A 56805-nucleotide genomic window follows, 5' to 3' on the forward strand; every position below is an offset into this window, starting at 1 on the left:
TGGCAAGGTCTCTCGTAGCGTTGGCGCGGATGGTACTTCGTAGCGCGCCCGGCCGCAGCGACATGCGCAGCGGCCGGGCCGCTTATGCTGGCCCTTTCTGGTGGGCGCTGCAAGCATGTGAGGGGTGGATGGCGAGCATGGGGTCGGCCGATCGGCCTGTGGCGCATGGAGGATGCGAATGTGACCGGTGAATCCAGCGAGGTGGCTTATGCCGGGAGGCGAACTCTCGATGCGGCTCGTGCCGGTCTACGCGAAGAGTATGGCGGCGTAATCGCGCGCGCCGTGCAGGACGTGAATGACGTCGATCCGTTTGGGCGGCTGACCGACCACACGATAAAAAATCTGATAGCTGCCGTGTGCCCTGTGCCGTACCCCGCGATCCTCGTAACGCGGCACGAGTGGGAAAGCGAGCGCCATATCGGCAAGGCCCAGGCATTTGTCTCGCAGTTCCCGCACAAAACTCACGGCACGACGCGGATTATCTGCTGCTATGTAGTCGCCGATGGCTTCGATTTCGGCTTCAGCAGTCGGCAAAATACGAACGATCATCGCTTGCCGTTTGCCAGTGCCTGATATTTTGCTTCGAGGCGGTCGAACACTTCCGTAGCAGGTTTGCCGAGGCCCGCATCCGAGTCGGCAATGCCGCGCCCGATCACGGTATCCAGCGCGAGAAGCTGTGTCTCGCGATCCTGAATCAGCCTCACGCCTTCACGCAGGACTTCACTTTTCGAACCGTAGCGGCCCGTCGCGACGAGACTGGTGATGTACGCCTCGAGTTGCTGTCCAAGGTCTGCGCTGATCATGGCTGTGCCCTCACTGTGCCCAGACCGCATATTAATCGACTTATCAACTATTATCAAACGAGTCACGCAAACCGGTTTCACAAGCGCCCCCTCTTCCAGACCACCGACAACAAATGCATTCGAGAATATCTGCAGCTCCAGCATGGAGCCCCGGTATCATCGAATGACGCGAGCGACGCGTCACCTGCACCCGTCGCCCATCCATGTCCAACCTCCAGTCCCATCATGCTCGGCATCGTCCACTTCCCGCTCTTCCTGCTTGCCGTCACGGCGCTGAATCTCACGCCCGGTCCCGACCTCGCTTATGTCGCCGGACAGAGCATCGCGCACGGACGCCGCGCCGGTCTACTGTCCGCATTGGGTATGTCGTTTGGCGGTTGCGCGCATACGGTGGCATGTGCAGTGGGATTCACCGCGCTTCTGGCGGCTTCGCCCGGCGCGTTCAATGCGATCAAGTGGATCGGCGCCACGTATCTGATGGTCCTCGGCGCGCGCACGCTTTTGTCGGCGACCAGGGCCGGCGCCAAGGATGCAGACGCCCCGCCCACCCCGCAGCTCTCGCGCGGCAGACTGCTGTTGCGCGGCTTCGTGACCAACGCGTCGAACCCGAAAGTGCTGCTGTTCTACATCGCATTCTTTCCGCAGTTCGTCGCTGCGGACAGCCCGCACAAGACGCTCGCGTTTCTCGTGCTCGGTGCGGTGTTCGTGCTGCTCGGGCTCGCGAACGACTGCATCGTCGCGTGGGTGGCGTCGACAGCCGCCCGCGCTGTGCGCGGGAAGCCGGTCGTACGGCGCTGGATCGACCGGGTAGTCGGTGCCGGCTTTATCGGCCTCGGCGTGCGCCTCGCGCTGACCGAACGCTAGACAGATCGATCACAGCCACCCCGCGCGTCTGAAGCGCCACCACAGAAACACATCGACGACGAGCATCGACGCGATACAGATCGGGTAGCCGTACTTGTAATGCAGCTCGGGGATGCTCTGGAAGTTCATCCCGTAGATCCCCGCGATCATCGTCGGCACCGCGAACAGCGCCGCAAACGATCCCAGCCGCTTGGTCACCTCGCTCTCAGCGAGCGAGATCATGCCGAGGTTCACCTGGATCGCCGTGACGATCATTTCGCGGCGCCCTTCGATCGTCTTCACGATCCGCTCCAGGTGGTCGTAGACATCGCGAAAGTACGCCTGCATGCCGACACAGATTTGCGGAATCCGTCCACCGGTGAGCTTGCCGAGCGATTCGAGCAGCGGCGCAATGTGATGCTGAAGAATGACGAGGCGGCGCTTCAACGAGTACAGGTCCTCGATGATCGCGCGCGACGACGAGAGATCATGCTTGTCGAAAATGCGGTCTTCGACGCCTTCGATTTCCGTCCCGATCGCTTCGAGAATCGGGAAATAGCGGTCCACGAGATCGTCCGCCAGCGCATACAGCACGAACGCGGAGCCTTCCTTGAGCAGTTGCGGCTCGCGCTCGCAACGTTCGCGCACCGCCTGGAAACCGAGCTGGGTCCGGTTGCGTACCGACAGCACATAGTTGCTGCCGACGAACACGTCGACCTCGCCGATCTTCAGTTCACCGTGCTCATCCATTTCGACGGTGTGCATCACCGCGAATAGCGACTCGCCGAACTCTTCGATCTTCGGTGTCTGGTGTCCGTTGAGAACGTCTTCGATGGCGAGTTCGTGGAGCCCGAATTCTTCCTTCATCGTTTCGAGCTCATCTGGGCCCGGGTCTTTCAGCGCAACCCAGACGAAGCACTCAGGCTTCGTCAGGTAGACGCTGATGTCGTCGATTTCAATATCGGCCAGCTTTTTGCCGTCCTGATAGGCGGCACAATTGATCAACATGTGGGGGTACCTTCAAAACGGATACGTAGCGACGCTCCGGTACGGACGTAGCGCAGCCGGCATGATAGCGAGCCAGTATGCCGCGAATGTGTCGAATCTTACCGTTTCGTCATATTACGAATAGCCTTCATTCGGGCCTGACATCGCCTGGTTGTGCGTCACTTCGGCATCCGCACAAGCCCGACCCGATGATCCTTGTCGAACACGATGCTCGCGTGATTCGTATAGCGCGCGTCGACCGGAAACGCGAATTCGAGCACCGGATCGAACTGCGTCGATACCGCGAGGCGATGGGCACCGGGTGTCAGGTAGAAGATCGCGTGTTCGCCGTTCATCAGATCGGTGACCTGCTCGCCGTCGACATAGACGAGCACGTCGCGAAAACGCACGATCACATCGCTGGAGCGCTCGCGGCGTATCTCGACTGCGACGAGACCGGCGGCGGGCTGGGTGGTTTCGCGCTTGAGAATGCGCTCGGGCGGCACCGGCTTGAACGGCACGGGATCGGCGGGTGATGGCGCGCAACCGGCGAGCGGTGCGACCATTGCGACTGCAACGACCACGACGGTCGCGGTCACAGTCGCACGCGATGCGCTTCGTACCGCGGTCATGGCTCTCGCGGCTGTTGCAGTAACGCCCGGGTGCACTCGCATGACGGTCTCCCTCTTGTGTGGTCGCTACGTCGCGTGCCGCGCTTAGGTGTTGTGTCTCTGCATGACGTTCCGCGCGGCGCAATCTGCGTCCATGATACCTGCGCGGTCGGCGAAGCCGGTACGCGCTTGCACGGTGTGCGCTTCTTGTTCATGATCCCCGCTACACCGATACACCGATACACCGCTACACCGCTGCCTGCGAAGGTGCCCGGCATAAAACGCCGGTCAGGACGGCAACCGGAATCGTCAACCTTGTACCAGGAACCGACCCGTGACGTATCTGTTTTTCTTCTGCGGCCATGCCGGCACCGGCAAGACAACCGTCGCGAAACATCTCGCCGCGCCGTTGATGCGCGCAACCGGCACGCCGTTCTGCCTGCTCGACAAGGACACGCTATACGGACCACCGGGCGCCGCCGCGATCGGTGCGCTGACCGGCAATCCGAACGATCGCGACAGTCCGCTTTATCTGCAGCATCTGCGCGATCCGGAATACCGCGGGCTGATCGACACCGCGCGCGACAATCTCGAACTCGGCGTGAGCGCTCTGGTGGTCGCGCCGCTGTCGCGGGAAGTGCGCGAGCGGCGGCTTATCGATCGTGCGTGGCTTGGCGTGGCGGACGATGTCGCGATTCGCATCGTATGGGTGCATACCTCCGAAGCGCTTGCGCATCAGCGCATCGCCGAACGCGGCCATCCCGACGATGCCTGGAAGCTCGCGCATTGGGACACATATCGCGAGCGGCGCTTCGAACCCGCCGACGATATTCGCGGCGATCTACTGATGTTCGACAGCAGCGCACCCACCACCGCCGACTACGATGCATTGCTCGCGCAACTGGTCGACCGGCCGCGTGCGACCGGTGCGATGTTGCCGCCGTTGCCGGTCTAGAACACGCGTTTCACCACCTCTCGCTGCATGTCACATGCGCAGCGCAGCTACCACCGATAACAACGCCGCACTAACAAAAATGCCCCACTCAATTGAGTGAGGCATTTCGTCTCTACTTCGACACGGCACGCGCGTCGTCTGCTCCGGATACCCGCGGCCGTCTATGCGACCTGTCCACGTATCCGCACGGCCCTCGAACGGCAGTGGTTCAGACGGTCGCCATCGCATCCATCGTCTGGCCTTCGTACAGCTGGCCAAAACGATTGGCGAGGAATTCACGCAGCGACACCTGCTCCTGACGCACGAAACCGCTTTGCGGCAGCTTCTTCTCGCGGAACAGATCGAGCACCGCGCACATCGCGCCGGCGGTCGTGATCTGGATCGCGCTCATCGGTACGCCGCAGACCGTCTTCGCGAAGATCTTGCGCGTGAACACTTCCTGCACGAGTTGCCCGTTACGCATGCCGCTCACCGTGATGAAGATCAGCACGACGTCCTGCTCGGTCGACGGCACCGACTTGCGCATGATCGTCTTGAGCGTGTCGCGGTCGCTGGCGAGGCGCAGGTCTTCGAGCAGGAACTTCATCAGCTCGCGGTGACCCGGATAGCGCACCGACTTGTAGTCGAGCGATTCGACGCGGCCCGAGAGCGTTTCGCACAGCGTGCCGAGACCGCCCGACGTATTGAACGCTTCGTATTCGGTGCCGTCGAGCGAGAAATGCTCGAGGCCTTCGAGCGGCTGCACCCATTGCGTACGGTTGTCGCGAATCGCTTCGCAAGGCTGGCAGTACTCGTTGATCAGGCCGTCGACGCTCCACGTCAGGTTGTACTTCAACGCGTTGGTCGGGAACTCGGGCAGCGCGCCGACGCGCATCTTCACGTCGCGGATTTCGGTGAAGCGGTTGGCCAATTCGTGTGCGGCGAGCCCGATAAAACCGGGAGCGAGGCCGCATTGCGGCATGAATGCATGGTCGGCGTCTTCAGCGATCGCACGGATCGCGTGGGTCGCGCGGACATCTTCGGTCAGATCGAAGTAGTGGACGCCGGCGCCCTTCGCAGCCGTCGCAACGTTCACTGCGAGGTAGTACGGCAGCGCGTTCACGAGCGCATCGAAGCCTTGCACGGCGGCACGCAGTGCGGCGGCATCGCCGGAATCGACGCGACGCGTCGGAATGCCCTGAGCGGCAAGTTTGTCGAGCGCCTGTTGGTCCCGATCGATTGCGACGACTTCGTAATCGCCGGTTTCGCGCAGCATGTGGGCGATGGTGTGGCCGATCAGACCTGCGCCTACGATGGCTACTTTCATGCGCTTCTCCTTGTTCTGTGTGGACGGGCTGTCTCCAGCCGGAAGGTGCGCCGCGCATCGTTACCGATGCTTCGCGCGGCGTGCGGGCCGAACCCTTGCGACACAGTGTAAGGAGAAGGAGAGACAGATCCTAGGCGCAAAATGCTGCGAAATGACCATCATTTTCGACGATATGACGAAGCGGGTCGTCGATCAGTCGAAGTGCACTGCAACACGCCGCGCCGGATGCTTCAGTTGCCCATCGTGCCGCGGTCGATCTTGCGCGCGAGAATGATCGACGTCGTCGTACGCTCGACACCTTCGAGCCCGCCGATCTGATCGAGCAGATCGTTGATCCGGTCCGGAGAATCGGCACGCAGCCAGGCGACGTAATCGAACTCGCCACTCACCGCGCACAGCAGTTGCACTTCGGGCATCTTCGCGAGGCGCTTCTGCACGTCGGCACCGTGGCGCGGCGCGATGATGATGCCGACGTAGGCAGAGATGCTCGCGTCGAGCACATCCTGACCGAGCCGCACGTTGTAGCCCGCGATCACATTGGTCCGCTCAAGACGCGCGATCCGTGCAATCACAGTCGTACGCGCCACGCCGAGTTGTCGCGCGAGATTGGCAACGCTCTCGCGCGCGTTCACCTGCAGCAAGGCGACCAGGTTACGGTCGAGATCGTCGAGTTGGTCGAGTCGCGGAGGTCTCATCGAAAGCAGGATCGAGGTCGGAAAACAAGGAAAAGGAACGGCGCGCTGCAACTTCGCCAACGCCACACGAACCGCAGCACACGCGGATTATGCCCGGGTTCGCGGCGAGCCGATGCATCATGTGCCGAGATGCTCGATCACGAAGTCGATGAACGTGGTGAGTTTCGGCGCCGCACGCCGGTCGCGCGGATAGATCAGATGCACGGGAATGCCTGCTGGCAGATAGTCTTCGAGCACCGACACGAGTTGCCCGCTCGCAATCTCCTTCGCGAGCAGCGCTTCGGGTTGCAGCACCAGGCCGAAGCCGCGCAGCGCGGCCATCTTTAATGCCTGGCCATTGTTGGCGCGAAACCGTCCGGGCCGCAACTGACTCTCGCCCTCGGCATCGCCGTCGAGCCGCCATAATCCTTCGCGTCCCCAGTGCAAAAAACCGAGACACTCGTGATGCGCGAGGTCGGCGGGAATGCGCGGTGTGCCCGCTCGCGCAAGATACTCCGGCGACGCGCACGCGCGCATCCGGTACGGCTTCAACGGCCGCGCGACGAAACTGGAATCGGGTAACTGACCGATCCGCACGGCCGCATCGAAGCCCTCGTTGACGAGATCGCTGATGCGGTTCGACAGATCGAGTTCGAGAATCACGTCGGGCCATGCGCTGAGGTAATCGGTCATCGCCGGCACGAATACTTCCACGCCGTAAGTCAGCGGTACCGTCACCTTCAGCACGCCGCGCGGCGCTGACGCCATCGCCTCCGCGAGCGACTCCGCTTCTTTCACTTCTGCAAGAATCCGCCGGCACTGTTCGTAATACTGGCGACCAATCTCCGTCAGACTCTGGCGCCGGGTCGTGCGCGTCAGGAGCCGCGTGGCCAGCCGTGTTTCGAGCGAGCGGATATGCTTGCCGGCCATCGCCGACGAAATACCGAAACGCGTGGCGGCCGCCGTCAGGCTGCCGGCCTCGACGACGGCCACAAAGACTTCCATGCTGGCGAACTTGTCCACCTGCTATTTCCTGTTCGTTTCGTTTGTAAGCAGTTGTCGCATTGCAGCCGCAATGCGCGGATATCGTGATACTAATATTGCCAAGGCGAAGCGGACAGCCGGGGTTGGCATGATCCCTTACCGCCGATACGAACGACCATCAGGAGTCTCGATGAAAAAAACCCTCGCTATTCTCGCCACCGCCCTCACGATGAGCGGCGCTTTCGCCCAGGCTTCCGCGCCGGCCGCACCCGCTCCGTCGGCAGCATCTGCGCCTGCGGGCAAGGCCACGCACGAACAGCACGTGGAAGAGCGCATCGCCTATCTGCATACGCAACTGAAGATCACACCGCAGCAGGAAACCCAGTGGAGCGCCTTTGCCGACGTAATGCGCGGCAACGGTCAGACCATGGGCCAGCTGTACCAGGAGCGTCATGCGAACACGAACGCGACCGCGCTCGACGACATGAAGCAGTATGCGCAGATCACCCAGGCTCAGGCCGACGGCACGAAGAAACTCGTCGATGCGTTCGAGCCGCTGTACAACGCTCTCTCGCCGGACCAGAAGAAGCTCGCCGATGCGACCTTCCGTCAGTCGTCGCACCCGTCTGACCGGGGTCAGCGCAAGCATTCGGGTAAGGCGCAAGCGCCTGCTGCTGCAGCCAGCGACGCCGCCGCTCAGTAAGCTCCGCGGTACGCTGCCGAGTAAGCTTATCGCAAGACGTACGGTCGAAACGGCGCACTCGCGCCGCTCAACCGGCACAGAACGCCTGCCCTCACCGGCAGGCGTTTTTTTATGAGTTCCGCATTTTCGGCATCCGGTGCATGCAAGCGCCACGCTTTCGCGCTACGCTGGCGGCCATTTCAACAGCATGTGCCCCGCCGTGTCGGGCAATCGCCTCATGATCGAACTCCGCAACATCGACCTGCGCACCGACGCCGCCGCCCGGCGTGTCGTCAAGGACGAAACCGTCACCGTCAATTTCGCTGACCGCGACGGCGAACTGATGAGCCTCGAAGGACCGAACCGCTATGTGAGCGGAGATGCACTGGTCACCGGTTCGACCGGCGACCGCTGGGTCGTATCGCGTGAACGCTTCGATGCGAAATACGTTCCGGCGCGCGACGGGCTTGCGCATGGTGTGGCGGGCCCGTATCGCAACCGCCCTGCAATCGTGCTCGCAAAACGCATGGACGAAGCGTTTTCGCTGGCCCGGTCTGCGGGCGGTGGCGATGTGCTCAACGGCACCGCCGGCGACTGGATCATGCAGTACGCACCCGGCGACTACGGCGTCGTGCAGGCCGCGCGCTTCGCCAAGGTCTATCGTCTCGCGAGAGACAAGTAACGATCGATTCGCGCAGCGCTCACGCGAACTCTTCATCGAGATCGACAGTCACTTCGCGCGGGACTGCATCGCCGTTCGCATATTGCTCTTCCAGCGATCCGATCGCCGCTTCGACATACGCACGCAGCACCGCGAAACTGCGTCCGCGCAATTGCGACGGTAACGCGCGATAGCGCGCCAGCGCCGCGGGAGCGATAGCCACAGTCAGCGCAATACGGCGCGCGGTCGATCCAAAGCGCATCGCCACCCAATGGACGACGAGCGTCGATGTACCGTCGTCGGCGGGACGCTCGGTGAACTGGGTCTGCTCGGGAAACAGATCGCTGATGACACGCGCGAGCTCCTCGATATCGGGGCTCGCGCAGTCGTATTGGTAGGCTTCCATTTTCTCGGGGCTCGGGTCTTCGTCAATTCGGCTCACGACGCGGTCCGCACCGGCCGGCGCACCTGCCGCACCAGCACCACAGCGACGACCAGCGCCAGCAGCACATAGATGCCATCGACCGCGATCAGCGATAGCATGCGCGCCTGAAACAGCGTGGCGGGCAACTCGATCAGCGCGTGTAGGGCGATCGCGAGCGGCAAGGTACCACGCCAGCCCGCCCGCACCCCGCGCCACATCAGCACCGACAGTCCGATCTGGAACGCCAGCGCGGCAAGCCGCTCGAGCACGAAGATGCCGCTCATCATCGGCGACAAGGTGGCGAGCACCAGGTGCACACGCACCATCGAATCGCTCGGCAGGTTTGTCAGATGCTCGTCGAGCTGGCCGCGATTCGCGAGCACTGCGAAGACGATCCATTGAAACTGCACCAGCACGCCGACGAGCCACGCTTCCGCGCCGCCGTGACCGATGCCGTAGGCCAGCGCGCGTCCGTCCGACGACGGATCGGCGGCCGGTGTGCCGCGCGCGGCACGCTGCCACATCATCCGCATCGCGATGAAACGCCCGACCTCTTCACAGACGCCGGCTATCAGTGCGCCGTACACGACGAACGTCAGCGGGTGCGTGAGCCACCCGGCGGTCGTCGCGTTCATGCCGAGCACGTAGTCGTTCACCGCGCGCTCGACCACCATCGCAAACAGCGCAAACACCGCAATGCCGGCGATCGTATCGCGCCGGTTGAATACGAATGTGCGCGTCCAGCGGCGATACAGGACGACCGGCAGAGCCGCGACAAACAGCGTGGCAAGCGAGAGACAGATAAGCGTGAGCGGTGCGACGACCATGAGTTTCCTTGCAGTGACGGGCGAACAGGCGGCGCGTGTTCAACGTGCGCCGCAACCCGAATGATCGCAGATCAGCGCGCGGTCGAGGCGCGCACGATCAATTCGCCGGGCAAAAGGCAGTCGCGCGCGGGCGCATTGCCGCCTTCGATCCGTTCATGCAGGAACTCGACAGCGCGATAGCCGATCGCGTAAGTCGGCTGGCGAATCGCCGTGACGCCGGCGAGTTCGGCCCACTCCGGATCGTCGACGGACAGCAGCGCGACGCGCTCGGTCCAGCGCGGACCGTGCCGCTGGTTCAGATGCAGCGCGATACGCAGCGCGACCGGCGCGTTCGCCGCAAATAGTGCGAGGCGATCCGATGCGGTGTCGATCGTGCGATCGAGCGTGGCGAGTGTATGGGCGGCGCTGGCGTCGTCCGACAGGTCGAGCACCATCGTTTCGCCGTGTACTTCACCGGCGAAGCGGCTCAGCGTTTCATGGAAAGCGGCCTCGCGCAGGCGCCGCGAACTGACCTGCTCATACGGCTGGACCACGAAGCGGATATCGGTGAAGCCGCGCTCCAGCAGATGCTGCGTTCCGCGGGTCGCCGCATCGACATTGTCGAGGCCGACCATATCGGCGGCGAGCCCTTCCACGGTCCGGTCGACGAGTACGGCGGGAATACCGCCACCCGCCGGCCGCAGCGTGTCTTCGCTCACGCCAAGCGCATTGACGATTACGCCTTCGACCCGGTACGTCGTGAGCAACTGCAGGAAGCGCCGCTCCATCTCGACTTCGTTCGCGGCGTGACAGATCAGCGGCATGTAGCCGAGCGCACTGCACGCCGCTTCGACGCCTTGCAGCACTTCGACCGAATACGGATTCGTCAGATCGGCGAGCAGCATGCCGATCAGGCGGTTACGGCCGCGCTTCAGGCCGCGTGCCATCTGGTTCGGCTGATAGTCGAGACGCTCGATCGCTGCGGCGATGCGCGTGCGCATGTCGGCGGACAGTACGCTCATCTCGCCGTTCAGATAGCGCGAGATGCTGGTCTTGCCGGTGCCGGCTTCGCGCGCGACGTCGCTGATCGTCGCGGGCCTCTGCCGGCCAGCGGACGATCCGCTCATCGACCGAGCACGTCGCGGTTGACGACGTTGTGTGTCAGCGTGCCGGCCAGCGCCGCCACCAGGTTTTCGGCGGCGCAGCGTGCCATCGCGTGACGCGTTTCGTGTGTCGCGGAGCCGATGTGCGGCAGCGCGACCACGTTGTGCAGTTTCAGTAGCGGTGAATCGGCGGCGAGCGGTTCGTGTGCGAACACGTCGAGCCCCGCGCCATGGATCGTGCCCGCCTGGAGCGCGTCAATCAGCGCGGCTTCGTCGACGGTCGCGCCGCGCGACGCATTGATCAGGATCGCGCTCTTCTTCATCGCGCGCAGTTGCGCGGCGCCAATCAGATGATGTGTCTCAGGCGTGAGCGGTACCTGCAGGCAGACGAAGTCCGATACGGCCAGCAGCTCCGACAGTTCGACGCGGCGCGCGCCATACGTTTCTTCTGCGACCGGGTTCGCGCTGCGATTCGTGTATAGCACCTGCATGTTGAAGCCAAGCGCCGCGCGCCGTGCAACTGCGCCGCCGATCCGCCCCAGCCCGACGATGCCGAGCGTCTTGCCCTGCACGTCGACGCCGAAGTGACCCGGGCCGATGCTGCGCTGCCAGTGGCCGGCCTTCACCCAGTCGGCCAGTTCGACGACCCGGCGCGCCGTTGCGAGTATCAGCGAGAACACTGTGTCGGCGGTCGATTCGGTCAGTACGTCGGGCGTGTTCGCCAGCAGGATGCCGCGCCGCGTGAGATCGGCGACATCGAAATTGTCGAAGCCGACTGAAATTGTCGATAGCGCTTTCAGTCGGGTCGCGCCTTCGAGCATCGATGCATCGATCTTTACGCTCGCACCGATCGCACCATCGGCGTCGCGCAGTGCCGCAACGAATGCATCATGCGTATCGCGTGATGAGGTATCGATCTGCACGACTTCGAGGTGGTCGCGCAGATAGGCGAGCACATCGTCGGGCAATGGTTTGTAGGCAACGATCTTTTTCATCAGCTTCCTTTCCCGTGAAGAGGCGTGGCGAGCGTACGTACCGCTGGGCTCTGCGGCTTCACTGCCAGCGTGAAGATTACCGCCGCGACGAGCGCGACGCTCATGAACGCATACGATGCCGCCGGTGTTCCGGTTGCGCCGTTCAGGTAACCGACCACATACGAACCGACGAACGAACCGAGCGCGCCCATGCTGTTGATCAGTGCCATTGCGCCGCCGGCGACGTTCTTCGGCAGCAGCTCCGGCACGATCGCAAAGAACGGCCCGTACGGCGCGTACATCGCCGCGCCCGCGATGACCAGCAGCGCATATGAGAGCCAGAAATGCGTCGTGCCCAACGCATATGAGGCGGCAAACGCGACCGCGCCCACCAGCAGGAACGGCCAGACGAAGGCTTTGCGGCGATCGAGTTTATCCGATGCCCACGACACGACGAGCATCGCGATCGTCGCGGCCAGGTACGGCAATGCCGACAGCCAGCCGGTCTCGACCATGCCGAGTGTCGAACCGTTCTTGAGGATCGACGGGAGCCACAGCACGAAACCGTAGACACCGATGCTCCAGCAAAAATATTGCGCGCACAACTTGATCACTGCCGGCGAGCGGAACGCCTCGCCGTAGTTGCGCACCGGTTTGATGGCGGCCTGTTCCGCGCGCAGTGCGGCGTCCAGCGCGTCCTTGTCCGCGCGCGTGAGCCACGATACCTGCGCGGGCTTGTCCTTCACGATGAACCACCAGCACACCGCCCACACCACGGCCGGCGCGCCTTCGGCGATAAACATGTGGCGCCAGCCGAACGAATGCACGAGGTAGCCGGACACGACCGACATCCACAGCACGGTGACCGGATTGCCGAGAATCAGGAAGGTGTTTGCGCGCGAACGCTCCTGTTTGGTGAACCAGTTGCTGATAAAAATCAGCATCGCCGGCATCACTGCCGCTTCGACGACACCGAGCAGGAAGCGAATCACCATCAGCGACGGCACATTGCTGACGACGCCCGTCAGCGACGCACAGCCGCCCCACAGGATCAGACTCCAGAACACCAGCTTCTTCACACTGCGACGTTCGGCGTAGATCGCGCCCGGAATCTGGAAGAAGAAGTAGCCGAGGAAAAACAGCGCACCGATCAGCGACGCGAGTCCCTTGCCGATACCGAGGTCCTGGTTGATGCCCGCCGCGGACGCGAAGCCGAAGTTCGCGCGGTCGAGATACGCAAGACTGTAGGTGATGAACACGATCGGCATGATCGTCCACCAGCGACGCACGGCGAGCGATGAGGTCATGGGGTTGTCTCCTGGTTCTGATGTCCGGGTACGACGGACGCGGGTATCGCGAAGCTGTCGTGAAAGCGCTGGACTAGGCGATGCAAATCACGCCGCGCCTCATCCCGCCGTTGCCGGTGCCGTCGGGTTGCCGTTGTGACGATCGTCCGCGCGTTCGAGCGCGTCGAGTTGTGCCCGCGTCGGCAAGCCCTCGGAATCGCCGATCACCTGGATCGCGAGGCCGCCGATGCGGTTGCCGCGCGCCACTGCATCGGGCAGCGCCCGGCCTTCGAGCAGCGCGCTGACCACGCCGACCGCAAAGCCATCGCCGGCGCCCACGGTATCGACGACATTCGCGACCGGCTGCGCGGCAACCGTGCCGGTGCGTTCGGCGGTGCGGTAATACGCACCCTGCGGGCCGAGCTTCACAATCACGCCACGTGCGCCGCGGTCGAGATAGAAACGGGCGATATCGTCGGGACTCGTGTAGCCGGTCAGGATCTCGCCTTCACCGATGCCCGGCAACACCCAGTCGGCCAGCAAGGCCAGCGCATTCAACCCCTCGACCATCGCGGCGCGCGACGGCCAGAGCGTCGGACGCAGGTTCGGATCGAATGAAATCGTCTTGCCTGCGGCGCGCATTTCGTGTGCCAGATGAAATGCGAGTTCGCACGATGAGGCGGAGATGGCGGGTGCGACACCGGTCAGATGCAGATGGCGGGCGCCGAGGACATAGTCGGCGGCGTAGTCGGCGAGCGACAGATGACTCGCCGCCGAGCCCTTGCGGAAGTACTCAATGCTCGGATCGCTGCCGTCGTCGTTCTTTGATTTGAGCTGGAAGCCAGTCGGATAGCGGTCGTCGGTTGTCACGCAGCGTTGATCGATGCCTTCGTGACGCAGCGTCTCGCGCACGTATTCGCCGAACGAATCGCGGCCGACGCGGCTCATCCAGCCGACCTTGAAACCGAGCCGCGCGAGACCGATCGCCACGTTCAGGTCGGCACCGGCGATCCGCTTCGTGAACTGGCCGACACCGGCGAGCGGGCCGGGCTCGGTTGCGACGAACAATGCCATCGCTTCGCCGTAGGTGACGATATCGAGTGTCGAGGTCATGGTGTCTTGTGGCGAGTGCTGGGTATCGGGTGTTTGCGTCATGGTCTGCTTTGCTTCGTTGTCTGCTTCGTTCTCTGCTGATTGTCCGCTCGGTTATGCGCCCGGCTGCGTGCTTGACTGCCTGCTTGAGCGTCCGTCTGAGCGCGTACGTTATGCCTCACCCAACCACGTAACGTAATGCGCCGCGTCGGCCGCGAGCCGGCTCGTATCGAATGGAAATTCGATGCCGCGCGGCACGGTGCGCGGCAACAGCGGCAGCACGGCGGCGAAGACGGGATCGTCAGCGGCCGGTGCGGCAGCGAAGCGGCGCGCGCCCTCGCCCTTCACCGCCTTGCAATGGACATACTCGACGTGCTGCGCCAGCTGGTGCGCGGCTTCAACCGGCTGTTCGCCCGGCCATTGCCAGTTGCCGATGTCGAACGTCATGCCGATCAACCCAGCGTGTCCGCTGCAGGCAAGCGCATCGAACAATCCATTGAATTGCGCAAGCGCGCCGCCCTCCTTCAACTGACCGTTCTCGACCACAAGACGCGTACGCGCTCCGTCGAGGCATGCGGCCAACGCGTCGCCGGCCGCATCGCCGGAAAAGCCGCCTAGCTGCAGTTTGACGAAGCGCGCACCGAGCGCATGCGCTTCGTCGCGAGCCAGCGAGAGCGCCGCTGCATCGAGCGTGCCGTGCGGCGTATAGAGCGTCGCAGGCGTCGAATAGACTGACCACATGCCGAGTTCGTCGATCGCGGCGCCCAGCGCGCGCAACGCCTGCGGCGCGGCATCCGCCTCCGAAGCAAACAGCTCACGACGCACTTCGAACCCCGCCGCGCCAGCCTCCGAGGCAGCCGCCAGCCACGCCCGATGACCGTCGCGCCGCACGGCATCCACGCCGAACGCGCTCGCGACAATAACGACTTCCGTCATGTCAAAAATCCCTTTTCGCACCGTTTTCGGCAAATGGAACCGGTTCCAAAAGCATTTTGAAAAAAAGCGCAAAGCGCTAGTTGGGACGAATGATGCGCCTCGCCAGCATGGCGAACCATCGTGGTAATCCCCTATCCGGCCGATGAACCGTGCTCCGCCATGCACAGCTCGAGAAAGCGCTGCGCGACACGCGACGGCGCGCTGGCGTGCGGCAACAGGATCGAGAACCGGCGCGTGCAGGGTTCCGGCGCCAGCGAAACGAGACACAGCGCAGCGTCCTCGTGACGCATCGACATCGCCGAGACGAAACCGATGCCCATGCCCGCGCGCACCGCCTCCTTCACGCCCTCGACCCCAGCGATTTCGAGCGCGACGCGCATCGGCGCCGCCGCCCGCGCAAAAGCCCGTTCGATGACCTGTCGCACGCCTGAGCCCGCCTCGCGCAGAACCAGCGGCCACGCACCGAGTTCGGCAAGCGTCGCGCGGCGCGGCCCCTGCGGGTCACCGCCCTGCACGAGCGGGTGCGAGCGCGGCATGATCGCGACGATCTCGTCCTCGCGCCATGGGTGAACCGCCGTATCGAGCGGCAGATCCGAGCCGACCGGCCCTTCGATCAACGCGATATCGACCGAAGCGAGCGCGGCGACGATCTCGGAGGTATTGCCGTCGGCGGTATGCAGCGTAACGTCGGGATAGCGCTGATGAAAATCGGCGATCAGATAAGGCAGCAGGTAACTGGCTGGCGTCGTGCTCGCCCCGATGCGCAGCGTGCCGCGCTCCATGCCGCGCAATGCGTCGCGATAAGCGTGAGCCTGCCGCCAGGTGTCGCGCAGATGCGCGGCATAGGTGGCCAGTTGCTCGCCGGTCGGCGTCAGACGCACGCCACGCCCTTCCCGCTGGTACAGCGGCTCGCCGAATTCTTCCTGCAGCAGACGCAGTTGCCCCGACACCGCCGGCTGCGACAGATGCAGTGTCTCTGCCGCGCGGCTGATGTTGCGGTGCTCGGCTACGGCGGCGAAAGTTATCAGCTGATCAGGGGTCATGAGATAGAAATATCAGATTTATCGATATCTTACGTCGTAAATGACGATTTCTCATACCGATATATCCAAATTAGGATTAGGCCATCGCGTCGAAATCGCTTTATTCGAAGGCCATCTGCCATGTCCACCGTTCATGTACACGCCGTCCCCAGCGCCGCCTCGTCGACGCGCGGTCACCTCAACGGCATCCTCTTCGTCGCGCTGTTCGCGGCGGCCGTCACGCGCATCGCGCAACTGCCGGCGATCGCCGGACTTGGACTGAGCCCGCTGATCGTCGGCATCGTTGCCGGAGCGATCTACGGCAACGCGTTGCGCGACGGTATGCCCGAGAGCTGGGCAGCCGGCGTCAATTTTTCGGCACGCAGGCTGTTGCGAATCGCCGTGGCGTTCTTTGGTCTGCGGGTCAGTCTGCAGGAGATTGCTCAGGTCGGACTGCCGGGTCTGACGGAGTCGGTACTGATCGTGGTCAGCACGCTCGTCGTCGGCACGTGGGCTGGCATGAAGCTGATGAAGCTCGATCGCGACACAGCGTTGCTTACCGCCGCCGGCAGCGCGATCTGCGGTGCCGCCGCGGTGCTCGCCTTCGAGTCGACGCTGCAGTCCAAACCGCATAAGAGTGCGATGGCGGTCGGTAGCGTCGTGCTGTTCGGCACGCTGTCGATGTTTCTCTACCCGGCTCTTTATCGCGCCGGCTGGCTGCACCTCGACACGCTCGGCGCGGGCCTCTTTTTCGGCGGCACGATTCATGAGGTCGCCCAGGTGGTTGGCGCTGCGGCGAACGTGAGCCCGGAGGCCACGCATATCGCAACGATCGTGAAGATGACGCGGGTCATGCTGCTGGTGCCTGTGCTGCTGGTCATCGGTCTCTGGCTGAACCGCTCGGCTCGCGGTACGAATGACACAAACGGCATGAGCAGCGCGAGCGGCGAGCACGGCGCACATGCAGCACGCAAACTAGCCGTACCCTGGTTCGCCCTCGGTTTCCTCGCGATGGTCGTCGTCAACTCGCTGCACGTTCTCCCTGCCCCAGCCACACAAACGATCAACACGCTCGACACCTTCGCACTGACGATGGCCATGACCGCCCTCGGCATCGAAACGCGCCTCTCGCAGATCCGCCAGGCAGGTCCGCGTGCGCTGACCACTGGGTTGATCCTCTACGTATGGTTGACGGTTGGCGGACTGGGTATCACATGGGCTGTCGAGCGCCTTTTCGCGTAGACCCAACCCCTGCGGCCGGCCTCGCCCGGCACGCCCGCAGCCCCGCCGATGGCGGGGCTTCTGCGCTTTTACGCGAGCCGGTGTGCGCCGATGCGTTGCGCGCGCGGCATACTTCATGCTCGCCCGATGTACACACACAGCCTCAGCAAGGACCGATCGATGACCTACCGACTCTACTACTGGGATGGCCTGCAGGGCCGCGGCGAATTCGTGCGGCTCGCACTGGAGGAAGCCGGCGCCGACTACGTCGAAGTGGCACGTGGCGACGAAGCGGCCGGCCTCGGCACTGGCGCGATGATGGCGCGGCTAGGCAGCAAGGACGAAACGCATCCGCCGTTCGCACCACCGTTTCTGCAGGACGGCGAGCTGATCGTGTCGCAGACCGCGAACATCCTCTTTTACCTCGGCCCGAAGCTTGGTCTCGCACCACGCGACGAAGGTCTGCGCTTCATCGCGAACGGCCTGCAGCTGACCATCGCCGACATGGTCACCGAAGCGCACGACACGCATCATCCGCTCGCGAGCAACCTCTACTACGAGGACCAGAAAGACGCCGCGAAAATACGGGCAAGCGATTTCATCGATCACCGCATACCGAAGTTCATGCGCTACTTCGAGCGGGTGATAAAACAGAATCCCGCCAGCGAAGACTTCCTGGTCGGCGATGCGCTGACCTATGTCGACCTGTCGATGTTTCAGCTGATCGACGGATTGATGTACGCGTTTCCGCGCGCGACAAAGCGTTTCGGCACGCAGTATCCAAAGCTTGCAGCCCTGTACGCCCGGGTTATCGCACGGCCGCGGATCGCCGCCTATCTCGCCTCCGACCGGCGGCTTCCACACAACGAGGCGTGCGTCTTCCGGCACTACCCGGAACTCGACAAGACGGCACGCTAGCGCGCTGGCGCATCGTCGCGGACGCGATTAACGACTGTAGCGACGCGCAACCCGTGTCGCTGCGGGCATACTCGACGGCGCCCTCGCACGCATTACGCGCCTTGCGCGGTGCTATCCTTCGGCTCGCGCCACCCACTCACGCTTCACGCACTCCACGCTCCCGCCGTGCTCTCATTCCTGCTGAAACTGCGTACCCGCGCGCAACGTCTGTTCGGGCTCTCGGATGCGCATACGATGCTGCTCTGGTCGGTGGTCGTCGGTGTGGCCGGGGCGTTCGCGACGATGGCCTTCCGCGAAGCCATCGCGCTCATGCAACGCGCGATCTCCGGCGAGTCGGGCGGCGGCCTCGTCGAAATGGCGCGCCGGCTACCGTGGACCGTGCGCATCTGGCTACCCGCGGCGGGCGGTCTCATCGCCGGCGTCATCCTGCTGATCGCACGGCGCGGCGCAGAGCGCCACAATCACACCGATTACATGGAAGCGGTCGCGATCGGCGACGGTGTCGTGCCGGTGCGGCTCAGCCTGTGGCGCAGCCTGTCGTCGCTGTTCACGATCGCGAGCGGCGGATCGATCGGCCGCGAAGGTCCGATGGTGCAGCTTGCCGCGCTCGCCGCCTCGCTGATCGGACGCTGGGTGCACTTCGATCCGCCGCGGCTGCGTCTGCTGGTCGCCTGCGGCGCCGCGGCCGGCATCACGGCAGCCTATAGCGCGCCGATTGCGGGCGCGTTCTTCGTCACCGAAATCGTGCTCGGCTCGATTGCCATGGAAAGCTTCGGGCCGGTCGTCGTTTCGTCGGTGGTGGCGAACATTACGATGCGCGAGTTCGGCGGCTATCGTCCGCCTTACGAAATGCCGGTTTTTCCGCCCGTGACCGGCGTCGAAGTGCTGCTGTTCGTCGCGCTCGGACTGCTGTGCGGCGCGGCGGCGCCGCAGTTCCTGCGGCTGCTCGACGTATCGAAGGCGGGCTTCCAGCGCATCGCCTTGCCACTGCCGCTGAAGCTTGCGCTCGGCGGTCTCGTCGTCGGCATTCTGTCGGTCTGGACGCCCGACGTCTGGGGCAACGGCTACAGCGTCGTCAACGCGATCCTGCATTCGCCGTGGACCTGGAGCGCACTCGTGCTGGTGCTCGTGTTCAAGCTCGTCGCCACTGCTGCGACCGCGGGCTCGGGCGCGATCGGCGGGATCTTTACGCCGACGCTCTTCGTCGGTGCCGTGCTTGGTTCGCTGTTCGGCCAGGCGATGCACGCGCTCTGGCCGCATGGCACGTCCGCGCCGTTCGCCTACGCGATGGTCGGCATGGGCGCCTTCCTCGCCGGCGCCACCCAGGCGCCGCTCATGGCGATCCTGATGATCTTCGAAATGACGCTCAGCTACCAGGTCGTGCTGCCGCTGATGCTCTCGTGCGTGGTCGCGTATTTCGTCTCGCGCGCGATCGCCAAAACGTCGATGTATGAAATCACGCTGCATCGGAACCGCGAAGAACAGGAACGCGTGCGGCTGCGCGCAACCCAGGTGCGCGAACTGATCAAACCGCCGGACACCGTCGTGCAACCGGGTGCGACGGTGCAGGAAATGACGCGCGTGTTTCTCGAGTATCCGGTCAAGTATCTGTACGTGACTGACGAGGCCGGCTGTTTTCTCGGCGTCGTGGCGCTAAAAGACATCACGTCCGATCTGCTCGAGCGGCGCGAAACATCGACCCGCACCGCCGCCGATTACCTGCAGCCGCACTTCGATGTGCTGACGCCCGACATGCCGCTCGGCGTCGCGCTCCAGCACTTCATGGCGTTCCAGGGCGAACGGCTGCCGGTGATCGAAAGCGCACAACACCCGACGCTTGCCGGTGTCGTCTACAAGACCTCGCTGCTCGATGCGTACTTCAGGATGAATCCGCACCGCTGAGCGGTCGCGCAACACTCATCGCAACGCACGCGACACATCTGCACCGGCAAAGTGCCGGCAGATTCCCTACAATGAAACGATCCCCCCGCCGCCGCGCATCCGAGTCGCGATGCGTGGCGGTGAGCGCGCGTTGCCTGTGTGTTGCGTGCGTGTCGTGTGCGTGTTGCATCTGTGTTGCCGACCGGAGCGAAGATGAGCGAACCCTCAATCGATGCCGCCCGCCGCGATCATGCCGGCTGGATTTTCGTCCACCTCGAAGGCGAGCCGTATGACCGCGGCGAACAGCACGGCCAGTTGCTCGCCACTGAAATCCGCAATGCCGTGCATACCGCGCGCTACCTCGCGAAATGGGACACCGGCGAAGACTTCGATACGTTCGTCGAGGCAGCCGTCGCGCAGTTCGCACCGAAGCTCGACCGCGAATTCACCGACGAAATCCAGGGCATCGCCGATGGCGCGAAGCTGCCGTTCGCGGAAGTGCTCGCGTGGAATGGCTATATGGATTTGCTGCAGAGCTGGTGGCCCACTCATGCGACAACGGCGCAACCGCAGCTCGGCGTGAAACCGTGGCGCGGCCGGCGCGGTCACCATTGCAGCGCGTTCATTGCGACCGGCAGCGCGACGCGTGACGGCCGCATCGTGATGGCGCATAACTCGTGGGATCGCTATGCCGCCGGCGATGCCTTCAACGTCGTGTTCGACATCGTGCCCGAGTCGGGCCACCGCATCCTGATGCAGGGGTTGCCTGGTTGCATCTCGAGCCTGACGGACTTCTGGGTCACCGCAGCCGGACTGATGGTGACTGAAACCACGATCTCGAACTTCGTCGGCTACAACCCGGCGGGCGCCCCCGAGTTCTACCGCTCGCGGCGCGCGAGCCAGTACGCGAACAGCATCGGCGAATGGTGCGAGATGTTCGCGCTCGCCAACAACGGTGGCTACGCAAACAGCTGGCTGCTCGGCGATGCGAAAACCGGCGAGATCGCCCGCTATGAACTTGGCCTGCATTACTCGGGTTTCGAAAGCACGAAGGACGGCTTCTATAGCGGCTACAACACCGCCACCGACCTCAAGATCCGCAACCAGGAGTGCATCGGCGAAGGCGACGACTACACGGACGTCCGCAAAAACGGCGCGCGGCGCCTCCGCTTCATGCAGCTCGAAGAACAGCATCACGGCAAGATCGATACCGAACTTGCGAAGCAGATGATTGCCGATCATCACGACGTCTATCTCGATCGCGCCGACAACCCGTGCTCGCGAACCGTGTGCGGGCATCTTGAGCTGGACGACGCGCGCTTTGGTGGCTCGGACCACGGGCCGTTCAATCCGTGGGGGGCCAACGACGGTAAGGTGGTCGACAGCGAGATGGCGCGCGACATGGCGTTCTACGCGCGCTGGGGCCATCCGTGCGGACGGCCGTTCGATGCGCAGGCGTTCATGAAACGCCATCCGCAGTGGAACTGGCTCAACGGCTATATGCGCGACCGGCCGTCGTGGCCGTGGACCCGCTTCGACGTGCTGCGCTGAAAGATCATTGCGTCTGACCGAACGATCGTTCGATGCTGGGTGACTGTGTCAGCGCACCGCCCTGTCAACGCTGCGGCCGCTGCCGACGCTGCCGACACTTGCAAGAATTGCCGTATAAGATGGTAGAAAGCGCGTCTCGCTGTGCAGCGACTTCGCGCCGGGCGTATGTGCCAGTGCGATTCGCGCAATGGCACGGCGCTTGCTGCAGTCAATGTGCTGCATGAGGAAAGGAGGTCGCGCGATGAAAACCTCGACGCTGATGACCATGGCCCTGCTGTCCGCTTCGTGTTTTGCTGCGCCGACGCATACCGCACGCGACAGCACCGGGGCGGCGATTGCTGACCGGGCGGGCAGTCTATCTGCCGGGCCTGCTTCCGCCGCTGGCCCGGCGGTGGATGCCACCGCACCGCAGCAATGGGAAACCATTGCATTGCCGAAATCCCGCCATCTGAGCCACGCCTTCGACGCCCCCGACGAGCATCTGCAAACCTGAACCAGCGGTTCGCCACCTCACGCTTCAATGGCCGGCACCGGCAGATCAGCGAGCGCCACGCCCGAACACGACTCTGCTAAAAAACTCGCCGAGCACCGACTGGATCAGATCATCTGAGACATTCTTCGGATCGGTCGTAATCATCGATTGCACACCATCGCACAACGCCACCAGTCCTAGCGCCAGTTGCTCCTCGGGCAACGGCAGCGGGATGCCCGTCTGCACCGAGAACTCGCGGATATAGGCCGCGAGCTGTTCGCGTTTCTCATACATGAAAGCGTTGAAGCGCACGCGAAAGCGCGCGTCGCGTGCGGCGAGCAGCTTGGCTTCGGCCCATAGCAGGAAACATTTCTGATCGAAAGGCAGGCGGCTGTAGTACTGCAGCACACGGGCCTCCATCTGCTCGCGTGTGTTCTCGCCCGCGAAGATATCCTCCAGCTCCGACTGCATCAGATCATGGTCGCGCCGCAGCAGTTCGAGAAACAGCTCCGGCTTGCTGCGGAAGTTCGAATAGAACGCACCGCGCGTATAACCCGCCGCGGCCGTAATGTCCTCGACGCTGGCTGCGGTGAATCCCTTCTTCATAAAAATGGCTTGCGCAGCATCGAGCAGGCGCAGCCGCGTCTGGTCCTTGCTCTGCTCACGTGTAAGGCGGGTTCGTTTCATGGGGCGGAGTCTAGCATCGAATGGATTTCGATTCACTTTCACACTCAGATACAGGTATGTATTAGAATGCACATCAGCATTTTATACAAGGGCTTCTGTCCCTCGTCTTAAAACATGCCCTTGCGGCGATTCACCATGGATCGCCGGCTTATTTTTCTGCAGATCGGAGTCATTGTGAATCGTCCCGGTTCTCGCGCAGCACAGGCGCTGCGCCACTCGTCCCGACAGCCTGTCCCGCAAGCCGCGCTGTTGCGCCGCGCCGCATGTGTGCTCGCCCTGTCCAGCGTCGTCCTGCTTGCCGCGTGCCAGAAGAAGGAAGCCACCGCGCCGGCGCTGCGGCCGGTCGTCGCCACCGCCGTGCAGGCGGACGGACGACCCAGCACCATGACGCTGCCGGCCGAAGTCCAGGCCCGCTATTCGACGCCGCTGTCGTTCAGGATCGCGGGCAAGATCGTCGAGCGCCGGGTGCGGCTCGGCGATACGGTGAAGAGCGGCGAGATCGTCGCCCGCCTCGACCCCGCCGATGCACAGAAAAACGCCGCCAGCGCGCAAGCCCAGCTCGACGCCGCGCAACATCGTCTGGTCTACGCGAAACAACAGCTCGATCGCGACCGCGCGCAGGCGCGCGACAACCTGATCGCTCAGGCCCAGCTCGAACAGACTGAAGATTCGTACGCGTCGGCGAGCGCCCAGCGCGACCAGGCCGCGCAGCAAGCCGCGCTGTCGAAAGACCAGCTGCAATACGCGACGCTCGCCGCCGACCACGCCGGCGTGATCACCGCCGAGCAGGCCGACACCGGGCAAAACGTATCGGCGGGACAGGCTGTCTATAACCTCGCGTGGAGCGGCGACATCGACATCGTCGTCGATGCGCCGGAAAACGCGCTCGCCGCGCTGGCCGTTGGCCAGACCGCGAAGGTCACGCTCGCCGCGCTGCCGGGCCGCAGCTTTGTCGCGCGCGTGCGCGAACTGTCGCCGGCCGCCGATCCGCAAAGCCGTACGTGGCGCGCGCGGCTGACGCTCGAGAACCCCGGCAGCGACGTGCGCCTCGGCATGACCGCCGATGTCGCACTCAGCGGTAGCGCGACGCAGCCTGCTGTCGCATCGTTCACAGTGCCCGCCACCGCCCTCTTCCACGACGGCAACACACCGGCCGTGTGGGTCGTGCGCAGCGACGACGTCCTCGAACTGCGCCGCGTGCAGGTCGCACGCTACCAGGAACGCACGGTCGCCATCTCCGATGGGTTGAAAAACGGCGAACGCGTCGTGCTGCAAGGTGTGCATACGGTCACCGCAGGCGAAAAGGTCCGCGTGATGGCGCCGCTGCATCCCGAGGACTTCGCGTCATGAGCGCAGCACACGAAGAGGGACGCTTCAATCTGTCCGCGTGGGCGCTGCGACATCAGGCGCTGGTCGTCTTCCTGATCTCACTCGCCACGCTGTTCGGCATCATGGCGTACACGCGGCTTGCGCAATCGGAAGATCCGCCGTTCACGTTCCGCGTGATGGTGATCCAGACCTTCTGGCCCGGCGCCACCGCGCGCCAGGTGCAGGAACAGGTCACCGACCGGATCGGCCGCAAGCTGCAGGAAACACCGTCAATCGATTTTCTGCGCAGCTACTCGCGACCCGGCGAATCGATGATCTTCTTCACGATGAAGGACTCCGCGCCGGTCGCCGATGTGCCGCAAACCTGGTACCAGGTGCGCAAGAAAGTAGGCGACATTGCGACGTCACTGCCACCCGGCGTGCAGGGCCCGTTCTTCAATGACGAGTTCGGCGACGTCTACACCAATATCTACACGCTGCAGGGCGACGGTTTCTCCGCGGCGCAACTGCACGATTACGCGGACCAGTTGCGCACCGTCCTGCTGCGCGTGCCGGGTGTCGGCAAGGTCGATTATTTCGGCGATCCGAACCAGCACGTCTACATCGAGATCGCCAACACGCAGCTCACGCGTCTCGGCATTTCGCCGCAGCAGCTCGCCCAGGCGATCAACGCGCAGAACAGCGTGTCGCCCGCGGGCACGCTGACCACCGCCGACGACCGCGTCTTCGTACGCCCGACCGGCCAGTACGGCGACGTGAAAGCGCTCGCCGATACGTTGATCCGCATCAACAACCGCTCGTTCCGCCTCGGCGACATCGCGACAATCAAGCGCGGTTACGACGATCCACCGTCGACGCAGATGCGCGCTAACGGCCACGATGTGCTCGGCATCGGCGTAACGATGCAGCCTGGCGGCGACGTCATCCGCCTCGGCAAGGCGCTCGACACGAGCATGGCGCAGCTACGCGCATCGCTGCCAGCGGGGCTGAAACTCGTCGAAGTGTCGAGCATGCCGCACGCCGTGTCGCATTCAGTCGACGACTTCCTCGAAGCGGTCGCCGAAGCCATCGCGATCGTACTCGTGGTGAGCCTGGTGTCGCTCGGTGTGCGCACCGGCATGGTCGTCGTGATCTCGATTCCAATCGTGCTCGCCGTGACCGCGCTGTGCATGTACCTGTTCAATATCGGGCTGCACAAGGTCTCGCTCGGTACGCTCGTGCTGGCACTCGGGCTGCTTGTCGACGATGCGATCATCGCAGTCGAAATGATGGCCGTGAAACTCGAACAGGGCTGGACCCGTACCCGCGCGGCCGCGTTCGCCTATACGAGCACCGCGTTTCCGATGTTGACCGGCACGCTCGTCACGGTAGCCGGCTTTCTGCCGATCGCCCTCGCCAAATCGAGTACCGGCGAATACACGCGCTCGATCTTCGAAGTCTCCGCCATCGCGTTGATCGCGTCGTGGCTTGCCGCGGTCGTGCTGATTCCGTTGCTCGGGTATCACCTGTTGCCCGAGCGCAAGCGCGCAACGCCTGAGCCCGCCCACGTTGAAGGCGTGACCGAAGAGCATGAACACGAGCACGACATCTACGACACGCGTTTCTACGGCCGCCTGCGCGGCTGGATCAGCTGGTGTATCGAGCGGCGCTTCGTCGTGCTCGGTATCACCGTCGCGCTGTTCGTCGTGGCGCTCGCGGGCTTCACGCTCGTGCCGCAGCAGTTCTTCCCGAGTTCGGATCGTCCCGAGTTGCTGATCGACGTGCGCTTGCCCGAAGGCGCATCGTTCGAGGCGACGTTGCGGCAGGCGCAACGGCTCGAGAAAACGCTCGATGGCCGGCCGGAAATCGATCATATGGTCGACTTCGTCGGCACCGGTGCGCCGCGTTTCTATCTGCCGCTCGACCAGCAATTGCCGCAAGCGAATTTCGCGCAGTTCGTCGTTACGGCGAAGAGCGTCGAAGATCGCGAGAAACTCGCGCAGTGGCTCGAACCGATCTTGCGCAACCAGTATCCCGCGGTCCGCACGCGGCTCTCCCGGCTCGAGAACGGCCCGCCGGTCGGTTACCCGGTGCAGTTCCGCGTAAGCGGCGATGACATCGCGACCGTGCGCGCAATCGCCGAACGCGTCGCTGCAACGATGCGTGCCGACGCGCACACAACCAACGTGCAGTTCGACTGGGATGAGCCCGCCGAGCGTTCGGTACGCTTCGAGATCGATCAGAAGAAGGCCCGCGACCTGGGTGTCACCTCCGACGACGTCTCGAGTTTCCTCGCGATGACGCTGTCCGGTTACACCGTCACGCAGTACCGCGAACGCGACAAGCTGATCAGCGTCGATCTGCGCGCACCGAAGAGCGAACGCGTCGACCCGTCGCAGTTGCTGACGCTGGCGATGCCGACGCCCAATGGCCCGGTGCCGCTCGGCACACTTGGCGCGCTGCGCAACGACCTCGAATACGGCGTGGTGTGGGAACGCGATCGCCAGCCGACCATCACCGTGCAATCGGATGTCATCGCGAATGCACAGGGCATTGACGTGACGCATGCGGTCGACGGCGCGCTCGCTTCGATTCGCAGCACGCTGCCGGTCGGCTACCGCATCGAGATCGGCGGCGCAGTCGAGGAAAGTGTGAAGGGACAAACGTCGATCAACGCGCAGATGCCGATCATGGTGATCGCCGTGCTGGTGCTGCTGATGATCCAGCTGCAAAGCTTCTCACGCGTGCTGATGGTCGTGCTGACAGCGCCGCTCGGGCTGATCGGTGTCGTCGCAACGCTGCTGATGTTCGGCCAGCCATTCGGCTTCGTCGCGATGCTCGGCGTGATTGCGATGTTCGGCATCATCATGCGCAACTCGGTGATTCTCGTCGACCAGATCGAGCAGGACATCGCAGCCGGCCATCAACGGTTCGATGCGATTGTCGGCGCCACCGTGCGCCGCTTCCGGCCGATCACGCTGACTGCGGCCGCCGCGGTGCTCGCGCTGATTCCGCTGTTGCGTTCGAACTTCTTCGGACCGATGGCGACCGCGCTGATGGGCGGGATTACGAGCGCCACCGTGCTGACGCTGTTCTATCTGCCTGCGCTCTATGCAACGTGGTTCCGCGTACGCGGCAACGAGCGCGATCCGCACGCCGACGCGTCTGCGCATTCGGGAAACTGATCATGAAGACCTCTTCCTCGCGCCGCACTGTCACCGCACTGTCCTGCGGCGCCGCCCTCGCCTTCACGCTTGCTGCGTGTTCGTTCGGTCCAAACGGCGCGCCGCCTGCGATGCCGCAACCGGCCCATTACGGCGCCGAACCTCAGCCCACTCAAACGGTACAGGCCAACGGCGTCACGCAACGGTTCGTCGCCGGCGCACAAGCGGTGCCCGAATGGTGGAAGCTCTATCGCTCGGACGACCTGAACGCACTGGTCGACGAAGGGTTGCGTAACAGCCCGACGCTCGCCGCCGCCGACAAGAACCTCGCGGCCGCGCACGAACAGTTGCGTGCGCAGATCGGCAGCTCGCTGCTACCGACAATCGACGCCAACGGCCAGGCGACGCGCGAGCGGGCACTCGGCTTCCCGGCCTTCGGCCCGAACACCGCGCTCTACAACGTGTTCGTCGGCGAGATCCAGGCGAACTACACGCTCGACCTGTTCGGCGCGGCACGCCTCGCGGACAAGGCACTGGCCGCACGCGTCGACACCCAGGCGTACCAGTTCGATGCAGCACGCCGGTCGCTCGCGGCGAACATCGTGTCGGCAGCGATCAACGCGGCAGCGCTGCACGAGCAGGTGGACACGACTGAGCGTCTCGTCGCGCTCGCTAACCAGCAGGCTGACGACACGAAGCGGCGCTACGAACTCGGCGCGGCCTCGCACAGCGATCTGCTAGGCGCGCAGCAAAACGCCGCAACGCTGTCGGCGAGCCTGCCCGGCCTGCGTCAGCAGTGGCTGACGACGCGCCACGCGCTCGCCGTGCTGCTAGGCCGCACGCCCGATGCCGCACCGGCCGATCTCGATCTCGCGAGCCTGCACGTGCCGGAAGACGTGCCAGTCTCGGTGCCGTCCGATCTGTTGCGTGCACGGCCCGACATCCGCGCCGCCGATGCGACGTTGAAAGCCGCCGCCGCCGAAGTCGGCGTCGCGACCGCACAGATGTTTCCGAGCCTGTCGTTGACGGCGTCGATGGGCAGAGGCGGTTTTAGCTGGCCGCTCGCGACATCGGGCGCAGGCGCGCTCTGGAGTATCGGTGCGTCGCTCACGCAACCGATCTTCCACGGTGGCGCGCTGTTCGCACAACGCCGCGCAGCCGTCGATACCTACGAAGCCGCGGTCGCGCAATATCGTCAGACCGTGCTGGCTGCGTTCCAGAACGTCGCCGATACGCTTGCATCGCTCGAACACGACGCGCAGGCGCTCGATGCCGCGAGTACGGCGGCCCGCTCCGCGCAGCAGATCTTCACCGAAACGTCGGCACGTTATCGCCTCGGCGCGGTGGCGGTGACGAACACGCGTTCGAGCGAACAGCAATATCGCAACGCACGGCTCGATGAGATTCGCTACACGGGCGCGCGGCTCACCGATACGGCGACGCTGTTCCAGGCAATGGGCAATCCGTTGCCTTCAACGGCCACTGCATCTGCAGCAACGGCGACAGCGACAGCGACAACTACGGCTTCGCCCGCATCGGCCAGCGCCGCACACGACTGAAGGAGCGCAGCAGTTATCCCCAGTTCATGTTGAACAGGCTGTTGAAAACATCAGGACAAGCGCGCTAACGCGTTGAGCGCGCAGTGCTTTTGTAGCGTGGTGCGAAAAGTGTCGCGTCGTCACGCGATCGATGCAAAACATGATCGCGTGACGACGGAGTTATCCCCAGTTTCTGTTGACAGAGCTGTTGATAAGTATCGCGCAGCAGCCTTAAGTATCTGATGCGAATGGTATTGCCGCAGCGGGTGCACGGTCGTGCAGGTCCGTACTGAATCAAGCGAGGAGGCGGCGACGCGTTCGCGCCTTTTGCTCAATTTTCCGCGTCACAAGCCATCGCGTAACCTACTATGGGAGAGCAATGAGGCGTTGAACCGTCCGTGGCCAACGGGTCGATCCAGCCGACCCGTTGTGCATTCGGCCCTCCCGGCTGGCGGCTACCCATCAACCATGGAGCACCCAGATGAGCACCTGCAACGAACCCCATCACGCTCACCACGACCACGAGCATGGCCCCGGCTGTGGGCATACTGCGATCAGGCACAACGATCACACCGATTATCTCCATGACGGGCATCTGCATCACCCGCACGGCAATCATGTAGACGAGCACCGGCTCGAAGTGAGCGCGAGGAATCCGGATCAATGCACACCTGGCCGCGGTGGCCACGACCCGAAACACATTCACGGACCCGGGTGCGGTCACGAAGCGGTGCCGCATGGGGATCACGTCGACTATCTCGTCGATGGCCACCTGCACCACCCGCACGGCAATCACTGCGACGACCACGGCCCAGTCGACCCCGCGTGAGCGGTTGATTGACGACATCGAACCGAGCAACGCAACCCGGCACGGATCGCAACGTTGTCCACAGATTGTGTTGAAAGACCTGTTGATAACACCCGGACAACCACGCCAGGTGCTTGAATGAAGGCAGCTTTCCGCTGCTGCTGGCCGATACGCCGCGCGCGTCACACACGCCGCGCGTGAACGCACACTGCATTCACGCGCGGCCGGATCAAGACACGATCAAGGCTTGTTCGATTCGAATAGATCGAGAATCTGCTGCTTCTCACCCGACGACACGGTCGGCACCGGCGGCGGCGTCAGCCCACCCGGATTGCCCACGGCGTCCGTTCCCCCTCCGAGCGGATTCGCTGCGTCCATTCCGATGCTCGCGACAAACCCGTTGCCCGGCGTGACGCCTGCAAAGTACAGCTCGCCGTCGACCGTGGTGACGCTATCCGGCATCGCAGGTTCGGCCTGCGGGATGCCACGCAAGGCGCGTTGCATGTACTCGACCCAGATTGGCAGCGCGAGCTGTGCGCCGAATTCGCGGCTACCGAGCGATTTCGGCTGGTCGTAGCCCATCCACGCAACAGCCACAAGCGACTGCTGATAGCCGGCGAACCAGCCGTCCTTCGCATCGTTCGTCGTCCCGGTCTTGCCCTGCAGGTCCGAGCGATGCAGCACGTTCGTCCCCGCGCCGGTACCCACCGTCGCCACCGAGTGCATCAGGCTGTTCATGATGTAGGCGTTGCGCGGTGTCAGGGTTTGCGGCGCATCGTGACCGGCCACGAGCGGCTGCGCTTTCGACAGCGGCTCGCCGCGCGCATCGTCCACTTCCGCGATCAGATACGGATTGATGCGATAACCGCCGTTCGCAAACACCGAGTACCCACCCGCTGCCTGCAGTGGTGTGACGAGACCGGCGCCGAGCGCCATCGGCAAATACGGCGGGGTCTTGTCGACATCGAAACCGAAACGCTGCGTGACGTAGTCCTGCGCGTACTTCGTGCCGATGAACGACAGAATGCGGATCGACACGAGGTTCTTCGACTTCTCCAATGCAACGCGCATCGGCATCGGACCATCGGGCTGATCGTCGTCCTTCGGTTCCCAGGCGTCGCCGCCGGGTGTCGTCGGCGGGAAATAGAGCGGCGCATCGTTGATGATCGTGGCCGGTCCCAGACCCTTTTCGAGCGCCGCCGAATAGATGAACGGCTTGAAGCTCGAACCCGGCTGACGCCAGGCCTGCGTTACGTGGTTGAACTTGTTCTTGTTGAAGTCGAAGCCACCGATCAGCGCGCGAATCGCGCCGTCCTGCGGCGTCAGCGACACGAGCGCGCCTTCCACCTGCGGCAACTGCGTGACCTGCCAGTTGCCCTTCGCGTCGGCAATCAAACGCACGATCGAACCCGGTTTGATGCGCAACGTCTGCGACGCGCGCGGCGACAGCGCTGCCGCCACGAAACGCAACCCGTCGCCGCTGATCGTCGCAACCGTGCCGTCGAGTACCTGTGCCGTCACCTGCTTCGGCGCCGCGGCCGTCACGACCGCGGCGATGATCTCGCCGTTGTCGGGGTGATCGGTGAGCGTGTCCTCGATGGCCTGATCGCGGTCGTCGCCGGGCGGCGGCAGTTCGACGTACCCTTCGGGTCCGCGATAGCCGTGGCGGCGTTCGTAATCCATCACCCCCTTGCGCACCGCATCGTAGGCTGCGGTCTGATCGGCGGAATCGATCGTCGTCGTCACGTTCAGGCCGCGCGTGTAGGTTTCGTCGCGGTATTGCGCATACATCATCTGACGCACCATTTCGGCGACGTACTCCGCATGCACGCTGTATTCGTTGCCGGCCGTCTTCGTATGAATGTCTTCCTTCACGGCCTGATCGTACTGATCCTGCGTGATGTACTTCAGATCGAGCATCCGCTTCAGGATGTATTCCTGGCGAATCTTCGCGCGCTTCGGGTTGACCACCGGGTTATACGCGGACGGCGCCTTCGGCAGCCCCGCGAGCATCGCGGCCTGGGCCAGCGTGACGTCCTTCAGGTCCTCGCCGAAATACACGCGCGCGGCCGCGGCAAAGCCGTAAGCACGCTCGCCCAGATAGATCTGGTTCATGTACAGCTCGAGAATCTGGTCCTTCGTCAGCGCGCGTTCGATCTTGTACGCAAGCATCATTTCGTAGATCTTGCGCGTATAGGTCTTTTCGCTCGACAGGAAGAAGTTGCGCGCCACCTGCATCGTGATCGTGCTCGCGCCCTGCGATGCGCCGCCGTGCATCAGGTCGGCAATCCCCGCCCGCAGAATACCGAGGAAGTCGACGCCGCCGTGTTCGTAGAAGCGGTAATCCTCGATGGCGAGGACCGCTTTCTTCTGGATATCGGGGATGTCCTGGAAGCGCACGAGGCTGCGACGCTCTTCGCCGAATTCGCCGATCAGCACGTGGTCCGCTGTGTAGACGCGCAGCGGTACCTTCGGACGATAGTCGGTCAGCGAATCGAGCGACGGTAGTTGCGGCCCCATCACGACGAGCGCATAGCCGATGATCAGCGAGCCGATCACGGCAAGCGTCGCAAAGAATCCGGCAAACCACAGCGTGAGCGTCACGCCGAACGAACGTCGGCGCGGCGTGTGGTTTTCGCGCGGTCGTCCCGTGGGAGTACCGGCATTGAAGCGGGGTTCGCGATCTCCGGACTGGCCGGGCGACTGGGAAGAATGCGGTCGTTTAATGATAGGCATGACTGGAATGGTTGGCGCGTCGAGGCGCACCTTCTGCGCCCGGACGGACGGCGCTGTGCGAGGCAGACACCGCCATGCGGCATCGAGCCCCGGGGGCCGCATGGTGCGCCGGGGAAAGATTCCGGCGCAACGTAACAGCGCATTCTAAAGAAATCAAGCGGCCTGTTTGCCAGTTTTTTTGTAAGAATTCCCTCACTCCATGCCCCACGAATGCTCGCGTAACCCCGTTTGTACCGCGCGGGCACGCCGTCCGGGCGGTCTGTGCGATGCCCGACGGTTATCAACAGAAAATGTTGAACACCCTGTGGACAAACCTGCCGAAAAGCGTACAACTTGTTGAAGTCACGGCATTTTCATGCACCGCCCGGTTTCGCATCCGGACAACTCGACTTATGATGAAGTCATCAGGCGGCGGCGCGCATGACATGGCGTGGCGCCCCGCGCCCGCACGCAACGAAATCAACAAGGCACGTGAGCCGATCATGAGCAAGCCTACCGAACGCATCGTCGTATTCGTCACGGCCGCGCAGAAACGCGCGATCGCCGCGAGCGCAGAAGGCCTCGGGATCAGCGTCAGCGAACTGATGCGCCGGGCCGTACTCAGCTTCGGCGCGACCAGCGAACAGGTGAAGGCGGCCAGCATCGTCGACCGGCTCAATGCACCGCGCGAACCGGATGCACTGAACGAAGCATTGCAACGGGTCGCGCGCACCGCGACGAAACCGCGTACTGCCCCGCGTGCCGCTGCAAAAACCACCACGACAGTCGATCCACGCGACACGCCCAATCCAGCGGACGTCGCACCGCCTGGCGAACAACCCAGTGCCCCGCTGTCGGTGCCCGACGCACTGCGAGCGCATCATGACGCGCTTGCCGCAACCGCAGCGGCTGTCGCGGCGGCGGCCGGTGCGCTCGATGCACCGCTGACCGACACCAGCGCCGAAGACCAGCAGGCGGCGGCAGAAGCCGCTGCGCGCGTGACCGCGGCAAAAGCTGCGTCGCTCGCTGCGAACGCCGCGAAAGCACCCCGCACGCGCCGCGCAACTCATTCAGAAGAAGACGACTCACACCCTGATCCAGCAACCCCCGACGGACATTTCGCCTGACCCGCGAACGTTGCAACGTGCATCGTCGACGACCTGCGAATAGTGACAAAAGCGACCATAAAAACGGCTGCCAATAGACGTTCACGATACCGTTTTGAAACACATGTAAAACGGTTTTCGAAACCGGCCTTTTAAGACCGTTTTAAGGGAGGCCGTGGTGTAATATCCGCGGGCAGTCTGGCCCTTTAGGATCTTTTACGACGTATAGCGTTGTTACCTGCTTATTCGTGGCCAGACTATTGCAATTCGCGCGAGCGCCCCGATGTCCGGGTCGGCGCCACTGCGCACAACCTGTGCAGCACGCGTTTTTCGCGCGGCGCAGGCTGGCGCTGGACGCCTGGCGCCGTTTTCAATCAATGGAGGGTTTCATGTCGCTTATTGACAGCATTTCGCGCACGCTCAAGGGTCTTCTCAACGACGCTGCCGATTCCGTGCAGGACCCGTCGCGCGACTCGCGGCAGATCGTTCGCGAACTCGACGACAGCATCGCGAAAGCGGAAAACTCGCTGATCGAGATTCAGGCGCAGGTCGCCACGCAGCAAAGCAAGCGCGACGTCGCCGCAGACAAAGCGAAGAAGTACGAAGACGGCGCGAAGCGCGCGCTGCAATCGGGCGATGAAAACCTCGCGCGCGAAGCGCTCGGTGCCCAGGCGAACGCGGAAGCCGAACGCAATGCGCTCGCGAGCGAACTGTCCACGCTGGAACCTTCCGTCGACCAGCTCAAGCAGCAGATCGACGACATGCGTCAGCGCCGTAACGATCTGAATGCACGCTCTAATATTCTGCAGGCCAAGCAGCAGATCGCCCAGGCCAAGGATGTCGCGGCCAGCGCGCTCGGTGGGATCGGCGGCAAGAATCTGTCGGAAGATTTCCAGAAGCTCGAAGACAAGGTGGCGCTGTCGAATGCGCGCTCCGACGCACGGCTTAATTCCGCCGACACGAAAAGCGGCAAGGCCCTCGACGACAAGCTCGCGGATCTGAACCGCGGCCCGTCCGTCGAAGACCGTCTCGAAGCACTGAAGAAGCAGTTGAATACGCCTGCGCAGTAGTCTGGTTGGCAGGACGGGTATCGCACTACCGCGCAACCATCTTGCATGAAATCGGCACCGGTGCCCTGCACCGGTTCCGATCGACACATGGAGACGGGCGGCTAGCCGCCCGGTCCGCATCATGAAGAAATTCCTCGCAGCAGCGTGTCTGTCGCTGATGCTCGCTTCGACCGCTGCGTTCGCGGTGCCGAGCGTCCAGCAGATCGAATCGGCGATGTCGCAGGGCAACTGGCAGCAGGCCGATAGCGGGCTGACGCAGGTGCTCGAAGCGCATCCGAACAATGCGCACGCGCACTACCTGTACGGTCAGGTGCTCGATCGCGAAGGCCGCTCCGGCGACGCGCTCGCGCAGATCCAGCAGGCGAAGGCACTCGATCCGCAAATCCGCTTCACCGATCCGACGCGTTTCGCACAGACCGAAGCGCGGATTCGCCGCAACGCGGAGCAGCGCGCAGGCGGCGCGCCCACGAACAGCACCGGCGGCAACTCGTTCGCGCAGCAAAACACGGCGTTCGCGCCGCAGGCGTCGCAAAGTCACGGCCCCTCGACCGGTTCGTGGATCGGCATCGCCCTGCTCATAGCGGCGATTGCGTTCGTGCTGCGCTGGACCCTGCGGCGTGCACGCTCGAAAGACGATTCGCGTAGCGACGACGAACGCCGCACGCAATTGAAACGCGCCACCGATCTGTTGAATGCCGTGCGTTCGCTGAAGCTCGACGTGCGCCTGTCTACCGCGCCCGGACACGATGTGCTCGAGAAAGAAGTTGAAGGCGTCGAAGGGCAATTGCGCGAGCAGGTCGAAGCGCTATCGAACGGCAAGAACCCGGTGCCGCCCTATCAGCTCGACGAACTCGACCGTCGCGTAGAAAGCCTGAAAGCGCGCGCCGATGGCCGCCCTGATCCTTACCCTGCCGGTGCGGCACCGGCACCCGGCCAGTCCCCGTACGCGCGCGAAGCGGATGAACGCTTCGGTCGTTCGCAGGAACAACCGCCCTACTATCCGCAACAGCAACCGCCGGTCATCGTTCAGCAAGGTGGCGGTTTCGGTGGTGGGATGGGCGGGCTGCTCACCGGTGTGCTGCTCGGCGAAGCGCTGAATTCGGGCCGCGACCGGGTCGTCGAACGTGACGTGATCGTCGACGACGAAGAGGCACGACGTCGTGCCGCCGGTGGCGACAATGGCGGCCTCGATTTCGGTCGGGGATCGAACGACTGGAACGACGGTGGTGGCGGAGGTGGCGGCGTCGATATGGGCAGCAACGACGATTCGGGCGGCTGGTCCGATACTTAAGCGATCACCGTTTCAAACATCGCGGTACCGCTGTTCCGACACCCTGCGTGCGCGCTGCCCGCAGGGTGTTTTTCTTTTTCATCAACGCGCTTCAATACACAGCGCGTAACGCTACCGGTTCATGACACCACCGAAGCCGCCACCGGCGCAGCCGGATCGTGCTGCACGAGCACCATCGCACCCGCAAACAGCCGGACGATGAAACGCTCCGCATAGTCGACCAGCGCCTCGCGATTCACCGCGTTCACGATGTACTCGTGCGACAGATGAAACAGCTGCAGCACGATCTGCGTGCAGATTTCGTCGATCGTTGCGCGCGACAGCGACGGCATCAGCTCCAGTTGCACGACGTCGTCGGCCATCTCGGCGGCGACCTCGTTGAGGTTCGCACGCACCGCTTCGCGCAGCGCCGGCGACGTGCCGTGATATTCGGCGAGTGCACTGAGAAACGCCTCGCGATTGTCGAGCGCGAACGCAAAAAACGCCGCGCTGGCGCGACGCGGCACGCTAAGCGGTTCATCGTGTGCGGCGAGCCAGCGCTCGCGCCGCAGCATCGGCCGTAGACGCCGGCTCACCCAGCTGACCGCCTCGCGCGCGAGCGCATCGAGCGTATCGAAATGGCGATAGAACGTGTTCGGATTGAGCCCCGCCTCGCGAGCCAGTTCGCGCAGGCCAAGCGTGGCAAAGCCGCGGCCGCCAGCGGTGAGCCGCAGCGCCGCTTCGATCAGCTTGCGCTTGCCCGGGGCAAGCTCCTGATCCAGATCAAGCTCGGGTTCGATGCCGGATTCGAGTTCCATGACGTCCTGCAAAACGGCGCGGAAGGCCGGAATGCATGCACTCTAAACGATCTTGACGGGATGTGTACAGTTGTCTACTCTCTGCCAGATGCGGTAGACACCTGTAGACATTGCGGTAAACACTGAGGCGGCAACAGCCGCCGATCAGGGAGACACATCACATGGCAAGCCTCGAATCCATCTCGCCCGCACAGCCGGCTCCGCTGCCGCGCCGCTCGCTCGCCGCGCGGCTGGGTATCACCAGTGTGCCGCGCGCCGATCTGCGCAGCCGCTACACGCAAAGCGGCTCGAAGTTCGTGCAGATCATGGGCGGCGACGTGCACTACGTCGAACAGGGCACGGGCCCGCGCACGCTCGTAATGATCCACGGGTTCGCCGCTTCGCTACATACATGGGATGGCATCGCCGGAGATCTCGCACGCGAGTACCGCGTCATTCGCCTCGACCTGCCGCCGTTCGGTGTGACGGGACCGCTACGCAATGCGTCGGGCGGCATCGAAACCATGAACCTGCCGACCTACCGGCGTTTCATCGATACGTTCATGCAGGCGATTGGCGTGAGCCGTGCGACGCTGATCGGCAATTCGCTCGGCGGCATGATTGCGTGGGATTACGCGGTGCGGCATCGCGAAGCGGTCGAGCAACTCGTGCTGATCGATTCGGCCGGCTTTCCGATGAAGCTGCCGATCTACATCGACCTGTTCAACTACGCGCTGGTCCGCGCAAGCTCGCCCTGGTGGCTGCCGGAGCCGATCGTCAAGAGCGCGGTGCGCAATGTCTACGGCGATCCACGCAAGCTGTCGGCGACAACGCTGCGCCGCTATATCGAGTTTTTCCATGCGGAAGGCGCGCGCACCGCGATCGGCAAGATGGTGCCGACGCTCGACTTCAAGGAAGTCGACACCGATACCATGAAGACGCTCAATGTGCCCACGCTGGTGCTGTGGGGCGCAAAAGACCGCTGGATTCCGCCTGCACACGCCGCGGAATTCACGAACCGCATTCCGGGCGCGCGGTCGATCATGTACCCGACGCTCGGTCACGTGCCGATGGAGGAAGCGCCCGAGCAGGTGCTGCGCGACCTGCGTGCGTTTCTCGTGGAGAAAACGGCGGTACTGCCGGCCTGAGTGTCGCAGGCGTTGCCCGGAACGCTAGCCGACCGTTAGTCCGTAGCGCGGCCGACGTAAACCCGAGTGTCGTACCTGAATTCGATCGTGCCGTGCTGTTCGGTGCGCTCGAACAGATCGCGCAGTGCAGCCAGCAACGGCGCATGATTCGCGTGCCCTTCCTTGGGCGCGTAGGACGACGACATCAGGCGCCCTTTCAATCCGTCGAAATCGAGTGGCTGCACGTTCGGGAAACATCCGTTGCCGACGAAGCGCGTACCGAACCAGCGGATCATCGTCGCGTCGTCGCCATAGGTATCGGCGACTTCCTGATAGTCGACGCCGTAGCGTTGCAGCAGCGCCTCATACTCTTCGAGAAACACCGAACCGGTTAGCAGGCGGCTGTTCCAGAACAGCGCGACACGCCCTTGTGTCGTGAGAATGCGTGCGAATTCGTTGCGCACCGTCACCGGATTAAACCAGTGGAACGCCTGGCCCGCGATCACCAGATCGAGGCTGCCTGCGTCGAGCGTCGTGGCTTCGGCGGTGCCGGCGACGCTGCGGTACGACGCTTCGCCACCGAGCCATGCATCGGCGGCTGAACGCATCGCCTGATTCGGCTCGACTGCTACGACCGGATGGCCCGCATCGAGAAACAGCTTCGTCGAAATACCGGTCCCTGCGCCGATATCGGCCACCCGCGCATCGTCCGCTACCCCGCATTCGTCGTGCAGAAAATCTACGACGTCGCGCGGATAAGTGGGCCGGTATTTCACGTAGTCCGCGACGCGGTCGGTGAAGCGCTGGGTGGAATCGAAACTCATCGGGGGATCCTGTCGTAACGGAAAGTAAGTGACTGAAATGAGTAGCTGAAGTAAGCGGCGTTGCGCGACTTGCGTCCCACGTTACCCGAGTTCACCGCGCGATGCATGACGTCGAGCGTTCATCCGCCGCCGAGAAAACGCAGCAGATCCCACACAAAGCGGCAGACGAGCACGATCAGCTCCCACAGCTGGACAAGCTGGTGCCAGAGTCCGACGCGGAAAAGTCCTTCGATCATCGATGCATGCGGTGTTGATGCGACGCGCGAGTAAAAACAAGGCAAGCGAAACCCTGCCGGTGAATCCGCATGATATCGGCCACGGGACATCCCGTATCAAGTTCTGCGCGCAAACGCCGTAAACGCGGACAGCAGGCGAGGCGTTCGTGCAGCACAGCACCGCACGGCGACGACCCCGCTACCGCCCATCCCGCGACCCTCTCGCGTGGGATCGATCAGGAGACACCGTCATGCCGCGCTTCAGTTTTTCGCGTCTGCGCAACCCCGCCCGTTCGCGCACCGTAGTCGGCGATATCGCCGCCCAGGCGGGCACGTTGGGCATCGAGATCTGCGATGTGTCCGGCCACGTCGATGAAGTCGCCGCGCGCGTCCAGAATCAGGCCCACGTGTGCCGCGCATTGCGCGACTCGGCGGCGCAAACGATGGCGGGCAATCACCGCATCGCCGAAGCCGCCCGCGAAATGCGCAGCGTCAGCGCACGGGCCGCGACGAGCGTCGAACAGTCGCAGCAGACGCTCGAAACATCGCTGGCGGACATTCACGGGCTCGTGGAAGGCGTCACCGTGATCGAAAGCCAGATCGGCGCGCTGCGCGCCGCGCTCGCGCATGTGAGCCGCGTGTCGGAAGAGATTTCGCTGATCGCGCGGCAAACCCATCTGCTCGCGCTCAATGCGGCAATCGAAGCGGCGCGAGCCGGCGATTCGGGCAAGAGCTTCGCCGTGGTCGCCGCCGAAGTGAAGAACCTGTCGGCGAAAACGGCGCAGGCGACCGGCCAGATCGAAACGACGCTCGCCCAACTCACACAACAGACCGAACAGTTGATCGCCGAGGGCTCGATCAACACCGAACGCGCCCATCGCGTGCGCGAAGGCACGCGCATGATCGGCGATGTCGTTCATGCGACTGGCCACGCGATCACGCAGCTCAACGACGAAGCGAGCCAGATCGCGACGCTGACCGGCGAGATCGAAACGCAATGCAACGGGCTCGAGGCGCAGGTGCTGGAACTGGCGGGCGGTGTCGAGGATTCGAGCGAGAATTTCGTGCAGGCGAAAAACCGGCTCGGTAATCTGCTCGGCGTATCCGAGACCTTGATCGAACTGACCGCGGCAACCGGCGTCGAGACGACCGATACGCCGTTTATCGAAGCGGCCCAGCGTGCTGCTGAGAAAATCGGCAAAACCTTCGAGGCCGCCGTGGCTCGCGGCGATATCGCACTCGATGATCTGTTCGATGCGCACTACGAGCCGATGCCCGGCACCGATCCGCCGCAGTTCATGACGCGCTTCACGATGTTCACCGACCGCGTGCTGCCTGCGATCCAGGAGCCGCTGCTTTCACTCGATCCGCGCGTCGCGTTCTGCGCCGCCGTCGATACGCATGGTTACCTGCCGACCCATAACCTGAAGTTCTCACAACCGCAGGGCGCGGACCCGGTGTGGAACGCGGCGCATTGCCGCAACCGGCGACTCTTCGACGATCGCACCGGACGCGCCGCGGGTACGCATACGAAGCGCTTTTTGCTGCAGACGTATCGGCGCGACATGGGCGGGAATGCGTTTGTGCTGATGAAGGATGTGTCCGCGCCGATTTTTGTCGGTGGGCGGCATTGGGGTGGATTGCGGATTGGGTATAGGGTTTAACAGCGGAGTTTGAGCGACCGGCTTCACGCACAAGCCTGTCGCTCCCGTCATTACATCAAAGAGACCACGCCGCCCTCTGCAGAACCACACGATAACCATCATGGTCCTCGAACGTTCGCCCCGACACGTCCCAATACGGATTGAACGACGGCACACCGATGAATCCGCTTTCGATCAGCCGATCACACGTCGATTGCCACTCCTCGCTGTCGGGCACATAAAACACCAGCAGATCCTCGTGCGTCGGAGACGGCGCAACCGGATGCGCACGGCACTGCGTGAACTCGAAGTGATAGTCCATGCCAGGCCGCCCCAACATCACGCCGTCGAATCCCTGATGGTCCTGAAATCTCGCCAGCGCAACGAGGTTGAGCGCGGCGCAATACATGCGCTCCGACCTGGAGAGATCGCTGACGGGGCGTGCCACTCTGAGATTCGTCATAACGCTACACTCCAACGGCTTCCGCCATCCGCCGCTTCTCCGCCCGCTGCATGAAATGATTCGCGATGATCACGCCAGCGGTCACGACACCGATAAACAGCGTCGCGAGCGCATTCATCTCCGGATTCAACCCAAGCCGCACACGTGAAAACACGACCAGCGGCAACGTCGTCGAACCAGGCCCAGACAGGAACGCCGACAGCACGAGATCGTCGATCGACAGCGTGAACGACAGCAGCCAGCCCGCGATCAACGCCTGCGAAATCAGCGGCAGCGTGATCGCGAAGAACACGCGTAACGGCGTCGCGCCGAGATCGAGCGCAGCCTCTTCTAGCGACGGATGCAGCTCACGCACACGCGACTGCACGATGATCGCGACGTAGGAAATACACAGCATCACGTGGCCGATCCAGATCGTGAAGATGCCGCGCCCCGCCGGCCAGCCAAACCACTTCTCCATTTCGATGAACAGCAGCAACAGCGAGATGCCCTGAATCACCTCGGGGATCACCAGCGGTGCGTTGATCATCCCCGTGTACAGCGTGAAACCGCGAAAACGGCCCATACGCGCCATCACGAAGCCGGCCCACGTGCCGATGAACACCGATGCGAAAGCAGTCAGCAGCGCGATACGCAGCGACAGCCACGCCGCCGCGATCAGCTCGTCGTCCTGCAAAAGTGCGGCATACCAGCGCGTCGAAAACCGCGTCCAGACGGTGACGAGTTGCGACTCGTTAAACGAATAGACGACGAGACTGACGATCGGCACATACAGGAACAGAAAGCCGATCCCGAGCGCGATGAACTGGAGGATGCGATTCGGTTTCATGAACGCTTATCTCCCAGTTCCTTCGCCTGCGAATACTGGAAGAGCGCCATCGGCACCAGCAGCAGCAACACCATTGCACACGTCACCGCGGACGCCATCGGCCAGTCCGCATTATCGAAGAACTCGTTCCACATGACGCGGCCGATCATCAGCGTATTCGCGCCGCCGAGCAGTTCCGGGATCACGTACTCGCCCACCGCCGGAATGAACACCAGCAGGCAACCGGCGATCACACCGTTTCTCGACAGCGGCAGCGTGATCTGCCAGAAGGCTTTCCACGGTTTTGCACCGAGATCGTAGGCGGCTTCGAGCAGCGTCATGTCCATCTTGACGAGGTGCGCGTAGAGCGGCATCACGAGAAACGGCAAGTACGAATACACCATGCCGATATAGACGGCCGCGTTCGTGTGATACAGCTCGATCGGCGTATGAATGAGACCGATCGACATCAGGAAATTGTTCAACAGGCCGTTGTTCTTCAGGATGCCGATCCACGCGTACACGCGGATCAGGAACGACGTCCAGAACGGCAGCATTACCGCCATCATCAGGATGTTGCGTGTGGCCGGGTTCGAGCGCGCGATGTAGTACGCCATCGGGTAGCCGAGCAGCAGGCACAGCAGCGTCGAAATCCCCGCGACCACCACCGAGTTCACATAGGTCGCGAAGTACAGGCTGTCGGTCAGCAGGAACGCGTAGTGCGACAGGTCGAACGCGAACTGGACCACCCCGTCCTTCAAGGTGACCAGTTCCGTGTACGGCGGAATGCCGAGCCGCAGATCGGCGAAGCTGATCTTCACGACCAGCAGGAACGGCACGAGGAAGAATAGCAACAACCAGATGAACGGGCCCGCCACGACGGCCGTGCTGCCCTTCAGGTTGAAGCGCCGCACCGGCCACGCCATGAAAGCATCGAGTGCGCGCTTCATGATGTCAGCACCACGCCAGCCGACGCGCTCCAGCGCACATAAACCTCGTCGCCCCAGGTCGGCGAGTCGATCTCCGAGAGCGCAAGGCTCGTGACGTTCGCGATCACCGTCTTGCCGCCATCGAGCTTCACGTGATACAGCGAATAGCCGCCCATGTAGGCGATGTTCGAGACGACGCCCTTACCCCAGTTAAAGGTGCCCTCAGGCGGCTTGCGCGTGAGCGCGATGCGCTCGGGACGCACCGAGATCGTCACCGGCATGCCAAGCGGCCCGGTGATGCCGTGGCTCACGTACAGACGGGTCGGCAGATCGGCAGTTTCGATGAAGACGTGGTCGGGCTCATCCTCGACGACATTGCCGTCGAACAGATTCGTCGAGCCGATGAACTCCGCCGAGAAACGACAGTTCGGAAATTCGTAGACTTCATGCGGCGTGCCGAGCTGCATGATCTCGCCCTCGCTCATCACTGCGAGGCGCGAGGCCATCGTCATCGCCTCTTCCTGATCGTGCGTAACCATCATGCAGGTCACGCCGACCTTGTCGAGAATGTTGACGAGTTCGATCTGCGTGCGCTGACGGATCTGTTTGTCGAGCGCGGACATCGGCTCGTCGAGCAGCAGCAGCTTCGGCCGCTTCACCAGCGAACGCGCGAGCGCCGCACGTTGCTGCTGGCCGCCCGACAGCTGATGCGGTTTGCGCTTCGCATAGCGCGCCATCTGCACGAGTTCGAGCGCGCTCTGCACGCGGTCTTTCAGTTCCGCTTTCGGGACACCTTCCTGCTTCAGGCCGAAGGCAACATTCGACTCGACCGTCATGTGCGGAAACAGCGCATACGACTGGAACATCATGTTGACCGGCCGCCGGTACGGCGGCAACTGCGCGAGGTCTTCGCCATCGATCAAAATCTTGCCCGACGTGACGCTCTCGAGACCAGCCATCATCCGCAGCAGGGTCGACTTGCCGCAGCCCGAGCTGCCGAGCAGCGCGAACAGCTCGCCCTTGCGGATGGACAGGTTGACCTCTTTGACGGCCACCGTCTCGCCGAATTTCTTCACGACGTCGACGATCTGCACGAAATTATCGTTGGCACCCCCGGCGGCGCTACCGACGACACTGCCGGCCGTGCCCGGCAAGCTCGACTGGTCACTCATGATCGATTGCTTCTACCTGTTTCTTACCGCGTTTGACGAACAAAGCCCCCGGTGAGTACCGAGGGCTTCAGGAGTTGCGTGGTTGCTTCCTGCGATCCGTTGTATTAGCGGCCGGACTTGAATTCGGTCCAGAGCCGTGTCTGCAGACGCTGGATTTCAGGCGGCAGCGGCTTCATCAGGAACAGCGTCTTGACGACATCTTGCGGCGGATAGACGGCCGGATCGTTCGCCACGTCCTTGTCGACGTACTTGCGCGCTTCGGCGTTCGCACTCGGGTAGTAGACGGCGTTCGTGATCGCGGCGTGCACCTGCGGCGTCTCGATGTAGTTGATCCATTCGAGCGCGGCTTCCTTGTGCTTCGCATCCTTCGGAATCGCCATCACGTCGAACCACACGGGCGCCCCGCCCTGCGGAATGTAGTACTCGACCTTATATGGTTTCTTCGCTTCCAGCGTCCGGTGCTTCGCGATCACCACGTCGCCCGAATAGCCGTACGCGAAGCAGATGTCGCCACCGACCAGATCGTTGATGTAGCCCGACGAGTTGAACTGCGTCACGTACGGACGGATCTTCTTCATCATCGCGAGCGCGGCGCGGTAGTCGTCCGGATTCGTGCTCATCGGGTCTTTGCCCATGTAGTGCAGCGCGGCGGCGAACACCTGGTCCGGTGCGTCGAGCAGCGACACGCCGCAGGTCTTCAGCTTCGCGAGATTCTCCGGCTTGAACAGGACGTCCCAGCTGTTGAGCGGCACGTTGCTGCCAAGCAGCTTCTGCGCTTTGGTGACGTTGTAGCCGAGGCCGGTCGTGCCGTACGCCCACGGCACCGAGAACTGGTTGCCCGGATCTGCGCCGGCGACGAGCGCCATCAGTGCGGGATCGAGATACTTGAGGTTCGGCAGCTTCGATTTGTCGAGCGGTGCGAAGATGCCCGCTGCGATCTGCTTGCCTGCGTAGTTGCTGGTCGGCACGACGATGTCGTAGCCGGAGTTGCCGGTGAGGAGCTTGGCCTGCAGCGTGTCGTCGCTGTCGTAGTTGTCGTACTGGACCTTGACGCCGGTCTGTTTGGTGAAGTTCGGGATGGTGTCCTTGGCGATGTAATCCGACCAGTTGTACACATTCAACTGCGTGTCCTTCGCCGCTGCCGTCACCCACGGTGCCGCGCACAATACGAGCGCGGCCAGCTGGCCCATCACCTGTCTCTTCATCCTGTTCTCCGTTGCCGACCGGCTCGAACCGGTCGCTTAGGTGACTTACGTCACTTACGCCATCGATACCGCGCGCCCGCGCACGGCATCCCTGAAAAATTCGAAAACTACCATTAATTGCAGCGCGCGCCAAAGAAAAAACCTTCCTGTCGCACAAACAGTACAGGGCGTGCGGCCTGCGGTTGTTGGGTCCGCTGCATGCCTGTGCCGGTTTTTGCCTTCGCCGCGCAAATCTCGCGCTGCAAAACGGGCGCAATTTTAACGGGTTATGCGCGCGTGTCCAGCCGGAAAAAAACCTCCCCCGCTATAACACCACGTCGGAGCGGTACGCGGCCTGCGCGCCATATCGCGCCGACGGTTTATCGCCAATGCATATTGACGCACGCGCGGCAGGGTAATCGATGTCTGCAGGCGAATTGAAGGGCACAATAGGCTTGGTCCGTCCGCCCGACACCTCGCGCGGACGGACCCGCTGCCCGCGCCAAACCGGCTTACCGGCTGTACCGCCCAAGATCCGCGATGAACACCAACCCGTTTGCGCTGCGTCCGAATCGCCGCCGCCCGACTCAGGGCGGCGAGCCGGGTCGGCCCGCGCACTGGTTTTCGTTCGTCGGGGCGGGAGCGCTGATCGCGGTCGGCTACATGGATCCGGGCAACTGGGCGACCGCGCTGGCGGGCGGTGCGAGCTACGGCTACAAGTTGCTCAGCGTCGTGCTGCTGTCGAGCCTGATGGCGATGCTGCTGCAATGGATCTCGTCACGGCTCGGCCTCGTCACCGGGCGCGATCTGGCGCAGCTCTGCCGCGAGCGCAATAGCCGCGCGGCGACGGTCTTCCTGTGGATCACCAGCGAAATCGCGATCATCGCGTGCGATGTCGCCGAAGTGGTCGGTAGCGCGGTGGCGCTGCAACTGCTGCTTGGCGTGTCGCTGACTGTCGGGGTGCTGTTATCGGCGGTCGGTACGCTCGCGATGCTCGCGCTCCAACAGTACGGCAGGCGCACGCTCGAAGCGGTCGTCGTCCTGCTGATCCTGTTCGTCGGGTTGTGCTTCGTCGTTGAGCTCGCGCTAGCGAGACCGGACTGGCACGCGGCGCTCGCCGGCAGCGTGCCGAGCGGGGAATTGTTACGCAACGCCGGGATGGTCTGGCTCGCGGCCGGGATTCTTGGCGCCACCGTGATGCCGCACAACCTTTACCTGCACTCGGCGCTCGTCAAACAACATGCGCCCGGCGGCACCCGGGCGGAAATCGCGCATGCGCTGCGCGGCGTGAACTTCGATACTTTCGGCTCGTTGTCGTTTGCGTTCGTGATCAACGCGGCGCTGCTGATACTCGCCGCCGCCGTGTTCTACGCGAACGGCCATCGCGATGTGACCGACCTCGCCGATGCGCACCGGCTGATTGCACCGATCGTCGGATCGCGCTGGGCCAGCATCCTGTTCGCGGCGGCGCTGCTCGCCTGCGGGCTGAACGCCACGGTGACGGGAACGCTGGCCGGCCAGGTCGTGATGGAGGGATTTTTGCGGCTGAAGCTGCCGCGCTGGCAACGCGCGCTGCTGACCCGGGCGCTCGCGATGGGGCCCGCGCTGCTCGCAGTCGCGGTGTTCGGCCCGCATGGCTCGAACCAGCTGCTCGTGGCGAGCCAGGTCGTGCTGAGCCTGCAATTGCCGCTGGCCGTGGTACCGCTGATCCGCTATGCGTCCGATCCGCTGCTGATGCACGACTGGCGCGTGCGCGGTGTGCCGCTGCTGCTCGCGTGGCTGGCTGCGGTTGCGATCCTCGTGCTCAACGGGGTGCTGGTGTGGCAGGTTGTGACGGGGTCATGATCTGTTCTCTCACGCAGGCGCCCGCGCCCTTTCGGTTAACATAGCGGGACGTTCCCGTTTTTCGCTTCCAGCTTCCAGCTTCAAGGTCTCCGATGGCATCCAATCTTCACGCACTTCCCGACAGCCCCTGCATCGGCGTCTGCTCGACGCTTTTCGACGAAATCTGCAAGGGCTGCGGCCGGACGGCGGGAGAAGTATCGAACTGGGTCTTCATGACCGACGAAGAAAAACGCGCGGTGTGGGAGCGCATCCAGCGCGAAGGTACGGCGATGCGGTTTCAGTACGACAAGCTGTGACGTGGCTGCGCGGGTGACATTCGCGTCGGCGTCCGGGCTGCTGCGTCCAGACTGGATTTGTGTTCGTACCCGCCGCTTCGCAGTTGGTCGTTATGCGGCAATTTTCGGGGCGGGCGTCACGTCGGGAATACCGTGCTGCCTCGCTTGCCACAGGTCATAGTTAGTCTGCTCGGCAAGCCACAAATCAGCACGGCCACCACGCTCCACACCTAACCACGCTTCCAGGCGCAGTGCCATTTCTGGCGAGATAGCCGCACGTTCATTCAGAACGCGCGACAGGGCCATGCGACTTACGCCAAGCTGGGCAGCGGCCTCCGTGACGGTCAGACCAAGCGCCGGGAGAATGTCCTCCCGGAGCGAAGCCCCAAGATGCGACGGATTGTGCATTCGGGACATAAACGACCGTTGCCTTTACTCCACACCCTGGCTCGCGAGGAAATCCTCGTAGTTCCCACCAAAGTCATTCAACGTACCATCCGTCTTCACTTCGATGATGCGATTGGCCAACCCGTTCACGAACTCACGATCGTGCGACACGAAGATCAGCGTACCTTCGTATTTTTCGAGCGCGATCTGCAGCGACTCGATCGATTCCATGTCCATGTGGTTGGTCGGCTCGTCCATCAGCAGCACGTTATGGCGACCAAGCATGAGCTTGCCCCAGATCATGCGGCCCTTCTCGCCACCCGACAGCACCTTCACCGACTTGCGGATATCGTCCGCGTTGAACAGCAGCCGGCCGAGCGTGCCGCGCACTGACTGTTCGTCGTCGCCTTCCTTGCGATAGGCGTCGATCCACTCCATCAGCGTGACGTCGTTCGGGAATTCCTCGTAGGTGTCCTGCGGCATGTAACCGAGGTTCGCGTTCTCGGCCCATTTGATCGTGCCGTGATCGACCTTGAGGTTGCCCCGCAGCGAGCGCAGCAGCGTCGTCTTGCCCGCACCGTTCTCACCGATGATCGCGATGCGCTCGCCCGGCTGCACGCTGATGCTGAAGTTGTTGAAGATCGTGCGATCGTATTTCTTGGTGATCTTCTCCGCGACGACGGCGATGTTATGCAGCTTCTTCTCGTACTCGAAGCGGATAAACGGGTTCTGCCGCGACGACGGCTTGAATTCCTCGATCTTGATCTTGTCGATCATCTTCATGCGGCTAGTGGCCTGACGGGCCTTCGACTTGTTCGCCGAGAAGCGGCGCACGAAGTCCTGCAGGTCGGCCACGCGTTCCTTCGCTTTCGCGTTGGCGTTCTGCTGACGCTCGCGCGCCTGCGTGCTCGCCAGCATGTAGTCGTCGTAGTTGCCCGGATAGACCTTCAGCGTGCCGAAGTCCATGTCGGCCATGTGCGTGCAGACCTGGTTCAGGAAGTGTCGATCGTGCGAGATGATGATCATCGTCGAGTTGTACTGGTTGAGCACGTCTTCCAGCCAGCGGATCGAGTTGATGTCGAGGTTGTTGGTCGGCTCGTCGAGCAGCAGCACATCGGGCTTCGAGAACAGCGCCTGCGCGAGCAGCACGCGCAGTTTCCAGCCGGGCGCGACGTTGCTCATCGGGCCGTTATGCAGATCGATGGCAATACCAATGCCGAGCAGCAGTTCGCCCGCGCGCGCTTCAGCCGTGTAGCCGTCGTACTCGGAGAACTTCGCTTCGAGTTCGGCGGCGTGCATGTAGTCGTCGTCGGTGGCGTCCGGGTTCGCGTAGATCGCGTCGCGCTCGGTCATCGCGGCCCACATCTCGGTGTGGCCCATCATGACGACGTCGAGTACCCGTACGTCTTCGTAGGCGAACTGGTCCTGGCGCAGCTTGCCGAGGCGGATATTGGGTTCGAGCATCACGGTGCCCGAACTCGGCTCCAGGTCGCTGCCGAGGATCTTCATGAACGTGGACTTGCCGCAGCCGTTCGCCCCGATCAGGCCATAGCGGTTCCCTTCCCCGAATTTGACCGAGATGTTCTCGAAGAGGGGCTTCGGCCCGAATTGCATGGTGATGTTGGCGGTAGACAGCACAGCGCGTCCCTTTGAAAGGTAGTACGGCGAAAAACCGGGTATTTTAGCAGGTTCTCGTGAACGGTTCAGGTTGGTCGGCAGCCCGGTTCACCGCTGCCAGCGCCTGGGCGATACCCCACATCATCTGAAATATGGAAATGACGACGGCTCAATCAAGTTCAAGTATGAAAACCCATCCCGCACACACGGCCGAACGATCGGCCAGCCCGATGACCTGGTGGTGACAGCCATGAACCACACCAGGACAACACTCAGGCCCATGCCTGCAAGAATCCGGAGAGCGCTGGGTATCGTCGTTTGCCTATGGCTGCTCGCGGGCATTGTGCTGGCTTCAGCGGGATTGCTCACGCGCGCCCAGCCATCCGATGTCGGCGTCGTGCTGGGCAACGCGGTGCAGCGCGACGGCGCCCCATCACCGAGGCTCGCGGCGAGGCTGGACACGGCGCTCCAGTGCTATCAGCAAAACCAGTGCAGGCTGCTGTTCGTGAGCGGCGGTATCGATCCATCGGGCACGAATGAGGCGCTGGCCATGCGAGCCTACCTGGTAGGACACGGCGTGCCGCCTGACAAGATCGTGGTCGACAGCACGGGCGGCGATACGTGGAGCACCGCCCGTCACGCAAGCGCCTTCATGCGCAGCCGGGGACTGTTCAGCGCGGTCGTGGTGACGCAATACTTCCACCTGCCGAGAGCGACGCTGGCTCTCAGGCGCGTCGGCATACGCGAAGTAAGCGGCACGTATCCGCGGTTCTGGGAACTCCGCGATATCTATTCCGTGGCGCGCGAAGTCCCCGCCTACTTCTGGTACAGCATCCGCCCGAGCTAGATCCACGCGCGGGCGATGCTCCCCGAAGGGTCTGCCGGGATTACTTCGGCAGTACGCCGTCGACACCCTCGACATACCAGTTAAGCCGCTGCAGTTCCGCATCGGCCAGCGTCTTGCCCGCCGGAACCTTCACCGCGCCGGTCTGATCCTTGATCGGACCGGTGAACACGTCCCACTTCGCGCTCGCCAGTTGCGCACGCTTCGCTTCGACGTCCTTCTGCGCAGCCGCGGAGAGGACCCCGGTGTTCAGGTCTTCAAGATTGACGGCCTTCTGCGGAATGCCCCACCACACCGGATCGTTCTTCCACTTGCCATCGAGCACCTGCTGGATCACCGCCGTGTAATACACGCCCCAATGCCCGACCACCGAGCCGAGATGTGCGTCAGGACCGAACTTCTTCATGTCCGAGTCCCAGCCGAACGCATGCACGTGCTTCTCCGACGCGGTGGCCAGCGTCGCGCTCGAATCGGTGTTCTGCAGCAACACGTCGGCGCCCTGCCCGATCAGCGTTTCGGCGGCCTGTTTTTCCTTGCCCGGATCGAACCAGCTGTTGATCCAGATCACCTTCGTATGCACCTTCGGATTCACGGAGCGCGCGCCAAGCGTGTACGCATTGATGTTGCGGACCACCTCGGGAATCGGCACCGACGCGACGAAACCAAGCGTGTTGGTCTTCGTCACATAGCCGGCCGCGACGCCTGCGAGATACGCGCCCTGGTACATGCGCACGTCATAGGTGCCGAAGTTCGCGGCTTTCTTGTAGCCGGTCGCGTGCAGGAACACGGTGTCGGGGAAGTCCTTCGCGACCTTCAGTTCGAAGTCCTGGTAGCCGAAGCTCGAACCGATGATGATCTTGTTGCCCTTGTTCGCGAGATCGCGGAAGACGCGTTCGGAGTCGGCGGATTCGGGCACGTTCTCGATCCGCGTGATCTTGATCTTGTTGCCGAACTGCGCTTCGGCTTCTTTCGAGCCCTGATCGTGGGCGAAGGTCCAGCCGGCGTCGCCCGGGTTGCCCAGATAGACGAAGGCGACGCCGGGTGCGTCCGCGGCCTGTGCCGGTTGTTGTGCAAGCGTTGCGCCGAGACCTATCGAGGCCGCAGCGAGTACGCAGGCAGTGAGTAGTTTTCTTCTCATTGTGTTTTCTCCAGTGATGTCGTTCATTGTCGAGTTAGTCGTTATTCAGAAGCACTCAGCCTGCGGCGAAAAACGGTTTGCCGAGCGAAGCCGGCGCATTCAGCCGGATCGTGTTCGGATTGCGCGAGATCAGCACCAGCACGACGATCGTCGCGAGGTACGGCAGCATCGCGAGAAACTGCGTCGGCACGGGCACGCCGATCGCCTGGGCGTAGAACTGCAGGCCCGTTACAGCACCGAATAGCAGCGCACCGATCAGCAGACGCCCCGGGCGCCACGTCGCAAACACGACGAGCGCGAGCGCGATCCAGCCGCGTCCTGACGTGAGCTGCTCCTGCCACAGATGCAGATTGACGATCGAGTAATAGCCGCCCGCGAGCCCCGCCATACCGCCGCCGAACAGCACCGCCCCGTAGCGCACACCGACCACCGGAAAGCCCACCGAATGCGCGACCTGCGGCGACTCCCCGACCGAGCGCAACACGAGACCCGCTCGCGTGCGGTACAGGAACCAGCCGATCACGGCGAACATCGCGAACGCGAGGTAATCGAGCGGCGTCAGGCTGAAAAACGCGGGCCCGAGCACAGGAATCTTCGAGAGCAGCGGAATCGGCCACGCATCGATCGTCACGCGCACGGCTGCAGACGTATACGGCTTGCCGACATACGCGGACAAACCGATACCGAAGATCGTCAGCGACAGGCCGGTTGCGACCTGGTTGGCCATCATCGTCAGTGTGAGAAACGCGAATAGCAGCGACATGGCGACGCCTGCCGCGATCGCGGCGATCACGCCGAGCCACGGGTTGCCCGTAATCGCCGTGACCGCGTAGCCGCTTACCGCGCCCATCAGCATCATCCCCTCAACGCCAAGGTTGAGCACCCCCGACTTCTCCACGACGAGTTCGCCCGCGCCGGCGAACATCAGCGGAATGGCCGCGGTCACGGCGCTCGAAGTCAATGCACTGGCTTGCTGGATATCCATGAGAGTCGTGTTGGAAAAATCAGTGGGCGTGAGTCGCCGTATGGCGGCGGCGTACGCGGTAATTCACAAACAGGTCGGCACCGAGCAGGCAGAACAGCAGCAACCCCTGGAACACGCCAGAGAGCGCCTGCGGCAGTTGCATCGACGTCTGCACCGCTTCGCCGCCGAGGTACAGCAGCGCCATCAACAGGCTGGCCAGCACGATACCGAACGGATGCAGCCGGCCGACGAACACGACGATGATCGCCGTGAAGCCATAGCCCGGCGACCACGTCGCCTGCAACTGCCCGATCGGCCCGGCGATCTCGCCCATGCCGGCCAACCCCGCTAGGCCACCGCTGATCAGCAACGACGTCCAGATCGTGCGGCGATCCGAGAAGCCGGCATAACGTGCGGCCAGCGGCGCAAGACCGCCGACGTTCATGCGGAAGCCCGCAAAGCTCTTGCGCATGAAGAGCCACACCAACGGAATCGCGATCAGCGTGACGAAGATCGACGCGTTGAGCCGCGTGCCGCGCAGAAATTTCCAGTGCCAGTCGCCGGCGAAGGTCGGATAGAGCGCGTCGCCGGAGAACATCTCCGACAGCGGAAAATTCATCCCTTGCGGATCGCGCCACGGACCGCTCACCAGATAGATCAGCAGTTGTGTGGCGACGTACGTGAGCATCAGGCTCGTGAGGATTTCATTGGTGTTGAAGCGGCTCTTCAGCAGCGCGGGAATCGCGGCCCATGCCATACCGCCTAGCACGCCCGCAAGCATCATCGTCGGCAGGATCCACCAGCCGCTCGCCTGATCGAAGTAGATCGCGACGCCGCTCGCGGCAATCCCGCCGAGCAGCATCTGCCCTTCCGCGCCGATGTTCCAGACGTTCGCGCGATAACCGATCGCAAGACCGAGACCGATCAGACACAACGGCGACGCCTTTAGCAGCAGTTCGGTCCAGCCGTTGATGCTCGACAGCGGTTCGATAAAGAACGCGTGCATCGCCTGCAGCGGGTCGCGGCCTACCAGGCCGAAAATCAGAAAGCCGATCACGAGCGTCAGCAGTGCGGCGATCAGTGGGACGGCGAGCTGCATCGCGCGGGACGGCGAGGTGCGCGCTTCGAGTCGATACGGAAGGATCATGTGGTCGGAGTGGTGAGCGTGTCGTTATCTGTCTGTACTTGCATATGCGGCGTCATGCGTGCGCCGGTTCGCCGGGCGGTGACGGCGGCAAGGTTGCGCTGTCGCGCTCGCCAAACAGGCCGGCCATCCAGCGACCGATCTCTTCGGCATTCGTGTCGCCGCACCGGCGCACCGGCGAAAGACGTCCGCGCGCAAGCACGGCCACGCGGTCGCAGATGTCGAATAGTTCTTCGAGCTCTTCGGAGATCACGAGGATCGCCACGCCGCTCGCCGACAGATCGAGCAACTGCTGACGGATGAACGCCGCCGCGCCGACGTCGACGCCCCACGTGGGCTGCGCAACAACCAGCACCTTCGGCGCCTGGAGCATCTCGCGGCCGACGATGTACTTCTGCAGGTTGCCGCCCGACAGACTTTGCGCAAGCGCATCGGGCCCGCCGCAGCGCACGTCGAACGCCGCGATGCAACGCTGCGCGAACGCTTTCATTGCGCGCGCATCGATCCAGCCCGAACGGACCATCTTCTCGCGATGCGCGGTGAGCAGCGCGTTTTCCGCGAGCGACAACGCCGGCACGGCGCCGCGCCCGAGCCGCTCTTCGGGCACGAACGCGAAGCCGAGCGCGCGCCGGGCGCCTGCGCCGAGTCTCCCTGCAGGCTGACCGCATATCTCGATCACATCCGGTTGCGAACTACGCGTTTCGCCCGACAGCGCGGCGAGCAGTTCAGCCTGGCCGTTGCCCGACACACCCGCCATGCCGAAGATCTCGCCGCCGTGCACAGCAAACGACACGTCGTCGAGCGACGTGCCGAACGGATCGGCGCTCGCCACAGAGAGCTGCCGCACCTCGAGCAGCACGTTGCCCGGCGTGTGCGCACGGCGCGTGTAATCGGGCAACGAATGACCGACCATCAGTTGTGCAAGCGATGCATGTGTTTCATCACGCGGCGTCACGCGGCCCGTTACGCGGCCCCCGCGCATCACCGTCGCGCTGTCGCACAGCGCCTGGATTTCGTCGAGCTTGTGACTGATGTAGAGGATGCTGCAGCCTTCGGCCGCCAGCCGCCGCAGCGTCTCAAACAGCTTGCGCACCGCCTGCGGCGTCAACACCGAGGTCGGTTCGTCCATGATTAGCAGACGCGGGTTCTGCAGCAGACAGCGCACGATCTCGACGCGCTGCCGCTCGCCCACCGTCAGGCTATGCACGTGACGCTGCGGATCGATATCGAGGCCGTAGTCGGCGGAGACTTCGCGGATGCGTTTGCCTAAGGTCTTCAGGTCGAATGGCTCATCGAGCGCGAGTGCGATGTTCTCGCCGACCGTCAGTGTCTCGAACAGCGAGAAGTGCTGGAACACCATGCCGATGCCGAGTTTGCGCGCCGCCGCCGGACTCGCGATCTCGACGGTTTCGCCTTCCCAGCGGATCTCGCCGGCATCGGGACGCACCGCGCCGTAGATGATCTTCATCAGCGTGCTCTTGCCCGCGCCGTTCTCGCCGAGCACCGCGTGGATCTCGCCGGCGGCGACGGTGAGCGCGACGTCGTCGTTGGCGCGCACGGCCGGGTACTGCTTGCTGATGCCCGTGAGCGCAAGCCGCGGTGCGGAAGATGAAGCAGGGGAAGAGTCGTCCATGGGATTCCGTAGTGCATCGATACGCCGTCCGCCGCCCTGCGCCGCCGCTCCGAAGAGCCTCGTGTGCACTGCGGCAACCGGTCGACAATACCTAATTCGCTGCAGCCAGTCGAGCCGTCAAAAATCCCGCAAAGCCGCGCCACAGCACGCTTTCCGGGTTAGCCACCCTTGACGCGGCTTTGTGTCTATATTAAAACGCATATACCCACGAGCCACCTCGATCAGCCTTTACATATAATCGGAGAAGTCATGAGCCAGCAACGCGAGGCGATCGACACCTACTTACTGCGCGTCCTGCACACCCTGCTGATGGAGCGCAGCGTGACGCGCGCCGCCGTCAAGCTCAACCAGTCCCAGCCGGCCATCAGCGCGGCGCTGCGCCGGCTGCGCGACATCACCGGCGACCCGCTGCTGGTGCGCGGCAAGTCCGGCATGGTGCCCACCGAATACGGTCTGCGTCTGCTCGAACCGGTGCAGAACGCGCTGCGCGAAATCGAGCGCATCAAGTTCCAGCAGCACAACTTCGATCCGGCGACGTCGATCCGCTGCTACCGCATCGGTTGCCCGGACTATCTGAACGTGCTGTTCGTGCCGACCGTCGTCGAGCGTTTCCGCCAGGCCGCGCCGAACGCGACGCTCGAATTCCATTCGCTTGGGCCCGCCTTCGACTACGAACTCGCGCTCGAAGACGGCAAGCTCGATATCGTCGTCGGTAACTGGCCGGAGCCGCCCGAGCAACTGCATCTGTCAAACCTGTTCGTCGATCAGATCGTCTGCCTGATGAGCAACGCGCATCCGTACGCCAAACGCGGCGGCCTCACACTCGACCAGTATCTGAACGCACCGCACCTCGCACCGACGCCCTATTCGGTCGGTCAGCGCGGCGCAATCGATGTACACCTCGCACGCGAGCGGCTCAAGCGCCATGTCGTCGTCACGCTGCCGTACTTCAATCTCGCGCCGTACGTGCTCGTCAAATCGGATCTGATCTTCACGACGACGCGGCTCTTCGCCGATCACTACTCGAAGTTTTTGCCGCTCACTGTCGTGCCCGCGCCGCTCGACTTTCCACCGATGCAGTACTACCAGTTGTGGCACGAGCGCTGCCATTACTCCGACGAAGTCCGCTGGCTGCGCGGGCTGGTTGCCGAGGCGACCCGGACGTTGATCGACAAGCCGTGAGGCACGCCCGCGTTCATCGTTGCGCGGGCTTACGCGCAGTCGGTCAGTCCTGGTTACGCAACCACCTGATACAGCGTCAGAGCGCGCCGGTTGTGCCGCTCACTCGTACGTTGAGAAACTATCGTAGCTATGCAGCCGCCTGATACAGCGTCCGTGCAAGCCCGTTGTGCCGCTCGATCACCGGACCGAGATCGAGCGTCGTCAGCCTTCCCTCTTTCACGACGACACGCCCACCGATCACGCTAACTGCCACCTGCGACGGCGCGCAGAACACCAGCGCCGCAACCGGGTCGTGCAACGCGCCGGCAAAGAGCGGCTGGCGCAGATCGAACGCGACGAAGTCGGCGGCCATGCCGGGCGCGAGCGCACCGATATCGTCGCGATTGAGCACCCGTGCGCCACCGAGCGTCGCGATTTCGAGCGCTTCGCGCGCGGTCATCGCATCAGGCCCGAAACCGACACGCTGCAGCAGCAATGCCTGGCGCACTTCGGCAACCATCTGCGCGCCATCGTTCGATGCCGAACCGTCCACCCCGAGCCCAACCGGCACGCCGGCCAGCCGCATCCGTTTAACTGGCGCAATGCCCGACGCCAGCCGCATGTTCGAGCACGGACAATGCGCCACGCCGGTGCCGGTCCGCGCAAACAACGCGATGCCCGCATCGTCGAGTTGCACGCAGTGCGCATGCCACACATCGCGCCCAACCCAACCGAGGTCTTCCGCATATTCCGCCGGCGTCATGCCGAACTTCTCGC

At 63.3% G+C, this 56805-nt stretch carries 53 protein-coding genes (1 of these 53 cut by a window edge); 21 read left to right on the plus strand and 32 right to left on the minus strand.

Translation table 11 applies throughout. From position 1 onward, the window contains the following. Positions 1 to 246 precede the first annotated feature (246 nt). Both BWP39_RS01170 and BWP39_RS01175 read right to left on the minus strand, forming a co-directional pair. Entirely contained in the window at positions 247 to 549 is a 303-nt protein-coding gene (locus tag BWP39_RS01170) for a type II toxin-antitoxin system RelE/ParE family toxin (RefSeq protein WP_096716548.1), read from the minus strand. Continuing rightward, positions 546 to 803, minus strand: a complete 258-nt coding sequence (locus BWP39_RS01175) for a type II toxin-antitoxin system ParD family antitoxin (RefSeq protein ID WP_096716549.1) — start codon at positions 801 to 803, stop codon at positions 546 to 548. Before BWP39_RS01175 ends, BWP39_RS01170 begins: the two co-directional genes overlap by 4 nt. Positions 804 to 1028: 225 nt before the next feature. Here BWP39_RS01175 and BWP39_RS01180 point away from each other — a divergent pair, with 225 nt between their 5' ends. Continuing rightward, positions 1029 to 1667 carry a LysE family translocator gene (locus BWP39_RS01180; RefSeq protein WP_096716550.1) on the plus strand — a complete coding sequence of 213 codons (639 nt, stop codon included), beginning with the start codon at positions 1029 to 1031 and terminating at the stop codon, positions 1665 to 1667. Positions 1668 to 1676: 9 nt separating this feature from the next. Here BWP39_RS01180 and corA read toward each other — a convergent pair whose 3' ends face one another. Together corA and BWP39_RS01190 are read right to left on the minus strand one after the other, a co-directional pair. Then, entirely contained in the window at positions 1677 to 2654 is a 978-nt protein-coding gene (gene corA, locus BWP39_RS01185; RefSeq protein ID WP_096716551.1) for a magnesium/cobalt transporter CorA, read from the minus strand. 158 nt (positions 2655 to 2812) lie between these two features. Then, positions 2813 to 3307: a hypothetical protein gene (locus BWP39_RS01190; protein ID WP_207556521.1), complete on the minus strand. Its 495-nt coding sequence runs from the start codon at positions 3305 to 3307 to the stop codon at positions 2813 to 2815. 271 nt (positions 3308 to 3578) lie between these two features. On the opposite strand from BWP39_RS01190, the gene BWP39_RS01195 reads away from it, so the two are divergent. Further along, positions 3579 to 4199, plus strand: coding sequence for an AAA family ATPase (locus tag BWP39_RS01195; RefSeq protein ID WP_096716553.1), 621 nt, complete (start codon positions 3579 to 3581; stop codon positions 4197 to 4199). A 208-nt stretch (positions 4200 to 4407) separates the two neighbouring features. Here the strand turns inward: BWP39_RS01195 and BWP39_RS01200 are convergent, their stop codons facing one another. The 3 genes from BWP39_RS01200 to BWP39_RS01210 all read right to left on the minus strand — a co-directional run bounded on the left by BWP39_RS01200 (position 4408) and on the right by BWP39_RS01210 (position 7202). Continuing rightward, entirely contained in the window at positions 4408 to 5505 is a 1098-nt protein-coding gene (locus BWP39_RS01200; protein WP_096716554.1) for a saccharopine dehydrogenase family protein, read from the minus strand. Positions 5506 to 5735: 230 nt separating this feature from the next. Then, positions 5736 to 6200, minus strand: a complete 465-nt coding sequence (locus BWP39_RS01205) for an Lrp/AsnC family transcriptional regulator (RefSeq protein WP_096716724.1) — start codon at positions 6198 to 6200, stop codon at positions 5736 to 5738. A 117-nt stretch (positions 6201 to 6317) separates the two neighbouring features. Next, complete coding sequence (locus BWP39_RS01210; protein WP_096716555.1) at positions 6318 to 7202, minus strand: LysR family transcriptional regulator; 885 nt, start codon at positions 7200 to 7202, stop codon at positions 6318 to 6320. 151 nt (positions 7203 to 7353) lie between these two features. On the opposite strand from BWP39_RS01210, the gene BWP39_RS01215 reads away from it, so the two are divergent. Further along, positions 7354 to 7866: a Spy/CpxP family protein refolding chaperone gene (locus BWP39_RS01215; protein WP_096716556.1), complete on the plus strand. Its 513-nt coding sequence runs from the start codon at positions 7354 to 7356 to the stop codon at positions 7864 to 7866. Positions 7867 to 8083: 217 nt separating this feature from the next. Next, complete coding sequence (locus BWP39_RS01220; protein ID WP_096716725.1) at positions 8084 to 8527, plus strand: PGDYG domain-containing protein; 444 nt, start codon at positions 8084 to 8086, stop codon at positions 8525 to 8527. A gap of 19 nt (positions 8528 to 8546) precedes the next feature. Here the strand turns inward: BWP39_RS01220 and BWP39_RS01225 are convergent, their stop codons facing one another. The 8 genes from BWP39_RS01225 to BWP39_RS01260 form a co-directional block, all read right to left on the minus strand. Beyond that, on the minus strand, positions 8547 to 8912 hold the full coding sequence (locus BWP39_RS01225; RefSeq protein ID WP_096716557.1) for a DUF3022 domain-containing protein: 366 nt from the start codon (positions 8910 to 8912) through the stop codon (positions 8547 to 8549). 32 nt (positions 8913 to 8944) lie between these two features. Next, positions 8945 to 9757, minus strand: coding sequence for a YhfC family intramembrane metalloprotease (locus tag BWP39_RS01230; protein ID WP_096716558.1), 813 nt, complete (start codon positions 9755 to 9757; stop codon positions 8945 to 8947). Between the two features lie 71 nt (positions 9758 to 9828). Beyond that, a complete protein-coding gene (locus BWP39_RS01235) occupies positions 9829 to 10863 on the minus strand; it encodes a LacI family DNA-binding transcriptional regulator (RefSeq protein WP_096716559.1) in 1035 nt (344 codons plus the stop codon). Next, positions 10860 to 11834, minus strand: coding sequence for a 2-hydroxyacid dehydrogenase (locus tag BWP39_RS01240; protein ID WP_096716560.1), 975 nt, complete (start codon positions 11832 to 11834; stop codon positions 10860 to 10862). Before BWP39_RS01240 ends, BWP39_RS01235 begins: the two co-directional genes overlap by 4 nt. After that, positions 11834 to 13120, minus strand: a complete 1287-nt coding sequence (locus BWP39_RS01245; protein ID WP_096716561.1) for an MFS transporter — start codon at positions 13118 to 13120, stop codon at positions 11834 to 11836. Before BWP39_RS01245 ends, BWP39_RS01240 begins: the two co-directional genes overlap by 1 nt. A gap of 99 nt (positions 13121 to 13219) precedes the next feature. After that, the gene (locus tag BWP39_RS01250) at positions 13220 to 14254 is read right to left on the minus strand and encodes a sugar kinase (RefSeq protein WP_407944768.1); all 1035 of its coding nucleotides are present in this window, start codon (positions 14252 to 14254) and stop codon (positions 13220 to 13222) included. A 108-nt stretch (positions 14255 to 14362) separates the two neighbouring features. Next, on the minus strand, positions 14363 to 15127 hold the full coding sequence (locus BWP39_RS01255; RefSeq protein ID WP_096716563.1) for a TIM barrel protein: 765 nt from the start codon (positions 15125 to 15127) through the stop codon (positions 14363 to 14365). A gap of 131 nt (positions 15128 to 15258) precedes the next feature. Then, entirely contained in the window at positions 15259 to 16170 is a 912-nt protein-coding gene (locus BWP39_RS01260) for a LysR substrate-binding domain-containing protein (protein WP_096716564.1), read from the minus strand. Positions 16171 to 16290: 120 nt separating this feature from the next. Here BWP39_RS01260 and BWP39_RS01265 point away from each other — a divergent pair, with 120 nt between their 5' ends. The 5 genes from BWP39_RS01265 to BWP39_RS01285 all read left to right on the plus strand — a co-directional run bounded on the left by BWP39_RS01265 (position 16291) and on the right by BWP39_RS01285 (position 22213). After that, entirely contained in the window at positions 16291 to 17391 is a 1101-nt protein-coding gene (locus BWP39_RS01265; RefSeq protein WP_096716565.1) for a YeiH family protein, read from the plus strand. A gap of 159 nt (positions 17392 to 17550) precedes the next feature. After that, positions 17551 to 18288, plus strand: a complete 738-nt coding sequence (locus BWP39_RS01270; RefSeq protein ID WP_096716726.1) for a glutathione S-transferase — start codon at positions 17551 to 17553, stop codon at positions 18286 to 18288. A gap of 165 nt (positions 18289 to 18453) precedes the next feature. Continuing rightward, on the plus strand, positions 18454 to 20190 hold the full coding sequence (locus BWP39_RS01275; protein ID WP_096716566.1) for a ClcB-like voltage-gated chloride channel protein: 1737 nt from the start codon (positions 18454 to 18456) through the stop codon (positions 20188 to 20190). A 192-nt stretch (positions 20191 to 20382) separates the two neighbouring features. Next, the gene (locus tag BWP39_RS01280) at positions 20383 to 21720 is read left to right on the plus strand and encodes a C45 family autoproteolytic acyltransferase/hydolase (protein WP_096716567.1); all 1338 of its coding nucleotides are present in this window, start codon (positions 20383 to 20385) and stop codon (positions 21718 to 21720) included. Between the two features lie 241 nt (positions 21721 to 21961). Continuing rightward, positions 21962 to 22213 carry a hypothetical protein gene (locus tag BWP39_RS01285; protein ID WP_096716568.1) on the plus strand — a complete coding sequence of 84 codons (252 nt, stop codon included), beginning with the start codon at positions 21962 to 21964 and terminating at the stop codon, positions 22211 to 22213. A gap of 45 nt (positions 22214 to 22258) precedes the next feature. On the opposite strand, the gene BWP39_RS01290 is transcribed toward BWP39_RS01285, so the two are convergent. Beyond that, entirely contained in the window at positions 22259 to 22879 is a 621-nt protein-coding gene (locus BWP39_RS01290; protein ID WP_096716569.1) for a TetR/AcrR family transcriptional regulator, read from the minus strand. A 135-nt stretch (positions 22880 to 23014) separates the two neighbouring features. On the opposite strand from BWP39_RS01290, the gene BWP39_RS01295 reads away from it, so the two are divergent. The 3 genes from BWP39_RS01295 to BWP39_RS01305 are packed head-to-tail and all read left to right on the plus strand — an operon-like array spanning position 23015 to position 28910. Next, positions 23015 to 24229 (plus strand): efflux RND transporter periplasmic adaptor subunit, encoded by a 1215-nt coding sequence (locus BWP39_RS01295; protein ID WP_096716570.1) that lies wholly within the window; start codon positions 23015 to 23017, stop codon positions 24227 to 24229. Next, complete coding sequence (locus BWP39_RS01300) at positions 24226 to 27372, plus strand: efflux RND transporter permease subunit (protein ID WP_096716571.1); 3147 nt, start codon at positions 24226 to 24228, stop codon at positions 27370 to 27372. The genes BWP39_RS01295 and BWP39_RS01300 overlap by 4 nt, the downstream gene beginning before the upstream one ends. Positions 27373 to 27374: 2 nt before the next feature. Beyond that, positions 27375 to 28910 (plus strand): efflux transporter outer membrane subunit, encoded by a 1536-nt coding sequence (locus BWP39_RS01305; RefSeq protein ID WP_096716572.1) that lies wholly within the window; start codon positions 27375 to 27377, stop codon positions 28908 to 28910. Between the two features lie 310 nt (positions 28911 to 29220). Here BWP39_RS01305 and BWP39_RS31690 read toward each other — a convergent pair whose 3' ends face one another. Both BWP39_RS31690 and BWP39_RS01315 read right to left on the minus strand, forming a co-directional pair. After that, on the minus strand, positions 29221 to 29736 hold the full coding sequence (locus BWP39_RS31690) for a hypothetical protein (RefSeq protein ID WP_157915114.1): 516 nt from the start codon (positions 29734 to 29736) through the stop codon (positions 29221 to 29223). A 201-nt stretch (positions 29737 to 29937) separates the two neighbouring features. Continuing rightward, complete coding sequence (locus tag BWP39_RS01315; RefSeq protein ID WP_096716574.1) at positions 29938 to 32433, minus strand: penicillin-binding protein 1A; 2496 nt, start codon at positions 32431 to 32433, stop codon at positions 29938 to 29940. Between the two features lie 392 nt (positions 32434 to 32825). Here BWP39_RS01315 and BWP39_RS01320 point away from each other — a divergent pair, with 392 nt between their 5' ends. The 3 genes from BWP39_RS01320 (at position 32826) to BWP39_RS01330 (ending at position 35879) form a co-directional block, all read left to right on the plus strand. Then, complete coding sequence (locus BWP39_RS01320) at positions 32826 to 33539, plus strand: hypothetical protein (RefSeq protein ID WP_207556523.1); 714 nt, start codon at positions 32826 to 32828, stop codon at positions 33537 to 33539. Between the two features lie 368 nt (positions 33540 to 33907). Continuing rightward, the gene (locus BWP39_RS01325) at positions 33908 to 34588 is read left to right on the plus strand and encodes a PspA/IM30 family protein (protein ID WP_091013517.1); all 681 of its coding nucleotides are present in this window, start codon (positions 33908 to 33910) and stop codon (positions 34586 to 34588) included. 121 nt (positions 34589 to 34709) lie between these two features. Beyond that, positions 34710 to 35879, plus strand: a complete 1170-nt coding sequence (locus tag BWP39_RS01330) for a tetratricopeptide repeat protein (RefSeq protein WP_096716575.1) — start codon at positions 34710 to 34712, stop codon at positions 35877 to 35879. A 119-nt stretch (positions 35880 to 35998) separates the two neighbouring features. On the opposite strand, the gene BWP39_RS01335 is transcribed toward BWP39_RS01330, so the two are convergent. After that, positions 35999 to 36676, minus strand: a complete 678-nt coding sequence (locus tag BWP39_RS01335) for a TetR family transcriptional regulator (RefSeq protein ID WP_096716576.1) — start codon at positions 36674 to 36676, stop codon at positions 35999 to 36001. Between the two features lie 161 nt (positions 36677 to 36837). Here BWP39_RS01335 and BWP39_RS01340 point away from each other — a divergent pair, with 161 nt between their 5' ends. Next, the gene (locus tag BWP39_RS01340) at positions 36838 to 37803 is read left to right on the plus strand and encodes an alpha/beta fold hydrolase (RefSeq protein ID WP_096716577.1); all 966 of its coding nucleotides are present in this window, start codon (positions 36838 to 36840) and stop codon (positions 37801 to 37803) included. A 35-nt stretch (positions 37804 to 37838) separates the two neighbouring features. On the opposite strand, the gene BWP39_RS01345 is transcribed toward BWP39_RS01340, so the two are convergent. Next, positions 37839 to 38606, minus strand: coding sequence for a class I SAM-dependent methyltransferase (locus BWP39_RS01345; protein WP_096716578.1), 768 nt, complete (start codon positions 38604 to 38606; stop codon positions 37839 to 37841). 466 nt (positions 38607 to 39072) lie between these two features. Between BWP39_RS01345 and BWP39_RS01350 the strand changes: the two genes are divergently transcribed. Continuing rightward, positions 39073 to 40485 (plus strand): methyl-accepting chemotaxis protein, encoded by a 1413-nt coding sequence (locus tag BWP39_RS01350; protein ID WP_096716579.1) that lies wholly within the window; start codon positions 39073 to 39075, stop codon positions 40483 to 40485. Between the two features lie 55 nt (positions 40486 to 40540). Here the strand turns inward: BWP39_RS01350 and BWP39_RS01355 are convergent, their stop codons facing one another. The 5 genes from BWP39_RS01355 to BWP39_RS01375 form a co-directional block, all read right to left on the minus strand. Further along, positions 40541 to 40927, minus strand: a complete 387-nt coding sequence (locus BWP39_RS01355; protein WP_096716580.1) for a VOC family protein — start codon at positions 40925 to 40927, stop codon at positions 40541 to 40543. 4 nt (positions 40928 to 40931) lie between these two features. Continuing rightward, the gene (locus tag BWP39_RS01360) at positions 40932 to 41756 is read right to left on the minus strand and encodes an ABC transporter permease subunit (protein ID WP_096716581.1); all 825 of its coding nucleotides are present in this window, start codon (positions 41754 to 41756) and stop codon (positions 40932 to 40934) included. After that, entirely contained in the window at positions 41753 to 42685 is a 933-nt protein-coding gene (locus BWP39_RS01365; protein ID WP_096716582.1) for an ABC transporter permease subunit, read from the minus strand. Before BWP39_RS01365 ends, BWP39_RS01360 begins: the two co-directional genes overlap by 4 nt. Then, positions 42682 to 43836 (minus strand): ABC transporter ATP-binding protein, encoded by a 1155-nt coding sequence (locus BWP39_RS01370; RefSeq protein WP_170043818.1) that lies wholly within the window; start codon positions 43834 to 43836, stop codon positions 42682 to 42684. The genes BWP39_RS01365 and BWP39_RS01370 overlap by 4 nt, the downstream gene beginning before the upstream one ends. Before the next feature lie 104 nt (positions 43837 to 43940). Next, positions 43941 to 45041, minus strand: a complete 1101-nt coding sequence (locus BWP39_RS01375; protein ID WP_096716583.1) for a polyamine ABC transporter substrate-binding protein — start codon at positions 45039 to 45041, stop codon at positions 43941 to 43943. A gap of 519 nt (positions 45042 to 45560) precedes the next feature. On the opposite strand from BWP39_RS01375, the gene BWP39_RS01380 reads away from it, so the two are divergent. Continuing rightward, positions 45561 to 46865 carry an Nramp family divalent metal transporter gene (locus tag BWP39_RS01380; protein ID WP_096716584.1) on the plus strand — a complete coding sequence of 435 codons (1305 nt, stop codon included), beginning with the start codon at positions 45561 to 45563 and terminating at the stop codon, positions 46863 to 46865. A gap of 92 nt (positions 46866 to 46957) precedes the next feature. Next, the gene (locus tag BWP39_RS01385; protein WP_096716585.1) at positions 46958 to 47161 is read left to right on the plus strand and encodes a DUF1289 domain-containing protein; all 204 of its coding nucleotides are present in this window, start codon (positions 46958 to 46960) and stop codon (positions 47159 to 47161) included. Positions 47162 to 47251: 90 nt separating this feature from the next. Here BWP39_RS01385 and BWP39_RS01390 read toward each other — a convergent pair whose 3' ends face one another. Both BWP39_RS01390 and BWP39_RS01395 read right to left on the minus strand, forming a co-directional pair. Next, positions 47252 to 47557 carry a HigA family addiction module antitoxin gene (locus BWP39_RS01390; protein ID WP_096716586.1) on the minus strand — a complete coding sequence of 102 codons (306 nt, stop codon included), beginning with the start codon at positions 47555 to 47557 and terminating at the stop codon, positions 47252 to 47254. A 15-nt stretch (positions 47558 to 47572) separates the two neighbouring features. Further along, positions 47573 to 49165: an ABC-F family ATPase gene (locus BWP39_RS01395; RefSeq protein WP_096716587.1), complete on the minus strand. Its 1593-nt coding sequence runs from the start codon at positions 49163 to 49165 to the stop codon at positions 47573 to 47575. 259 nt (positions 49166 to 49424) lie between these two features. On the opposite strand from BWP39_RS01395, the gene BWP39_RS01400 reads away from it, so the two are divergent. Further along, positions 49425 to 49991 carry a YdcF family protein gene (locus BWP39_RS01400; protein WP_096716588.1) on the plus strand — a complete coding sequence of 189 codons (567 nt, stop codon included), beginning with the start codon at positions 49425 to 49427 and terminating at the stop codon, positions 49989 to 49991. A gap of 40 nt (positions 49992 to 50031) precedes the next feature. Here the strand turns inward: BWP39_RS01400 and BWP39_RS01405 are convergent, their stop codons facing one another. Genes BWP39_RS01405 through BWP39_RS01420 form a run of 4 tightly spaced genes read right to left on the minus strand, consistent with a single transcriptional unit; the run spans position 50032 to position 54867 of the window. Then, positions 50032 to 51126 (minus strand): BMP family ABC transporter substrate-binding protein, encoded by a 1095-nt coding sequence (locus tag BWP39_RS01405; RefSeq protein ID WP_096716589.1) that lies wholly within the window; start codon positions 51124 to 51126, stop codon positions 50032 to 50034. A 55-nt stretch (positions 51127 to 51181) separates the two neighbouring features. Next, positions 51182 to 52111, minus strand: coding sequence for an ABC transporter permease (locus tag BWP39_RS01410; RefSeq protein WP_096716590.1), 930 nt, complete (start codon positions 52109 to 52111; stop codon positions 51182 to 51184). Positions 52112 to 52130: 19 nt separating this feature from the next. After that, positions 52131 to 53237, minus strand: a complete 1107-nt coding sequence (locus BWP39_RS01415) for an ABC transporter permease (protein WP_096716591.1) — start codon at positions 53235 to 53237, stop codon at positions 52131 to 52133. Between the two features lie 52 nt (positions 53238 to 53289). Then, a complete protein-coding gene (locus tag BWP39_RS01420) occupies positions 53290 to 54867 on the minus strand; it encodes an ABC transporter ATP-binding protein (RefSeq protein WP_096716592.1) in 1578 nt (525 codons plus the stop codon). Positions 54868 to 55116: 249 nt separating this feature from the next. Between BWP39_RS01420 and BWP39_RS01425 the strand changes: the two genes are divergently transcribed. Further along, positions 55117 to 56049 carry a LysR substrate-binding domain-containing protein gene (locus BWP39_RS01425; RefSeq protein ID WP_096716593.1) on the plus strand — a complete coding sequence of 311 codons (933 nt, stop codon included), beginning with the start codon at positions 55117 to 55119 and terminating at the stop codon, positions 56047 to 56049. A gap of 127 nt (positions 56050 to 56176) precedes the next feature. Here the strand turns inward: BWP39_RS01425 and BWP39_RS01430 are convergent, their stop codons facing one another. Next, on the minus strand, positions 56177 to 56805 hold the 3' portion of the coding sequence (locus BWP39_RS01430; RefSeq protein WP_096716594.1) for an 8-oxoguanine deaminase. Its footprint extends 757 nt past the window's final position; the window shows 629 of its 1386 coding nt (coding positions 758-1386); its start codon lies off the right edge, out of view; the stop codon is at positions 56177 to 56179.

Source organism: Paraburkholderia acidicola (genome assembly GCF_002362315.1).
GTDB classification, from domain to species: Bacteria; Pseudomonadota; Gammaproteobacteria; order Burkholderiales; family Burkholderiaceae; genus Paraburkholderia; species Paraburkholderia acidicola.

Excerpts from the sequence above, each read along its gene's own strand:
- BWP39_RS01220 (WP_096716725.1), top strand. The coding sequence starts at position 8,084 with ATGATCGAACTCCGCAACATCGACCTGCGCACCGACGCCGCCGCCCGG.
- BWP39_RS01370 (WP_170043818.1), bottom strand. The coding sequence starts at position 43,836 with ATGAGTGACCAGTCGAGCTTGCCGGGCACGGCCGGCAGTGTCGTCGGT.
- BWP39_RS01385 (WP_096716585.1), top strand. The coding sequence starts at position 46,958 with ATGGCATCCAATCTTCACGCACTTCCCGACAGCCCCTGCATCGGCGTC.
- BWP39_RS01270 (WP_096716726.1), top strand. The coding sequence starts at position 17,551 with ATGACCTACCGACTCTACTACTGGGATGGCCTGCAGGGCCGCGGCGAA.
- BWP39_RS01240 (WP_096716560.1), bottom strand. The coding sequence starts at position 11,834 with ATGAAAAAGATCGTTGCCTACAAACCATTGCCCGACGATGTGCTCGCC.
- BWP39_RS01340 (WP_096716577.1), top strand. The coding sequence starts at position 36,838 with ATGGCAAGCCTCGAATCCATCTCGCCCGCACAGCCGGCTCCGCTGCCG.
- BWP39_RS01190 (WP_207556521.1), bottom strand. The coding sequence starts at position 3,307 with ATGCGAGTGCACCCGGGCGTTACTGCAACAGCCGCGAGAGCCATGACC.
- BWP39_RS01355 (WP_096716580.1), bottom strand. The coding sequence starts at position 40,927 with ATGACGAATCTCAGAGTGGCACGCCCCGTCAGCGATCTCTCCAGGTCG.
- BWP39_RS01380 (WP_096716584.1), top strand. The coding sequence starts at position 45,561 with ATGAACACCAACCCGTTTGCGCTGCGTCCGAATCGCCGCCGCCCGACT.
- BWP39_RS01180 (WP_096716550.1), top strand. The coding sequence starts at position 1,029 with ATGCTCGGCATCGTCCACTTCCCGCTCTTCCTGCTTGCCGTCACGGCG.
- BWP39_RS01300 (WP_096716571.1), top strand. The coding sequence starts at position 24,226 with ATGAGCGCAGCACACGAAGAGGGACGCTTCAATCTGTCCGCGTGGGCG.
- BWP39_RS01330 (WP_096716575.1), top strand. The coding sequence starts at position 34,710 with ATGAAGAAATTCCTCGCAGCAGCGTGTCTGTCGCTGATGCTCGCTTCG.
- BWP39_RS01345 (WP_096716578.1), bottom strand. The coding sequence starts at position 38,606 with ATGAGTTTCGATTCCACCCAGCGCTTCACCGACCGCGTCGCGGACTAC.
- BWP39_RS01170 (WP_096716548.1), bottom strand. The coding sequence starts at position 549 with ATGATCGTTCGTATTTTGCCGACTGCTGAAGCCGAAATCGAAGCCATC.
- BWP39_RS01320 (WP_207556523.1), top strand. The coding sequence starts at position 32,826 with ATGATGAAGTCATCAGGCGGCGGCGCGCATGACATGGCGTGGCGCCCC.
- BWP39_RS01225 (WP_096716557.1), bottom strand. The coding sequence starts at position 8,912 with ATGGAAGCCTACCAATACGACTGCGCGAGCCCCGATATCGAGGAGCTC.
- BWP39_RS01425 (WP_096716593.1), top strand. The coding sequence starts at position 55,117 with ATGAGCCAGCAACGCGAGGCGATCGACACCTACTTACTGCGCGTCCTG.
- BWP39_RS01375 (WP_096716583.1), bottom strand. The coding sequence starts at position 45,041 with ATGAAGAGACAGGTGATGGGCCAGCTGGCCGCGCTCGTATTGTGCGCG.
- BWP39_RS01205 (WP_096716724.1), bottom strand. The coding sequence starts at position 6,200 with ATGAGACCTCCGCGACTCGACCAACTCGACGATCTCGACCGTAACCTG.
- BWP39_RS01305 (WP_096716572.1), top strand. The coding sequence starts at position 27,375 with ATGAAGACCTCTTCCTCGCGCCGCACTGTCACCGCACTGTCCTGCGGC.
- BWP39_RS01295 (WP_096716570.1), top strand. The coding sequence starts at position 23,015 with ATGGATCGCCGGCTTATTTTTCTGCAGATCGGAGTCATTGTGAATCGT.
- BWP39_RS01230 (WP_096716558.1), bottom strand. The coding sequence starts at position 9,757 with ATGGTCGTCGCACCGCTCACGCTTATCTGTCTCTCGCTTGCCACGCTG.
- BWP39_RS01235 (WP_096716559.1), bottom strand. The coding sequence starts at position 10,863 with ATGAGCGGATCGTCCGCTGGCCGGCAGAGGCCCGCGACGATCAGCGAC.
- BWP39_RS01200 (WP_096716554.1), bottom strand. The coding sequence starts at position 5,505 with ATGAAAGTAGCCATCGTAGGCGCAGGTCTGATCGGCCACACCATCGCC.
- BWP39_RS01335 (WP_096716576.1), bottom strand. The coding sequence starts at position 36,676 with ATGGAACTCGAATCCGGCATCGAACCCGAGCTTGATCTGGATCAGGAG.
- BWP39_RS01280 (WP_096716567.1), top strand. The coding sequence starts at position 20,383 with ATGAGCGAACCCTCAATCGATGCCGCCCGCCGCGATCATGCCGGCTGG.
- BWP39_RS01410 (WP_096716590.1), bottom strand. The coding sequence starts at position 52,111 with ATGGATATCCAGCAAGCCAGTGCATTGACTTCGAGCGCCGTGACCGCG.
- BWP39_RS01400 (WP_096716588.1), top strand. The coding sequence starts at position 49,425 with ATGCCTGCAAGAATCCGGAGAGCGCTGGGTATCGTCGTTTGCCTATGG.
- BWP39_RS01250 (WP_407944768.1), bottom strand. The coding sequence starts at position 14,254 with ATGACGCAAACACCCGATACCCAGCACTCGCCACAAGACACCATGACC.
- BWP39_RS01215 (WP_096716556.1), top strand. The coding sequence starts at position 7,354 with ATGAAAAAAACCCTCGCTATTCTCGCCACCGCCCTCACGATGAGCGGC.
- BWP39_RS31690 (WP_157915114.1), bottom strand. The coding sequence starts at position 29,736 with ATGTCGTCAATCAACCGCTCACGCGGGGTCGACTGGGCCGTGGTCGTC.
- BWP39_RS01405 (WP_096716589.1), bottom strand. The coding sequence starts at position 51,126 with ATGAGAAGAAAACTACTCACTGCCTGCGTACTCGCTGCGGCCTCGATA.
- BWP39_RS01365 (WP_096716582.1), bottom strand. The coding sequence starts at position 42,685 with ATGAAGCGCGCACTCGATGCTTTCATGGCGTGGCCGGTGCGGCGCTTC.
- BWP39_RS01245 (WP_096716561.1), bottom strand. The coding sequence starts at position 13,120 with ATGACCTCATCGCTCGCCGTGCGTCGCTGGTGGACGATCATGCCGATC.
- BWP39_RS01260 (WP_096716564.1), bottom strand. The coding sequence starts at position 16,170 with ATGACCCCTGATCAGCTGATAACTTTCGCCGCCGTAGCCGAGCACCGC.
- BWP39_RS01290 (WP_096716569.1), bottom strand. The coding sequence starts at position 22,879 with ATGAAACGAACCCGCCTTACACGTGAGCAGAGCAAGGACCAGACGCGG.
- corA (WP_096716551.1), bottom strand. The coding sequence starts at position 2,654 with ATGTTGATCAATTGTGCCGCCTATCAGGACGGCAAAAAGCTGGCCGAT.
- BWP39_RS01285 (WP_096716568.1), top strand. The coding sequence starts at position 21,962 with ATGAAAACCTCGACGCTGATGACCATGGCCCTGCTGTCCGCTTCGTGT.
- BWP39_RS01390 (WP_096716586.1), bottom strand. The coding sequence starts at position 47,557 with ATGTCCCGAATGCACAATCCGTCGCATCTTGGGGCTTCGCTCCGGGAG.
- BWP39_RS01175 (WP_096716549.1), bottom strand. The coding sequence starts at position 803 with ATGATCAGCGCAGACCTTGGACAGCAACTCGAGGCGTACATCACCAGT.
- BWP39_RS01350 (WP_096716579.1), top strand. The coding sequence starts at position 39,073 with ATGCCGCGCTTCAGTTTTTCGCGTCTGCGCAACCCCGCCCGTTCGCGC.
- BWP39_RS01360 (WP_096716581.1), bottom strand. The coding sequence starts at position 41,756 with ATGAAACCGAATCGCATCCTCCAGTTCATCGCGCTCGGGATCGGCTTT.
- BWP39_RS01415 (WP_096716591.1), bottom strand. The coding sequence starts at position 53,237 with ATGATCCTTCCGTATCGACTCGAAGCGCGCACCTCGCCGTCCCGCGCG.
- BWP39_RS01325 (WP_091013517.1), top strand. The coding sequence starts at position 33,908 with ATGTCGCTTATTGACAGCATTTCGCGCACGCTCAAGGGTCTTCTCAAC.
- BWP39_RS01315 (WP_096716574.1), bottom strand. The coding sequence starts at position 32,433 with ATGCCTATCATTAAACGACCGCATTCTTCCCAGTCGCCCGGCCAGTCC.
- BWP39_RS01265 (WP_096716565.1), top strand. The coding sequence starts at position 16,291 with ATGTCCACCGTTCATGTACACGCCGTCCCCAGCGCCGCCTCGTCGACG.
- BWP39_RS01420 (WP_096716592.1), bottom strand. The coding sequence starts at position 54,867 with ATGGACGACTCTTCCCCTGCTTCATCTTCCGCACCGCGGCTTGCGCTC.
- BWP39_RS01255 (WP_096716563.1), bottom strand. The coding sequence starts at position 15,127 with ATGACGGAAGTCGTTATTGTCGCGAGCGCGTTCGGCGTGGATGCCGTG.